The following is a 55,111-nucleotide window of genomic DNA, read 5'->3' on the forward strand; positions in this document are numbered from 1 at the left end:
TGTGCTTCACGCTGGCGCTGCCGCTGGGCGGGCGCTGGCTCTACGGGACCATGGGCGGCACGGGGCCGGCGCTCGAGGCTGCGCTTACTTACTCGCACTGGGTGTTCGCGGGCGCGACGCTGGTGTGGCTCTTCAACTCGCTCTCGGCCATCATCCGCGGCACCGGCAACATGTCGGTGCCGGCCAACGTGACGGTGGCGGGCGTGGTGTTCCTCGTTCCCGCGTCGCCGCTGCTGATCTTCGGCATCGGACCGCTGCCGGGCATGGGCATCGCGGGCGGTGCGATGGCGCTGCTGCTGTACTACCTGCTGGGCTCTATCGCGCTGATCGTCTACCTGCGCTCGCCGCGCAGCCTGCTGCGGCCCACGCTGGCCGCGCTCAAGCTGCGCTGGCCGCTGTTCCGCGACATCCTGCGCATCGGGCTGGTGGGCGCGGTGTCGACGGTGGCGACCAACCTGTCGATCGGCATCGCCACCGCGCTGACAGGTCATTTCGGTTCGGGCGCGCTGGCCGGCTACGGCACGGCCTCGCGGCTCGAATACCTGCTGGTGCCGCTGGTGTTCGGCCTCGGCGCGCCGCTGGTGGCCATGGTCGGCACCTGCATGGGGGCAGGGCAGCGCGAACGCGCGCTGCGCGCCACCTGGACCGGCGCGGCGCTGGCCTTTGCGCTCACGGAAACCATCGGACTCGCGGCCGCGCTGTTCCCGCGCCCGTGGCTGCTGCTGTTCGGCAGCGACCCGGCGATGCTCGAGACCGGCGCGCACTACCTGCGCGTGGTCGGGCCGCAGTATGGCTTCTTCGGCGTCGGGCTGGTGTTGTATTTCGCGTCGCAGGGCGCGGGCCGCCTGCTGTGGCCGGTGCTGGGCAACATCGCGCGCCTGGCGGTGGCGGGCACGGGCGGCTGGCTCGCGCTGCGCTGGGGCGGCGGGCTCACCGGCGTGTTCGCGGCGCAGGGCGTGGCGCTGGCGGTGTACGGCATCGTGATCGCATCGGCCATCGCGGGCGGGGCCTGGTTCGGCCGCGTCGGCTGGCCGCGCACCACTGGTGGGCTGCTGCGGCGCGTGCCGCAGGCCTGATGAAGCTTGCCCCAGGCTTCGCGCTTCATGCGTCCCGGCTCACGCGAACTTCGAACGCAGGCATCCAACGACTTCCACCAACGAAAGGCTCACATGCAAATCAAGGACTCCGTGGTCTTCATCACCGGCGCCAACCGCGGCCTCGGGCTCGCCTTTGCGAAGGCGGCACTGGCGGCGGGCGCGCGCAAGGTCTATGGCGCGGCGCGCGACCCGAAAAGCATCACGCTGCCCGGCGTGACGCCGGTGGCGCTCGACGTGACGCAGCCCGCGCAGGCCGAAGCGGCCGCGCGCGCCTGCGGCGACGTCACGCTGCTGATCAACAACGCAGGCATCTCGCGCGGCTCCAGCTTCCTCGGTTCGCCCGATGCGGTGGCAGCCGCGCGCGCCGAGTTCGAAACCAACTTCTTCGGCCCCTGGGCGCTGGCGCAGGCTTTCGCGCCCGTGCTCGCGGCCAACGGCGGGGGCGGCATGATCAACGTGCTGTCGGCGCTGAGCTGGACCACCTTCCCCAGTGTGGCGACCTACAGCGCGACGAAATCGGCGGCATGGTCGCTGAGCAACGGCCTGCGCAACGAACTGGCCGCACAGGGCACGCAGGTCACGAGCCTGCATGTGGGCTACATGGACACCGACATGGCCGCGCACGCCGAAGGCGACAAGGCCTCGCCGGATGACGTGGCGCGCCAGGCGCTGGCGGGCGTGGAGGCGGGGCAGCCCGAGGTTCTGGCCGACGAGGTCTCGCGGCAGCTCAAGCAGGGCCTGTCGAGTCCGACGCCGCCCTATGCCGGCTCGCCACAGGCAGCCTGAACCGATGCCTGAACGGAGCACCCGGGCGCGCGGCCCGGGCCTCCGTCAATAGCGGTAGGGGTTGTTGGGCCGACGGTCGTAGCGGTTGGGTACGCCGTCGCCGTCGTTGTCCCTGCGGCCATAGCGCGGGCGGTCGTCCCAGCGGCGGCCGTAGTGGCGATCCGGACCGCGGTAGTAGCCGGGGCCGTAGTAGTGGCGCGGCGGGGGCGGCGGGGCGTAATAGTGGCGGGGCGGTGGTGGCGGTGCGGGCACGACATACACCTGCGCCTGGATGAAGCGCCCGCCCGTCTGGGCCTGCGCCGGAATGCTGAGCGTGGCCAGCGACAACAAGGCCGCGGCGCCGATTGCGAAACTAAGCTTTTTCACGTGATCCCCCGGTTGTGGTTGGAAGCCTCATCCTCGCGCCTGCGTGTGAAGTTGTTGTAAGGCTGAAGCGAAATCGGATGAAGAGCTGTAAGCCCGTGCGCGCGCCGGACGCGGCATGGCCAAGACACAATTGTGAATGGCTTTGCACCGCGGAACACGCTCCGCGGACAGGCCATTGGCCGTATCGGCCGGATGCTCAGCCGCGCGGGGCGGGCAGCCTGCGCCGCAGGGCCTCGAAGAACAGGTCCGACTGCTCGCGCTCGCCCTGGATCTGCGCCGCCACGTGCGCGGCCAGCTTCGCGTCGACCGGCACCAGCGGCCGGCCGGTCGATTGCGCGATCACCTGGTGCAGGCAGGCGCGCTCCAGGTAGTAGAGGTCGTCGTAGGCATGGGCGATGGTGCCGCCTGCGACGATCACGCCGTGGTTCGCGAGAAAGGCCACGTCCTTGCCGGCCATCGCGCGGGCGATGCGCTCGCCCTCGGCGTCGTCGAGCGCGAGGCCGTTGTATTCGGCGTCGATGGCGATGCGGTTCATGTAGCGCATCGCGTTCTGGCTCGCGGTCGGATCGAGGGCGCGGTCGACCGTGATCGTGAGTGCGGTGGCGTACGGCATGTGGCAGTGCATCACGACCGCATGGCCCGTGAGCCGGTGCACCGCGCCATGGATGAAGAGGGCGGTGGGCTCCACGCGATGGCGGCCCGCGAGCACCTCGCCGTGCACGTCGATCAGCACGATGTCGTCGGGACCGATCTCGCTCCAGTGCAGCCCGCGCGGATTGATGAGGTAGCGGTCCTGCGCGCCCGGCAGCATCACGCTGAAGTGGTTGCAGACGCCTTCGGACAACCCGTGGTGGGCGGCGGCGCGCAAGGCCAGGGCGAGGTCTTCGCGCAGCTTGCTGACGGCGGGGCTGGCGTAGGCGGCATCGGCGGACATCGAGGGGGCTCCTTGTTCTTGGGTTGCGTCCTGGATCAGGCCTGGATCAATCCCGCCCAGGCCGCGATGAATTTCTTTGCATCGTCGCACACCGCCGCGGCCTGCTTGCCGGGCTTGTAGAGCGCGGAGCCGATGCCGAACCCGGCCGCCCCCCCCGCACGCCATTCGGCCATGTTCGCGGGCGTGATGCCGCCCACGGGCATCACGGGCGTGCCGGCCGGCAGCACGGCGAGCAGCGCCTTCACCACGGCCGGCGAGGCCAGTTCGGCCGGGAACAGCTTGAGCCCGGTGGCGCCGGCCGCGAGCGCGCCGAAGGCCTCGGTTGGCGTCATGACGCCCGGCAGGCACACCAGGCCGAGCCGTGCGGCCTCGGCGATGACCTCGGCGTTGCAGTTGGGCGAGACGATCAGCTCGCCGCCGGCCGCGTGCACCTCGCGCACCTGCTGTGCGCCGAGCACCGTGCCGGCGCCGACCAGCGCCTGCGGAAAGCGCTTGCGCATCAGCGCAATGCTCTCCAGCGGCTGCGGCGAATTGAGCGGCACCTCGAGCAGCCGGAAGCCGGGCTCGACGATGGCGTCGCCGATGTCGGCGGCCTCGGCGGGCGTGAGGCCGCGCAGGATCGCCACCAGTGGCAGCTCTCGCATCGCGGCATGGAATTTTTCGAGGGGCGTGGTCATGTGGAGGTTCTGTCGGTGTCGAGAAAGCCGGACAGCGCATGCAGTCCGGCCCAGGTGGCTTCGGCGCCCAGCGTGCGCGTGGCGACGCCGGTGGCGCGCAGGGCCAGTGCATAACGCTGGGTGAGGGCGGACGAGCCGATGAGGATCACCTCGCCGGCCGCCTGCAGCGACTGCGTGCGCAGTTCCTCGCCGATCAGCAGGCCCGAGAGGTAGCTCGACAGTTCCTGCTTCGGCATGCGCTCGAACAGTGCCAGCGTGCGCGTGCCGAAGGCGTTGTGCAGCAGGCCGTGGCCGTTTTCCGAGCAGGTCACGCCTTCGAGGAAAGAGGCCTCGTCGAGCGGCGCCGACGCGTCGAGCGTGCGCGCCAGGATCGAACGTTGGCTCAGCAGCGCGTAGAACTCGCCCGTCATGTAGGTGCGGAAGCCCGCGACGCGGCCCTTCTTGACCGTGACCCATTTGTTGTGCGTGCCGGGCAGCACGAAGACGCCGTCGTCCAGGCCGGTGATCGACATCGCGCCGAAGATCTGCACCTCTTCGCCGCGCATCACGTCGGGCACGCCGTCGTGCTCGTCGTTCAGGCCCGGCACGATGGCGATGCTGGCACCGGGGATGGCGTCGATGTCGATGATCCTGCGGCCCACCTCGACACGGCCGGCGGGGCAGGCGCAGTAGGGCGCTTCCACCCAGCCCTGCTTGCTGCCGGCCATGCCGGAGATCAGGCAGCGCGTGCCTTCCAGGCGCATCCAGTCGCCGAACAGCGACTCGAAGACGGCGGGAAAGCCGTCCTCGGGCACCGTGAGGATGCCGCGCGCATCGCTGCGCTCTTCCAGTACCTTGCCGTGGGCGTCCAGCAAGGCACCGCGCAGCGAGCTTGTGCCCCAGTCGATGGCTATCAGTCTTGTCATGTCTGTCGCCTGCGTTTTGAGGGGTTGTTTCGGGGCGCGTGCACAGGGCACCGGGTACTCCCCTCCGCGAATGTCCCTCGTCGGCGTGATCGCGCCCCGAACCGTCAGCCCTCGATCCTAGTGATTGTCGCGCGGCACAAAAGCCCCACGGCGACCACGCAGAAAGCCCAGGTCTGCCCCCTGGTCAGCCTGCAGCACCGTGTCGACGTAGAGCTTCCAGTACCCCGAGTCGAGCGGCGCCTTGGGTGCGACCCATTTCTCGCGGCGCTTCGCCAGCTCTTCGTCGCTCACATGCAGATGCAACTTGCGGTTCGGCACGTCGAGTTCGACGATGTCGCCGTCCTGCACCAGCGCCAGAGGACCGCCCGCGGCCGCTTCGGGCGCGGTATGCAGCACCACGGTGCCGTAGGCCGTGCCGCTCATGCGCGCATCGCTGATGCGGACCATGTCGGTGATGCCCTTGCGCAGCACCTTCGGCGGCAGCGGCATGTTGCCGGCCTCGGCCATACCGGGGTAGCCCTTGGGGCCGCAGTTCTTGAGCACCATGATGCAGTGCTCGTCGATGTCGAGGTTCTCGTCGTCGATGCGCTTGTGCAGGTCTTCGGCGCTTTCGAACACCACCGCGCGGCCCTTGTGTACCAGCAGCTCGGGCGTGGCCGCGCTGGGCTTGATGATGGCGCCGTTGGGCGCGAGGTTGCCGCGCAGCACGCAGATGCCGGCCTTCTCCTTGAAGGGCTCGGCCAGCGTGCGAATGACCTGCGGGCCGTAGTTCTCGGCGTCCTTCACGTTCTCCCACACGCTCTGGCCGGTGACGGTGAGGATGTCCTTGTGCAGGTGATCGGCGATCTCCTTGATGACCACCGGCAGGCCGCCCGCGTAGCAGAAGTCTTCCATCAGGAACTGGCCCGAGGGCTGCAGGTTCACGAGGCAGGGCAGCTCGGAGGCGAGGCGGTCGAAGTCGTCGAGCGTGAGGTCCACGCCGATGCGCCCCGCGATGGCCAGCAGGTGGATCACGAGGTTGGTCGATCCGCCGATGGCCGCGTTCACCTTGATGGCGTTCTCGATGGCCTGGCGCGTGAGGATCTTCGACATGTTCATGTCTTCATGCACCATGTCGACGATGCGCCGGCCCGCCTGGCGCGCGAGCACGTTGCGGCGGCCGTCCACGGCGGGATAGGCCGCGTTGCCCGGCAGGCCGATGCCCAGCGACTCGACCATGCTCGCCATGGTGCTGGCGGTGCCCATCGTCATGCAGTGGCCGTGGCTGCGGTGCATGCAGCTCTCGGCCTCGAAGAATTCCTGCAGCTTGAGCGTGCCGGCGCGCACCTGCTCGCTCATCTGCCATACGCCGGTGCCCGAGCCCAGCTCCTGTCCGCGCCACTTGCCGGAGAGCATCGGGCCGCCCGACACGCCGATGGTCGGCAGGTCGACGCTGGCCGCGCCCATCATCAGTGCGGGCGTGGTCTTGTCGCAGCCCATGAGCAGCACCACGCCGTCGAGCGGATTGCCGCGGATGCTTTCCTCCACGTCCATGCTCGCGAGGTTGCGGTACAGCATGGCGGTGGGCCGCAGCAGCGTTTCGCCGAGCGACATCACGGGGAACTCGAGCGGGAAGCCGCCCGCTTCGTACACACCGATCTTCACTTGCTCAGCCAGCGTGCGGAAGTGCGAGTTGCAGGGCGTGAGTTCGCTGAAGGTGTTGCAGATGCCGATGACGGGGCGGCCGTCGAACTGGTCGTGCGGCAGGCCCTTGCCTTTCATCCAGCTGCGGTAGATGAAGCCGTCGCGGTCGTTGCGGCCGAACCATTGCTGGCTGCGAAGTTCACCGGGTTTTTTCTTGGGAGCGGTGCTCATGAGTGTCTCTCTTTGTTGTCGAAATAAGAGGCAGAACTCTCAGGGTTTGTCCTGCCGATCCGGGCTTTCAATCATCATATGATAAGCGCGACTAGCACGCCGGACCCTTGGTGTTTTCGAGCGTCGAGATACCGAATTTCGCATCACACATGATCAAGAACATCCACGGTCGCACGCTCGAACTGCTCGGTGAAGCCGTGGTGTCGGGACGCTATGCGATCGGTGCGTCGATCCCCTCCGAGCCCGTGCTCGGCGAGGAGCTCGGCGTGAGCCGGACCGTGGTGCGCGAGGCCATCAAGTCGCTGGCGGCGAAGGGCCTGATCGTCACGGGGCCGAAGGTCGGCACGCGCGTGCTGCCCAAGGACAAATGGAACTGGTTCGACCCCGACGTCATCACCTGGCAGGCGCGCGCGGGGCTCACGCCCGAGTTCCTGCGCGACCTGCAGGACCTGCGCCGCGTCGTGGAGCCGGCGGCCGTCAGGCTCGCGGCCGAGCGGGCCACGGCCAAGGACATCGAGGAAATAGAAACCGCCTTCGCCGGCATGAAGGAAGCCGTGGAGAACGGCGGCGACTACGTCACCTTCGACCTGCGTTTCCACAACGGCCTGCTGAGTGCCGCAGGCAACCGCATGCTGGCGCAGATGAGCAAGGTGCTCAACGCGCTGCTGCGCACCAGCTTCGAGATATCGACCGCCAAGCCCGACGGGCCCGCGCTTTCGCTGCCGCTGCACCGCGCGGTGATCGACGCGGTGATCGCGCACGACCCGTCCGGGGCCGAGCGCGCGATCATCCGCCTCATCGACGGCGCGCGCCAGGACATCGAGGACGTGCTGGGCTCGCGCCGGCGATTGCCGCGCCTGAGCAGGCCGCCGCCCAGGCTCAAGGCCAGTTAGCCGCCCTGCGCGCCGTCTACGCGTTTGTCCGCAGTTCGCATCCGGTTCTTTCACCCTACGCTCGCGCCCCGAGCAAATTCCACCGAAGAAGAGAAGGAGACATCAACCATGAAACTCGTCAAGTCGCTGATCGCGCCGACGCTGGTCGCGTTGGGCCTGCTGTCGGCAGGCCACGTTGCCGCGCAGGAAAAACTCACCGTATGGTGGGTCAAGGGCTTCTACAAGGCGGAGGACGACGCGCTGTTCGCCGCCATCAAGAAGTTCGAGGAGAAGAACAAGAACGTCAAGATCGAACTGTCGCAGTACCCGATCCAGGACATGATCCCCAAGACCGTGTCCGCGCTCGACTCGGGCAGCCCGCCCGACGTGGCGTACGCCGACGTGTACGACTTCCAGGTCACCGGCAAGTGGGCCTTCGACGGCAAGCTCGAAGACATCAGCAGCGTGCTCACGCCCATGAAGGACCGCTTCGCGCCCAACACGATCGAGACCACCTACCTCTACAACGACCAGACCAAGAGCAAGGCTTACTACGCCTTCCCGATCAAGCAGCAGACGATGCACATCGAGTACTGGCGTGACATGCTGGCGGAGGCGGGCCTCAAGGAGTCGGACATCCCGACCACCTGGAAGGAGTACTGGACGTTCTGGTGCGAGAAGGCGCAGACCGCCAGCCGCCAGAAGAGCGGCAAGCGCACTTTCGGCATCGGCATGCCGATGGGCGTGGATTCGAGCGACTCGTTCTATTCGTTCCTGACCTTCATGGACGCCTACAACGTCAAGCTGGTGGACGACAACGGCAAGCTGCTGGTCGACGACCCGAAGGTGCGCACCGGCCTGATCGGCGCGCTGACCGACTACACCACGCCCTACACCAAGGGCTGCACGCCGCCGTCGTCGACGAGCTGGAAGGACCCGGACAACAACGTCGCGTTCCACAACAAGACGACGCTGATGACGCACAACGCGACCATCTCCATCGCCGCCAAGTGGCTCGACGATTCGGACAACGCCTCGCTCACGCCCGAGCAGCGCGAGGAAGCGCGCAAGAACTACACCGAGCGCATCCGCACGGCGGGTTTCCCGAGCAAGCCTGACGGCAGCAAGATGGTCTACCGCACCGCCGTGAAGACCGGCGTGGTGTTCAAGGACGCGAAAAACAAGGCGCGCGCCAAGGAGTTCGTCTCCTTCCTGATGCAGGAAGAAAACCTGACGCCGTACGTCGAAGGCTCGCTGGGCCGCTGGTTCCCGGTGACCAAGGCCGCGCAGCAGCGCGATTTCTGGAAGGCCGATCCGCATCGCCTGTCGGTCTACAACCAGTACGCCGCCGGCACCGTGACCTTCGAGTTCACCAAGAACTACAAGTTCACCGTGCTGAACAACGAGAACGTCTGGGCCAAGGCCATGAGCCGCGTCGTCACCGACAAGGTGCCGGTGGACAAGGCCGTGGACGAGATGATCGCGCGCATCAAGACGGTGGCGGCGCAGTAAGCGGCGCACACGCGACACCCGCAATCACCAGCAGCTGCATGCCATGAGCGCCACTGCCACCGCCGCCGCGTCGACCCCGACGCCTGTCGTCAATCCCGGAGCGCGGCATGCGCGCTGGCAGTTCTGGGGCGCGGTCATGGTCGTGCCCTACCTGCTGGTGTTCGTGGTGTTCGTGCTGTACCCGGTGGGCTATGGCCTCTGGCTCGCCCGCCATCCGCAAAGCTACGTGAAGCTGGTCGAAGACCCGATCTTCTTCCGCTCGGTGATCAACACGGCCATCTTCCTGATCGTGGCGATCAACCTCAAGATGCTCGTGGCACTGGTGCTCTCGGGCTTCTTCGTGACTTCGCGCTGGTGGATCAAGATCGTCTCGGCGATCTTCATCCTGCCCTGGGCGATGCCCTCGATTCCAACGATCCTGTCGATCCGCTTCATGCTGAACCCGGAGTGGGGCGTGATCAACAGCACCATCTTCCGCCTGACCGGCGCCGACGGGCCCAACTGGCTCAACGACCCCGCGCTGGCATTGGCCTTCGCGATGGTTGTGCATGTGTGGAAGTCGCTGCCGTTCTGGACGCTGATCCTGGTGGCGGGGCGGCTGGCCATTCCATCCGAACAATACGAAGCGGCCTCTGTCGACGGCGCCTCGTCGTGGCAGAAGTTCCGCTTCGTGAGCTGGCCGGCACTGAAGACGCTCTACATCACCTCGACCATCCTCTCGATGATCTGGACGCTGGGCGACTTCAACAGCGTCTACCTGCTGACCGGTGGCGGCCCCGCCGACCTGACGCACGTGCTCGCCACGCTGGGCATCCGCTACCTGCGCCTCGACCAGGTCGACCTGTCGATGGCTTCCATCGTGGTGGCCTTGCCGCTCGTGCTGCCCCTCGTGTACTTCATGATGAAGAGGCTTTCGAAATGAAGCGCTGGACTCCGAAAGCCGTGCTCACCGAAGCCCGGCTCCTGCTCATCGGCATACCTGTGCTGCTGTGGACGCTGATCCCGGTCTACCACATGGTGCTGTTCGCGATCTCGTCGAAGGACTCCGCGACCTCGGGCCACCTGTGGCCCAAGAACCCGACGCTGGACAACTTCCGCATCGTGTTCCAGCAGAAGCATTTCTACCTCGACCACTTCTGGCTGCAGCTGTGGAACTCGCTGCTGATCGCACTGTCGGTGGGCGTGCTCACGTTGTTCGTGGCGACCACGGCCGCATTCGCCATCAGCCGGCTGCGTGTGCGTGGCGGGCGCACGGTGATGAACCTGGCGCTGTTCACGTACTTCATCCCGGCGGCATTCCTCGCGGTGCCCATGTACAAGACCATGGGCAACTACGGGCTGCTCAACAGCCAGTGGGCGCTGATTCTTGCGATGGTGACCATCGCCTCGCCGTACTGCATCTGGGTGCTGAAGCAGGCGTCGGACAAGCTGCCCTACGAGCTCGACGAAGCCGCACGCATGGACGGCGCCTCGCCGCTGCAGCTGTTCCGCCTGGTGTACCTGCCGCTGATGGTGCCGTCGCTGGTGGCGGTGGGCACCTATTCGCTGCTGCTCGCGTGGAACGAATACCTCTACGCCTTCCTGCTGCTGTCGAACGACAGGAGCGTGACGCTTGCCGTCGCGCTCGGCAACTTCCTCTCGGCGGACGATTCGCCATGGGAGTTGCTCATGGCCACCGGCCTCATCTATGCGTTGCCGCCTGCGGCCATTTACTACGCATTCAAACGCTACATGGTCGGTGGTCTTACTGCCGGCGCCGTCAAGAGCTGAGCGCTTCCAGGAATCACAAATGGCATCCGTAACCTTTCGCAATATCCAGAAATCCTTCGGCAAGGTCCAGATCATCAAGGGCCTGGGCTTCGACATCACCGACGGCGAATTCGTCGTGCTGGTCGGCCCCTCGGGCTGCGGCAAGTCGACGCTGCTGCGCATGCTCGCGGGTCTGGAAGACATCAGCGGCGGCGAGATCGTCATCGACGGCCGCGTGGTCAACGACCTCGAGTCGAAGGACCGCGACATCGCCATGGTGTTCCAGAGCTATGCGCTCTATCCGCACATGACCGTGGGCGAGAACATGGGCTTCAGCCTGCGGCTGCGCAACGCCGAGAAATCGGTGACCGACGAGCGCGTGGCGCGGGCCGCGAAGATCCTCAACCTCGACGCATTGCTGGGCCGCTATCCGCGCGAGCTCTCGGGCGGCCAGCGCCAGCGCGTGGCCATGGGCCGTGCCATCGTGCGCGACCCGAAGGTGTTCTTGTTCGACGAGCCGCTGTCCAACCTCGACGCCAAGCTGCGCGTGGCGATGCGCGCCGAAATCAAGGCGCTGCACCAGCGCCTGAAGACCACCACCGTCTACGTGACGCACGACCAGATCGAAGCCATGACCATGGCCGACCGCATCGTGGTGATGCACGACGGCATCATCGAACAGATCGGCACGCCGCTGGAGCTGTACGACCGCCCCGACAACCTGTTCGTCGCGCAGTTCATCGGCTCGCCGTCGATGAACGTCATCGAAGGCACGGTGCGGCGCGCCGGCGGCGACTGCTGGGTCGAATCGCAAGGCGCGCGCTGGCCGGTGCCGGCCGGCACCTCGGCCCCTGACGGCCAGCCGGTGCACTACGGCATCCGGCCCGGCGACATGACGCTCGGCGGCGGCCCGCGCAGCGTCGAAGCGAAGGTGATCGTGGTCGAGCCCACCGGCGCGGAGACCGAACTGCTGGTGCAGGTCGGCGAGGAAAAGCTGGTGCTGGCGGTGCATGGCCGCGTCGATGCCGGACCCGACGAAATGGTGCGGCTGGCCATCGAGGCCGAGAACGTGCACCTGTTCGACCGGCAGACCGGTCGGCGCATGGGCTGATCCTCAGGCCGTGCGCAGCCGCAGGAGGGCGCGCACGAAGCCGTGGTCGGAGCGCGAGCGGTCGCGCCCTTCGTGCAGGTGGTCGTTGAAATAGTCGACCCGCCGCACGTCGCCCAGGCTGTGGTGGCTGGTGGCGACGAATTCCTCGCTCACGAATATCTGGTCGAGCACATCCGGAAAGCCCTGGTGGATGTGCGAGTACGCCACGTCCTTCTTGAGTGCTGATTCACCCTGCATCTCGTAGGCGTTGAACAGGGCCACGTCGCGCGCGGCCTTGTCGTAGGCGACCTCGGAAGTGGCGGCCACGAGCTGCGTCGTCACGCTGTGCGGGTTGTCGTTGAAGTCGCCCATCACCACGAGCGGCACGTTCGTGTCCTGCAGCAGGTCGATGACGATGCAGCGCAGGGCCGCGGCTTCCGCGCCGCGCATCAGCAGCGAGCGCAGCGACGCCATCACGCCCACCTTGCGGTCGTCCCGGTCTTCGAGCGGGTTGCCTTGGGCGTCCTGCAGGAACTTCGGCCGCTTGGACTTCAGGTGCACCGCGAGCACATGCACCTGCTGGCCGTGTTTCATGCGCACCGTGGCGAGCAGGGGAGGCCGCTCGAAGCGCGTGTGAGGGCCCAGGCCCGGCACCTCGACGCCGAAGCCCGGAGGGAAGTCGACGAAGGAGCGAAGCTCGTCCACCTTCAGCCGCGTCGCGATGCCCACGCGCGGCGTGCCTTGCGCGCCGGTGTGCGGTGGCGTGTTCTCGGCGCCCGGCACCGAGACGAAGTCGTAGCGCAGGCCGCTGCGCGCGATGCAGGCCTTGAGCGCCGACTCGTCCCACACTTCCTGCACCGCCAGCACGTCGGCATTGAGCGCATGGAAGCGCTCGCCGGTCCAGTCGATCTTTCGCTCGTACTCTCGCTCGGTGTAGGCGTCCTGGTTCTCGTAGTACACGCGGTTCGGTACCGCGAGATTGAGGAGGTTGCAGGTGGCTACGAAGAGGGTGGCGTAGTTGGGTGGGATGTATTGCATGGCGGCGACGATTGTGGCCCGGGTCACCGTTGCCTATCGAAACCTTGCCTGCCACACGCGCTGACGACCTCAAAAGAAAAAGGGCACCGAGTGCCCTTTCTTCATCTTCCGGGTAGGTGTTCTACCCGCGGCGAGTCTCAGCGACCGAACGAACGGCCACCACCGCCGCCGCCCGAGCGGCCACCGCCACCATAGCCGCCGCCACCCGAACGGCCACCGCCGCCCGAACGGTTGCCGCCGTAGCTGCCACCACCACCGCCGCCACCCGGGCGACCGCGACCACGTCCGCCACCCATGTGGTCGACGCTCGTGCGCAACGGATCCGGCTGGCCGGCGCCGCCTGCGACCGCTTCGGCGCGCAGGTGCGCGACCTGGTTGGCCTGGGTCGGGCTGTGGCTGTTGCCGTGATGGCGCGGCTGGCGCTCGTCATGCGGCTGATGGGCCTGTTGCTGATGCGGTGCATGGTGCGGCGCACGTGCCGGACCTTGCGGGCCACGGCCCTGCGGTGCGCGAGCACCCTGGCCGCGCGGACCTTGACCCTGGCCTTGGCCGCCGCCGTTGCGGCCTTGACCGCCACCCTGGCCGCCACCACCGCGGCGTTGACCGCCACCGTTTCCGCCGCCACCACCGCCAGCGCGCTCGCCGCCACCCTGGCCGGCCTTGTTCTCGCGGATGCGCTGCAGCATCTCGGTGCGGGCAGCCTTGGCGGCCGCCTGCATCACGTCGCGGCTCGGCGGACGGCCGGCGCCGCCCCAGATCGTCTGGCGGCCCATGGCGATCGGCTCGGCGCGTTCACCTTCTTCGGGGCCGAAGCCCTCGACGATCTGCACGGGAATCGTCTGCTTCGTGAAGCGTTCGATTTCCTGCATGAAGCCTTCTTCGTCCAGGCACACGAAGCTCACGGCCTCGCCGCTCGAACCGGCACGGCCGGTGCGGCCGATGCGGTGCACGTAGTCTTCGCTGACGTTCGGAATCTCGTAGTTCACGACGTGCGGCAGTTCGTCGATGTCGATGCCGCGCGCCGCGATGTCGGTGGCCACCAGCGCACGGATGTCGCCGGTCTTGAAGCCGGCCAGCGCCTGCGTGCGGGCGCTCTGGCTCTTGTTGCCGTGCAGCGCCATCGCCTCGATGCCGTTCTTGGTGAGGAATTCGGCCACGCTGTTGGCGCCGAACTTGGTGCGCGTGAACACGAGCACCTGGCTCCACTTGTTCTCGTTGATGATGTGCGCGAGCAGCGCCTTCTTCTTGCCGCGGCCCACGGGGTGGATCACCTGGGTGATGCGCTGCACGGTGGTGTTGCGCGGCGTGACCTGGATGCTTTGCGGGTTCTTCAGCAGCGTGGCCGCGAGGTCGCGGATCTCGTCGCTGAAGGTGGCCGAGAACAGCAGGCTCTGCTTTTCCTTGGGCACCAGGGCCAGGATCTTCTTCACGTCGTGGATGAAGCCCATGTCGAGCATGCGGTCGGCTTCGTCGAGGATGAGCATCTGGACCTGGGCCAGGTCGAGCATGCCCTGCTGCTGCAGGTCGAGCAGGCGGCCGGGGGTGGCCACGAGGATGTCGACGCCCTTCTTGAGCTTGCTGATCTGCGGGTTCATGCCGACGCCACCGAAGATCACGGTCGAGTCGAGCTGCAGGTACTTGCCGTAGGTGCGGACCGACTCTTCGACCTGGGCCGCGAGTTCGCGCGTGGGGGTCAGCACGAGGGCACGGATGCCGGTGCCGCCGAACTTGTTGGTGGCGCTGCGGCTCATGGTGAGCTTGTGCAGCATGGGCAGCGTGAAGGCGGCGGTCTTGCCGGTGCCGGTCTGGGCGCCGCCGAGCAGGTCGTGGCCTTCGAGGACGGCGGGGATGGCTTGCGCCTGGATGGGGGTGGGGGTGTCGTAACCGTGCTCGTGCACAGCCTTCAAGATGGCGGGAGCCAGCTTCAGTTCATCAAAATTCATTGGAAACAATAAGCGCCATACACGGCGCAGTGGCATCGGCCCGCTTGGCGTCTTGTTGACGCCGAGCCAGTCAAGGCAGATGAAGGTCAGGGGTGGGAGCCGGAAAGTCCGCCCTCGCAAAAGGGTTGAAATGGACCTTTCTTCGTCCCCGGCAGAGAGCCGGTGTTGCGGGCAACTGGACCCGGCAACGGTGGCTATTGTCGCATGAGTCGATAATCGGTGGTTTGCCGCGCCTGAATGCTTCCCAAGGGCTTCTTTCTGGCGACCGCGCTTTCCCCCGAATCTTTGTACCCAAGGTAACTATTCCCAGATGGCTCAATACGTCTATTCGATGAACCGCGTCAGCAAGACGGTGCCGCCCAAGCGGCAGCTCTTGAAAGACATTTCGCTCTCTTTCTTCCCCGGCGCCAAGATCGGCGTGCTCGGCCTGAACGGCTCGGGCAAGTCCACGCTGCTCAAGATCATGGCGGGTGTGGACAAGGAGTTCGAGGGCGAGGCGCTGCCCATGCCGGGGATGACGATCGGCTATCTGGAGCAGGAACCCAAGCTCAACACCGAGCACACGGTGCGCGAATCGGTCGAAGAGTCCATGGGCGCGGTGTTTGCGGCCAAAGCGCGCCTCGAAGAGGTGTACATCGCCTACGGTGCCGAAGACGCCGACTTCGACGCGCTGGCCGCCGAGCAGGCCCAGCTCGAAGCCATCATCGCGACTGCCGGCACCGATTCCGAGCATCAGCTGGAAATCGCCGCCGACGCGCTGCGCCTGCCGCCGTGGGACGCGAAGATCGGCCTGCTGTCAGGCGGCGAAAAACGCCGCGTGGCGCTGTGCCGCCTGCTGCTGTCCAAGCCCGACATGCTGCTGCTCGACGAACCGACCAACCACCTGGACGCCGAATCGGTGGAGTGGCTCGAAGTGTTCCTGCAGCGCTTCACGGGCACCGTGGTGGCCATCACCCACGATCGCTACTTCCTGGACAACGCGGCCGAGTGGATCCTGGAAATGGACCGCGGTCGCGGCATTCCCTGGAAGGGCAACTACAGCACCTGGCTCGAGCAGAAGGGCGAACGCCTGGCGCAGGAGCAAAAGAGCGAAGAAGCCCACGCCAAGGCCCTGAAGAAGGAACTCGAGTGGTCGCGCCAGAACCCGAAGGCACGCCAGGCCAAGAGCAAGTCGCGCCTGGCCCGCTTCGAAGAGCTGAGCGACATGGAATACCAGAAGCGCAACGAGACGCAGGAAATCTTCATTCCTGTGGCCGAGCGGCTGGGTCAGCAGGTGTTCGAGTTCCACGGCGTCAGCAAGTCCTTCGGCGACCGCATGCTGATCGACAACCTGAGCTTCACCGTGCCGCCGGGCGCCATCGTCGGCATCATCGGCCCGAACGGCGCAGGCAAGTCGACGCTCTTCAAGCTGCTAGCGGGCAAGGAAAAGCCCGATTCGGGCGAGGTCGTCATCGGCCAGACCGTGAAGATGGCCTTCGTCGACCAGCACCGCGACGAGCTGGCCAACCAGAAGACCGTGTGGGAAGACATCTCGAACGGCCTGGACATCATCAACGTCGGCAAGTTCCAGATGGCCAGCCGCGCATATGCGGGCCGCTTCAACTTCAACGGGGCCGACCAGCAGAAGAAGGTCGGTACGCTGTCGGGTGGTGAACGCGGCCGCCTGCACCTTGCCAAGACGCTGATCGCGGGCGGCAACGTGCTGCTGCTTGACGAACCGTCGAACGACCTCGACGTGGAAACGCTGCGCGCGCTCGAAGACGCGCTGCTCGAGTTCGCCGGCACGGTCATGGTGATCAGCCATGACCGCTGGTTCCTCGACCGCATCGCCACCCACATCCTGGCCGCCGAAGGCGACAGCCAGTGGACCTTCTTCGACGGCAACTACCAGGAGTACGAAGCCGACAAGAAGAAGCGCCTCGGCGAAGAAGGCGCAAAGCCCAAGCGCATGCGCTACAAGGCCTTGAAGTAGGGCTCGCCCCCAGGCTGCGCGCACTTCGTGTCGCGCGCGCCTACCCCCTGCCGGGGGCAACACCTGAGGCCCGGCAGAGCCGGTTCCTCGGTGTTCCTGGATTTGCTCCCTCCCCCGCTGGGGGAGGGTTGGGGTGGGGGCACGACGGCCTGCGAATAACCCCTCAGTTCGTTTCGGCAAGAGCGCGCGGTTCCGCAAAGGACTGCGCGCTTTTTTCATCGTCGGCCGCGAACACCTCGCGTGCCGCAAACAGGCCGTTGAGCGCCGCCGGAAAGCCCGCATACACCGCCATCTGCATGATGACCTCGACAACCTCGGTGCGCGTTGCGCCGACGTTCAGCGCACCCTGGATGTGCACCTTCAGCTGCGGCGCCGCATTGCCCATGGCTGTGAGCGCAGCCACCGTCGCGATCTCGCGGGAGCGCAGGTCGAGGCCGGGGCGCGAGTAGATGTCGCCGAACGGAAACTCGATCACCAGGCGGCCAAAGTCTGGCGCGATGTCGGCCAGGCTCTCGACCACCTTGACGCCGCCTTCACCGTCGATCTCGTGAAGCTTGGCCAGGCCACGCGTGTAGCGCAGATTGTCGTTGTGGCCCTGGTTCGGTGTGTTCGTCATTGCTCGTCTTTCCTTCTGGGGCAGTGCCCGATGAAGGAGGACGCTTCTTCGTCTTCTCGACCGCGCGGTAGTGGTCGATCTTGAGCGACAGCGCCTGCATCGATTGCTGCAGCGCCGCCACCCGGGCCTGAACTTCCGCGAGGTGCTGTTCGAGCATCTCGCGCCGTTCGCCGACGCTGGCGTCCCCCCGGTTTCGAAGCCTGACGAAGGCCTGCATGCCCTGGATGGACATGCCGGTCTCGCGCAGGCGCAACAGGAAATCCAGCAAGTCCATGTCGGCGCTCGCATAGCGCCGCTGACCGCCCGGTGCACGCGCCACCGCGGCAATCAGCCCGATGCGTTCGTAGTAGCGCAGCGTGTAGGCCGTGAGGCCGGTTCGCTGCGCGACTTCCGCGATGGTCAGACTGGTTTCCATGGCGTTGATTCTCGAAGTTAGAGCGCGCTCCAAGTCAAGCGCTTTGACGAACTATTTTTGCGAAGAGTGCAGGTCGGCATCGAGCCAGCCGCGCAGGCTGTTCACGAAGGCAATGGCCTGCACGCGTGGCAGATCGTTCACCCGCACGACGGCTTCGGCAAGCTGGCCGCTGCGCAGCCGGTTGGCGCGGCCGACGCCGTTCAGCAGGCCGCAGTGCAAGGGCGGTGTGACCCAGCGGCCGTCGAGCAGCAGGGCGATGTTGCCGCGCGTGCATTCGGTGATCTCGCCATCGCGGTTCCACAGGAGCGTGTCGAACACGCCCGCGGCGGTGGGCGCAAAGGCCTCGTAGTGGGCGCGGCGGGTGGTCTTGAAGCGGGTGAAGTCGCTGTCGGCCTCGTCGAACGCGCGCGTGGCCAGTTGCAGTTGCACACGCGCGGGTGGCGCCTCCATCGCAAAGGCTTCGGCGCGCGGCGCGCCTTGCGCATCGAGCAGCAGGCGCACGCGCCATGTGCCGGTGGCGTGCTGTGCCTTGAGTCGATCGAGGCATACGGTGACGAGTGCTTCGCTCCACGCGCGGCCGAAATGCGCTGCCGCGGCCGCCATGCGCGCAAGGTGTGCGGGCGCATCGCGCAGCTCGCCTCCAACCAGCGCAAGGGTTTCGAGCAGCTCGAACGGCGGGTTCGCCGTCTGGCCCAGGAAGGCCCGCTTGTGGCGCCATTCCTCCCACTCGGCGTCCGCCCGCGCATCGGCCGTGATGCCGCTGCCGATGCCGCAGCGCGCCTCGGTGCCGCGCAGCGTCACGGTGCGGATCGGCACATTGAAGGTCGCATGGCCGCCGGGCCGCACCACGCCGACCGCGCCGCAGTACACGCCGCGCGCCTCGGGCTCCAGCTCGCGGATCAGCCGCATCGCGCTGACCTTGGGCGCGCCGGTGATCGAGCCACACGGGAACAGCGCCCCGAACACGTCGGCCAGCGTGATGCCCTCGCGCACGAGCGCTTCGACATCCGACGTCATCTGCCACACCGTCGGCAGCGCCTCGGTATGGAAGAGCCGCGGCACGCGCACCGAGAAGGGCTGTGCCACGCGCGACAGGTCGTTGCGGATCAGGTCCACGATCATCACGTTCTCGGCCCGCTCCTTCGGCACGGTGCGCAGCCGCTGTGCCAGCGCTGCGTCTTCGGCCGGTGTCGCGCCGCGCGGGGCCGTGCCCTTCATGGGGCGCGCCAGGATGCGGTCGCCGTGCCAGTCGAAGAAGAGTTCGGGTGACACCGAAAGCACCTGTTCTTCGCCGATGTCGATGAAGGCGCTGTAGCCACCGGGCTGCGCCTGCCGCAGCGCGAGGAACCAGTCGCGCGCGTCGCCGTGGAATTCAGCATGCAATGCGGCGGTGTAGTTGAGCTGATAGAGCTCGCCGTCCGCAATTGCGCGGTGGATGGCCTGCATGCGCCGGTCGAAGGACTCGCGCGAGAGGCTGCCTTGCCATTCGACCGGCGGCATCGCGGGCGAATCTTCCGGCCAGGGCAGCACTTCGTCATGCACGCCGAACCATGCCAGCGGGCCGTCGGCTTCGTGCACGGCCAACGCAGGATCGAACGCCATCGCGGCCTCGTAGCGTAGGTACCCCACGCACCAGCGCCCCTCGCGCGCCAGCGCCTCGACAGCCTCCAGCACCGGCCGCACCTCGCCGGCAGTCCGCGCCACCAGCACGCGCGACGGCGCGCCGAAAGCCAGGCGCAGCCGGCTCGCGCCGTCGCTGCGCGGCTGCGCAAAATCGATCAGCGTGCGCAAGGCCGGAAGCAGGGCCCCATCAGCCGGCATCGTTCGCCGCGGCCGTCGGTGCGGCAGCGCCTTGCGACGTCCTGGCCAGCACCCGCTTGCGCACCGCATAGATGTTGTTGCGTAGCGCGTAGAGCTCGTCGGCATACGACAGCGGCACGGCCACCTTGTTGACCGTGCGGTCGAGCTGGTCGAGGTCGTCCAGCAGCGCCTTCTGCTCGCCTTGCTTCGCATCGACCTTGGCCTCGATGTCGCGCAGCCGCGCGTACCAGCGGAACACGCGCCGTCGCACGCGGAACTGGTACAGCGGCGGCACCACGCGGCTCAGCGGCAGCATCAGCACCAGCAGGCCGCCCAGCACCAGCCACATGCGCTCGACCAGGTTGCTGGCCCAGAACGGCAGGTAGCGCTGCCAGACCGGCGGCGTGCCGTTGATGGCGCGGTCGCCCTCGGGGCTCACCGGCAGTTCGCTGGTGCGGGTGTTGGGAAAGTCGCGCGCCCGGTTGAACCAGCCGGCGCCGCCGTGGATCGACTGCGCCGCCTGCGCGAACAGCTGGCGCAGAGCGGGGTGCGTTTCCTCGCGCGACAGCAGAGAGGTGGTGGCCGCGAGCAGCGACACGTCGTGCGGCGGCAGGTCTTTCGACAGGTCGACCACGCCGCGCGGCAGCGTCACTGCCGAGAGGAACGGAAAGCGCCGCGAGTAGGCATCGGCCTGGCCGAAGTCCAGGAGCTTGATGTCGTCCGAGCGCAGCAGCCGCTGCACTTGCGGCGACTGCGGCGCCGAAGACAGCACGATGGCATCGAGCAGCCCGGCCTGCAGCGCTTCGGCCGCCGCCGCCTGCTCGAGGTTCGACAGCAGCAGGTCGTCGGGGCCCAGATGGTTGGCCTTGAGCATCCGCTCCATGATGTCGGGCAGGCCGCTGCCCGGCAGGTCGACGTTCACGCGCAGGCCGCGCAGCTGCGTGAGCGATGTCAGCGTGCCGGTCTTGCGGTCGATCTTCTGCGCCGAGTCGGCGCGGTAGAACAGCCAGATCGGCTCGTAGAACAGGCTGCCGAGCGAGGTCAGGCCGGCTTCTTCGTCGGCCACCGGGTCGGCGCTGCCGCCGCGCACGAAGCCTACGTCGGCGCCGCCGGTGCGCAGCAGTTGCAGGTTCTCGGTGGAGCCCGACGTGGGCTTGAGCTCCACCTCGATGCCGGCGCGCTTGAGCGCTTCCGCGTAGTGCTTGCCGAACTGTGCATAGGCGCTGCCCGTGGGGCCGGTGGCGAGCGTGACGTGCTTGGGCGGCTGTGGCTGCAGCCACCAGTAGGCGGCGATCAGCAGGCCGATCACGATGAACACGATTGGCCCGGCCGAGGCGATCAGGTCGCGGGTCGACAGCAGGATCAGTTTCAAGGTTCTGGGAAACGCCATGGTGTCTCTTCCGTGTTCAGCTGCGCGGCGTGGCGAGATCGGCCGCGCAGGGAATGTGCAGCTCGCCTACCGTCACGGACCGCGCTGCGTGCACCGCGCGCAGCGTGGCGATCGCGACGGCCTCGGCCGCCATGGTGCTGAGCACCGTCATGCCCGGCGCACTGCCTTTGAGCGGCACGCGGCCGGTGGCCAGCGCGAACAGCGTGTCGCCGTCGCTCATGGTGTGCACCGGGTTGATGGCGCGCGCCAGCCCGTCGTGCGCGACCATGGCGAGCCGATTGGCCTGCACCTTGGTCAGCACCGCGTCGGTGGCGATCACGCCGATGGTGGTGTTGGTGCCTGCCAGCAGCGGCTTGGGGCTGTCGCCACGCAGCAGCGCGCGGCGCGTGTCGAGCAGCGCCTTGCCGTCTTCGGTGCGTGCGCCGGCCACGGGCTGGCCGGTGTTGTGGTCGATCACGTCGCCCAGCGAGTTGACCGCGATCAGCGCGCCGACCGTGACGCCGCCGACCGTGACTGACGCGGTGCCGACGCCACCCTTCATCGCACGGTTCACGCCGAAGAGCTTGCCCACCAGTGCGCCGGTGCCCGCGCCCACGTTGCCTTCGGCGGGCGCCGCGGTGCTCGCGGCTTCGCAGGCCGCGTAGCCGGCGGCGGCATCGGGGCGGATGCGCGCGTCGCCCATGGGCAGGTCGAACAGCACGGCGGCCGGCACGATGGGCAGGGTGCCGAAGCGCACGTCCATGCCGATGTTGCGTTCCTCCATCCATCGCATGGCGCCGTCGGCGGCCGCGAGGCCCCAGGCGCTGCCGCCCGCGAGCATCACCGCGTGCACCTGCTGCACGAGGTTGCCGGGCGAAAGCAGGTCGGTCTCGCGCGTGCCGGGAGCAGCGCCGCGCACGTCCACGCCGGCCACCGCGCCGTCGCGCGCCATGACCACGGTGCAGCCGGTGGGGCGGCGGGTGTCGGAGAAATGGCCGACTTCGATGCCGGCGACGTCGGTGATGGAACCGGCGGATTGGGAGGGAGCGGAAACTGAGGCTGGCATGGCGGCCGATTATGGGACCGCACCCTCTACGATCCTTGCCATGACGGTTGCAAGAAGTTTCTCTCCCGGCGTCGGACGCCGCCATGTGGTGGTGATCGGCGCGGGCGCGGTGGGCAGCGCCACCGCCATCGAGGCGCTGTGCGCGGGCCTGCGCGTGACGGTGCTGGAGCCCGGCGAACCGGGCGGCCCGCAGGCCACGAGCTACGGCAATGCCGGCTGGCTGTCATCGCACTCCGTGGTGCCGCCCGCGTTGCCGGGCGCCTGGCGCAAGGTGCCGGGCTGGCTGGCCGACCCGCTGGGTCCGCTCGCCTTGCGCTGGCGCTACCTGCCGTGCGCCTTGCCGTGGTTGCTGCGCTACCTGGCTTCGGGCTGGACCGAGGCGCGCGTGCAGCGCACGGCCGACGCGCTGCGCACGCTGCTGGTCGATGCGCCCGCGCTGCACGCGCAACTCGCGGCCGAGGCCGGCGTGCCGCAGCTCATCGAGCGGCGCGGGCTGCTGCATGCCTATCGCTCGCGCGCGGAGTTCGATGGCGACGCGCTGGGCTGGCGCGTGCGCCGGCGTGCGGGCATCCAGTGGAACGAGTGGAGCGAAGACGAACTGCGCCGCCGCGAGCCCGATCTGGACGCGCGCTACACGCTCGGTATCTTCGTGCCCGAAGCCGGCCATTGCCGCAATCCGGGCGCCTACGTGGCTGCATTGGCGCGGCATGCGCTCGATGCGGGCGCCGAACGCATCACCGCCCGCGCGACGGGCTTTCTCATCGAGGGCGGGCGGCTGCGCGCAGTGCGCACCGAGGCCGGCGACATCGCCTGCGACGGCGCCGCCATCTGCGCCGGTGCGCGCTCGGGCCCGCTCGCGGCAGCGGCCGGCTCCGCGGTGCCGCTGGAGTCCGAGCGCGGCTACCACGTAGTCGTCGAAGACGCCGCGGCCGGCCCGCGCACGCCGACGATGGTGGCCGACGGCAAGCTCATCGCCCACTGGATGGACGGCGGCCTGCGCGCGGCGGGGCAGGTCGAGATTGCCGGCCTCGAAGCGGCGCCCGACTGGCGCCGCGCCGAGATCCTGCACCGGCATCTGCAATCGATGTTTCCCGCGCTCGCAGCGGGTGCATCGCCGACGAAGCACTGGCTCGGCCATCGCCCGAGCCTGCCCGACGGACTGCCCTGCATCGGCCCGGCCGCGGCCAGCGCCGACATCGTCCTGGCCTTCGGGCATGGCCATGTGGGCCTGTGCGGCTCGGCGCGCACGGGGCGTCTGGCGGCTCAACTGCTCGCGGGCGTTGCGGCGGAGATACCGCTTGGCCCGTTCGATCCGGGCCGCTTCAAGCCATAGGGCCGGCCGACATGCCGAGCGTCAGTTCGCCGGTGCGATCGACAGCACCGTGAGCGCGCCATCGACCTTGTCGGCCGTGAACTTCACCTTGTCGCCCGGCTTCACCTTGGTGAGCAACGCAGGGTCGCTCACGCGAAAGACCATCGTCATGCCGGTCATTTCGAGGTTGGGAATGTCGCCGTGCTTCAGCGTGATCTTCTTTGCGTCGGTGTCGATCTTGCGGACCTCGCCTTCAACGGATGGCAAGGCGGTCTGCGCGAAGGCAGCTGCGGCGAGCAGGGCGGCGGAGAGTGCGGTGAACAGTTTCTTCATGATGATCTGCTTTCGTTGGTTGCTGGTCGATTCAGCGACGGCCCTGCACGCGGATGCGGCCGGCCATGCCGAGTTCGTAGTGGTCCTTCACGAGGCAGGCAAAGTCGAAGTCGCCCGCGCGGTTGAAGGTCCAGACCATGTCGCCGGTCTTGCCGGCGGGCACGTGCACCATCCATGGATCGTCGTGCTCCATGTCCGGGAATTTCTTCATCATGGCCGCGTGCGCCTCGATCTCGGCGATGGTGCCGAGCACGAGTTCGTGCAGTTCCTTGCCGCGGTTCTTCAGGCGCAGTCGGATGGTGTCGCCTTCGCGCACTTCGATGACCGAGGGCGTGAAGGTCATGTCGTCGGCCATTGCGATGTCGATGGTGCGCTTCACGGCGCTAGCTTTGCCCGCGATGCCCCAGGCCTTCTGCTCGGGGGCGAGCGCGGCGGCGCTTTTCGGGTGGGCGCTGTGGCCTTCGTGAGCCAGCGAGGCTGTGGCGACTGCTGCGAGCGCGAGGCCTGCGGCGATGGACTTGAATGTCTTGTTCATGGTGCGAGCTCCAGAAAAAATGAAAGGGATCAGTGGTTGTGCGCGCCGTGCCCGGAAGGCTTGCGCACGGTTGCATCGGGGCTGCCGTCCTTCGGGGGCGCGGGCGACTTGCGCATGGCCGGCGGCAGGTTCGCGTCCGGCACTTCGCGCGCGACCGTGCCGGGCGGGTGCCTGAACCACCCCGGGTCGCGGTAGTCGCCGGGCTTCTGGTCGCGCCGCACCTTCAGCAGCGTGAACATGCCGCCCATCTCGGCCGAGCCGAAGGGGCCGGTGCCGGTCATCATCGGCACCGTGTTGTCGGGAATGGGCATTTCCATCTCGCCCATGTCGGCCATGCCCTTGTCGCCCATCACCATGTAGTCGGGCACGAGCTTGCGGATCTTCTCGGCCACGCCCTTGTGGTCCACGCCGATCATGGTCGGCACGTCGTGCCCCATCGGTCCCATGGTGTGGTGCGCCTTGTGGCAGTGCAGCGACCAGTCGCCTTCCTCGTCGGCGATGAATTCCATCTGCCGCATCTGGCCCACCGCCACGTCCACCGACACCTCGGGCCAGCGCGCGGTGCGCGGCACGGGGCCGCCGTCGGTGCCGGTCACCTCGAACTCGTGGCCGTGAATGTGGATCGGGTGATTGGTCATCGTGAGGTTGCCCACGCGGATGCGCACGCGGTCGCCCTTTCGCACGTTGAGCGTGTCGATGGCGGGGAACACGCGGCTGTTGAAGCTCCAGATGTTGAAGTCGGTCATGGTGTTGACCTTGGGCGTGGCGCTGCCGGGCTCCACGTCGAAGCTGCCGAGCAGGAAGCAGAAGTCGCGGTCGACCTTCTCGATCAGCGGATGCTCGGCCTTCGGGTGCGTGACCCAGAAGCCCATCATCCCCATCGCCATCTGCACCATCTCGTCGGCATGCGGGTGGTACATGAAGGTGCCGGGGCGGCGTGCGGTGAACTCGTAGACGAAGGTCTTGCCCGGCGGAATGTGCGGCTGCGTGATGCCGCCCACGCCGTCCATGCCGTTGGGCAGGCGCTGGCCGTGCCAGTGCACCGTGGTGTGCTCGGGCAGCCGGTTGGTCACGAAGATGCGCACGCGGTCGCCTTCGACCACCTCGATGGTCGGGCCGGGCGACTGGCCGTTGTAGCCCCACATGTTGACCTTGAAGCCGGGCGCCATCTCGCGCACGACGGGTTCGGCGACGAGGTGGAATTCCTTGACACCGGCGTTCATGCGCCAGGGCAGCGTCCAGCCGTTGAGCGTGACGACGGGGTTGTAGGAGCGGCCGTTCGGCGGCACGAGCGGCGGCGCGGTGGCGGTGGAGCCCTGCGACACCGGTTCGGGCAGCGCGGCCATGGCCACACGGCTTACGGTGGTTGCGGCGACGGCGGTGGCCGCGCCTGCGAAGAAGTTGCGGCGGTTCATGTCAGTGGCCTCCCGTGGCGGGGGCGTCACCGGCCGCAGCGGTCTGCAGCGCCGTCATGCCACCGGGCGAACTCCCCGTGAGTACCAGCTGCAGATCGGTGTCCGCCAGCCAAAAATCGCGCTGCGCCTCGATGCCCGCGTTCACCGCGAGCATGCTGGCGCGCGTCTCGCCGAGCAGCTCCCACACGCTCGCGAGCATGCCGTTGTAGCGCAGCACCATCTCCTCGTTGACCTTCTTGCGCAGCGGCAGCACCTCGTCGCGGTAGCGGCGGGCGAGGGCGTAGGCGGTGTTCCAGCCCTGCCATGCCTCGCGCGCCTCGCTCGCGGCCAGCACGCCCACGTTGCGCACGCGGGCGGCCGATTGCATGTACAGCGCCTCGGCGCGTCCGCTGCGTGCCTGGCCCCAGTCGAAGATCGGAATCGGCAGCTCCAGCTCGAAGCCGCGCTGCGTTCTGTGCGAGCGGTCGGCGCCGTTGTCGAACTTGCTGTTGTGCGCAACGCCGAGCTCCATCGCGTTGATCACGCTCGTGGCGCGCGTGAGACCGAGCGAGCCGGCCATGGCCGTGTTCTGCGCCTGGGCCGAGCGCACGTCGAGCCGGTCGCGCAACGCGAGCGCCTGCACGTCGCCGAGTTCGGGCGCTGCCTTGGGCAGCGGCGGGAGGCGGTCGGGCAGGGTGTACCTGGCGGCGCGGTCGCCGCTCAGTCCGAGCAGCCGGGTGAGCTGTTCGCGCGAGGCGACGGCCGCCTGTTCGGCACGGGCGAGCTGCGCGGATGCATCGGCCAGCAGCAGTTGCTCGCGCGTGCGCTGCAGCGCGCTCCAGTTGCCGACCTGGGCCATGCGGTGCGCGAGTTCGGCACCGGCTTCGGTGGCCTCCCTCGCGTCGCGCAGGTAGACCACGCTCTGCTGCGCGGCCACCGCGCGCACCCAGGCGCGGCGCGTGTCGGCGGCCAGCACCAGCACGCTCTGCGCGGCCTGCAGCTTGGCCGACTCGTGCCGCTGGCCGGCCCAGCGCGCCTGCCATGGCAGAGTGAGCAGGCCCACCACGTTGAAGCTCAGCAGCCGGTCGATCTCGCGCTCGCTGCCCTCGGTCAGGCGGCCGAAGGCGAACACCGGGTTCGGCAGGCTCTGCGCCTGCACGCGGTCGGCATCGCTGAGCTGCAGGGTGGCGAAGGCGTCCTGCACGCGCGGGCTGCTGGCCAGCGCGATGCGCACGGCGGCCTCGGCGTCGAGCGGCCCGGCGAGCAGCTCGCCGATGCGCTTGCGCGAGGCCTCATCCGGTGCGCGCTGGGCCGTGGCGCCTGCCATCAGCGGGTTGCCGTCGACCAGCGCCTGCACGTCGGCGCTGCCGCCGTCAGGCGCGAGGCTGGCGCAGCCGGCCAATGCCAGCGCTGCGGCCAGCACGGCGCCGGTCCTGAGGAATGAAAGCCGGGGCCTGCGGGCGCCGGGCGGACGCAGGCCGCTGCGCTTGCGATAGCGATGGATGCCGGCAGGCTGCCGGCCAACAAAGGGGTTCACGCTCGATCTCCATGAGCAATACGACGGACGCCGCGAGCCGGAACGGGCTCACCGCGGACGGACTACGGGCAGGGAGATCAGGAAATGGGCGGCTTCAGGCCCGCAACGGGCTCTGCACTGGCGAAGCGGGCCGCGTGTGCCGCTGGCGGCGCCTGGGGCGCGCTATGCACGATGTCCACGAGGGGCATGCCGCCGAGCGCCACGGTGTGGCAGACCTGGCAGGCGGTGCAGGTGCCACAGCCCCCGTGGTCGGCGCCGCTGTCGTCGTGGCTGTCATGGCCGGACATGTCCATGCCGTTGCCGGCCTCCATCGCCTCATGGCAATGGGCCTCGGTGGCCGTGCTGGCCATCGAGACGGCTGCTGTCGCAGCCGTCAGCGAATGCCGCACCATCTCGACCGCCATCGCGTCGCCCAGCCAGCCGCGGATGGGCAGCAGGACGATCATGAGGGCGAGCAGCAGGGTGCGCATGGGGCGGGATGATAAACCCGTGCCCTAAGACACCAGCTGGCCGCGGGCCTTGTCCAGCCACACCTGCAGGTTGTCGAGCAGGTCCTTCTGGCTGAAGGAGCAGCTTTCCTCGCTGAAGAGCGCGCTCGACTCCAGCCGGTCGAGCAGGCTCAGCAGCACCTCGCCATAGCGCGGGGGCAGGGCGCCGAGCAATTCGGTGCTGTTGCGTGCTTCGTTCGACAGCGTGGTGACGGAGCCGCCGGAGTCGGTGCGCAGCGCCGCGATGCGCGCGGCGATGGCGTCGAGCTGCGATGCGGCGCTCATGGCGTGGTCTTCCCGGGCGGCGGCAGCGACAGCCCGCGCTCTCGCATCAGGTCGCGCAGGATGTCCGGGTAGTCGGTGATGATCCCGTCCGCGCCCCAGTCCATCAGCCGCTGCATGTCGGCGCGCTGGTTCACCGTCCAGGGCAGCACCTTCAAGCCGAGCTTCTGCGCTTCCTTGATGACGGTGGGCGTGAGGTCGGCGAAGGCCGGCGACCAGATCACCGGCCCGGGTGCATTGGCCGAAGCGGCCCTGACCATCTGCGGCACCGACGCGAAACCCGCCGCGTCGTGGCCGGCCGTCCAGCGGCTGTCCTTCAGCGTGCGGGCCGTCGTGAGGTAGGCGCGCGGCAACTGCGGCGCGAGCCGGCCGACCAGCGCCAGCGTGCGCCAGTCGAAGCTCTGGATCGTCACGCGGTCGGTCATCTTCGCCTTGTCGATCTCGGCGAGCAGCGCACGCACCATCGGCTCGGGCGCGGCGGTTTCCTCCGGCTTGGTCGGGTCGATCTTGGTCTCGATGTTGAAGCGCACCGTCGCCGCGTCGGCGCCGCGCGCCTGCACCTGCGCGAACAGCGCGGCCAGCGTCGGGATGCGCTCGCCGTCGCGCGGCTGCTGCAGCGCGAACTGCTTGCCGTAGTTGCTCGCCGGATTGAGGCGGCCCACGTCGTAGGTCTGCAGCTGCGCCAGCGTGAGCGAGCGGATCGACGCGCCGCTGTTCGGTGGCAGCCAGGCGCCGCTGGCGTCGCGCGTGTGGTCGGGGTTGAGCGAGGTGTCGTGCGAGATCACGACCACGCCATCGACCGTGAGCCCGATGTCGAGTTCGAGCGTGGTCACGCCCAGGTCGATGGCGTTGGAGAACGCGGCCAGCGTGTTCTCGGGTGCCAGCCCGCGTCCGCCGCGGTGGGCTTCGAGGTCGAAGTGCTGCTTGGCCGTGGGTGCGATGGCGGCGCAGCCGGCGACGAGCAGGGCGGAGGCGAGGAGGGCGTATTTCATTTGAGCTGCACTTTGATGCCGTCGTCTTGCACAGTGATGTCGCCGATCTCGTAGGTCTTGCGCCCGACCGTCAGTTCGTTGGCCGTGAAGCTGCGCAGCACCTGGCCCTGCAGAAGCTCTTGTGCGACCAGCGCGCCGATCTTTTGCAGCCGCTCGGCATCGCGGCCTTCGATACCCTGCAGTTCGATGCGCTCGGCCTTGGGCTGGTCGAGCCGCAGCGCGCGCGCGGCTGCGTCGTACTTCAGTGCGCTGCTGACCGACACCACGCCCTGCACCGGCGACGCCGCCAGCAGCGGGCTCGCGATGGTCAGCGTGGCCGTGATGGCTGCGCGATTGTTGCGTTCGTCCAAACCCAGCTGCGGATCGCGCAGCCCGACCATGAAGATCTCGGCATAGCGCTCAGCCACCGGAAAACGCTTGGCGATCTGCACCTGCAGCTCGTCGCGGGTGGCGGTGTATTCGCTCGTGAAGAAATTGAAGCCGGCCAGCGCCGCGAAGGGCGCCTGCAGGGCTGCGGCGCCCAGCAACGCGCGCAGCACCCGGCGGCGGGAGGTGGGGGGCAGGTTGCGGTGGTTCATACGGTTCCGAGCTTGCCACAGGGCTGAAGTTTCCCGGCGTCCGGCGGGACGCCGGCGGCTCCCGGCTGCATCTCGTAACGCGCGAAGGAGCGCTCGCCTCTTTCGCCCTTGCGGATCACGCTGTGCAGCGAAAACCCGAAGCGCTCGTACAGCGAGCGCAGCGGCGCGCGGTCGGCCACGCAGTCCAGCCGCAGGTGCGGGCGGCCGAGCTGCACGGCGCGTTCGCGTGCGAACTCCAGCAGCCGCACGGAAACGCCGCGTCCCGCCCAGGCTCGGCTCACGGCGAGCTTGTGCACGTAGAGCGAGGTGCCGGCTTCCATCTCGGGCCAGAAACCGGGGTCTTCCAGGTCGAGCCGCATCACGCCGGCCGCACCGCCGCCATCGCGTGCGATGAAGTAGCTGCCGGCATCGGTGTCGCGCTGGATGCGCTCGAAGGCGACGTCGGCGGCCGACCACAGCGGACGGCCTTCGGCGGCGATCCACCGGGCGGCTTCGTTCAGTACGGCCGCTACGGTGGCGGCCTCGGAGGGCTTGGCTTGTTCGATCTGCATCGGGGCCAGAGCATAGCGGCGCCGGCCTCAGGCATGCCTGAGGACGTCGAAGCCTTCCTGCGGCGAAGGCGCGGCGAAGTGGCTGCTGATCTGGTCGAACTGCGCGTCCGTCGTCTCGAAGGGATGCGTGCCACTCGCGTTGCGCGCGCGCAGGCGCTCCTTGCAGACTGCGTCGGGCACGTCGAGAAAGTGCAGCCTGTGCGCCGCGCCGGCCGCCTCGAAGATGCCGCGCATCCACTGGCGGCTGGCCACCGTGTTGGCGGGAAAGTCGAGCACGACCGACATGCCGGCTGAGAGCAGGTCGGCCACGTGGCCCGCCATGGCCTGCTTCAGTCGGCCGGCGCAACGCACGTAGTCGGGCAGCTCGCGGATCTCGTCGGGGTACAGAGCAGCGAGCCACGCGTCTTCGCTGATCAGCACCGTGCCCGGCGCGGCGGCGAGCTGCCGCGTGAGCGTGGACTTGCCGGCGCCGATCTTGCCGCAGACCATGTGCAGCCCGGGGCGGGGGAGTGGTGTCATTTCGATCTCCTGAAGGGTGGAAGAAAAATGCCCCAGGAAACGAAAAACCCGCCTCGTGGGGCGGGTTGCATGGCGAGTACCTGATGTGTCGTTCAAAGTGCCGCGCGCTAACCCACCGTCTTCCGGATGGGTCGAATAATGGACGCGGTACGCAGGCAGGCCATGGGCGAAGGATAGCAGCCGCCCACGGCCGCGGCTCAATCGTGCAGCGACGACAGGAACTGCTTCAGCTCCGCCGTCTGCGGATTGCCGAACAGCTCCGCCGGCGGCCCCATCTCGTGCACGCGGCCCTGGTGCATGAAGATCACGCGGTCGCTGACCTTGCGCGCGAAGCTCATTTCGTGCGTCACCATCAGCAGCGTCATGCCCTCGTCGGCCAGCGATTCCACCACGCGCAGCACCTCGCCCACCAGTTCGGGGTCGAGCGCCGAGGTGATCTCGTCGCACAGCAACACGGCCGGTTCCATTGCCAGTGCGCGCGCGATGGCCACGCGCTGCTGCTGGCCGCCCGAAAGCTGGTCGGGCATGGCGTCGAACTTCTCGGCCAGCCCCACGCGGTCGAGCAGCTTGCGCGCCTGCGAGGCCGCCTCCATGCCGCCGCGCTTCTTCACCAGCGTGGGCGCGAGCATCACGTTCTTGCCGACCGTGAGGTGCGGAAACAGGTTGAAGCTCTGGAAGATCATGCCCACGCGCTGGCGCAGTTCGCGCATGGCCATGGTGCTTTCGTGCAGCAGCGGCTTGCCGTCGACGGTGAGCGAACCTTCCTGGAACACCTCGAGCCCGTTGATGCAGCGCAGCAGCGTGCTCTTGCCCGAGCCGCTCTTGCCGATGATGGCGATCACCTCGCCGCGCTTCACGTCGAGGTCGATGCCCTTCAGCACTTCGTTGGTGCCGTAGGACTTGCGCAGCGCGGTGATGCGAACGATGGGGGCGCCCACCGAGGTGGCGGGTTGCTGTTGTTGCGGTTCAAGCACGGCGGCCATGGGTCTTCCTCTCGAGGTTCTTGGCGTACAGGCTCACGGGGAAGCACAGCACGAAATAAAGCAGGGCCACGCAGCTGAACACCACGAAGGGCTTGAAGGTGGCGTTCGAAATCATGCTGCCGGCCTTGGTGAGCTCGACGAAGCCGATCACCGAGGCGAGCGCCGTGCCCTTGATCACCTGCACCAGGAAGCCCACCGTCGGCGCGACCGCGATCTTCACGGCCTGCGGCAGGATCACATGGCGCATCTGCTCGGCGAAGCTCAGGGCCAGGCTGCCCGAGGCCTCCCACTGGCCCTTGGGGATCGAGGCCACGCAGCCGCGCCAGATCTCGGTGAGAAAGGCGCTGGTGTAGAGCGTGAGCGCCACGCTGGCCGCGGTCCACGCCGACACGTCGACGCCGAACAGCGCGATGCCGAAGTAGGCGAGGAACAGCTGCATCAGCAGCGGCGTGCCCTGGAACAGCTGCACATAGAGGCCGACGGCGCGGTTCATGGCGCTGCCGCCACGCAGGCGCAGGAACAGCAGCAAGGCGCCGACCAGCCCGCCGCCGATGAAGGCGATGAGCGACAGCACGACAGTCCAGCGCAGCGCCATCAGCAGGTTGCGCAGGATGTCCCAGAGGGAAAAATCGACCATGGTGTTTGTGGCTTTCCCGCGTTCAGCGGCCGAAGAAGAATTTCGGCCCAGCCCAGTTGAGCAGCCGCCGCAGCGCGACCGCCAGGGTCAGGTAGATCAGCGTGGCGACGATGAAGGCCTCGAAGGCGCGGAAGTTGCGGCTCTGGATGAGGTTGGCCGCATAGCTCAGCTCCTCGGTGGAGATCTGCCCGCACACGGCCGAGCCCAGCATCACGATGATGATCTGGCTCACCATGGCGGGCCACACCTTCTTGAGTGCCGGCGGCAGCACCACCCGAAGGAACACCTGCGCCTTGCTGAGTGCCAGGCTCACGGCCGCTTCGATCTGCCCCTTGGGCGTGGCCTCGATGCCGGCGCGGATGATCTCGGTGGAGTAGGCCCCGAGGTTCATCACCATCGCGATGATCGACGCCGTCTCCGGCGTGAGCTTGACGCCCGCCGCAGGCAGCCCGAAGAAGATGAAGAACAGCTGCACGATGAAGGGCGTGTTGCGGATCAGCTCCACGTAGGTGCCCACGATGGCGCGCAGCCATGCGGGGCCGTTGGCACGCGCCCACGCGCAGAAGGTGCCCACGATCATGCCCAGCACGGTGCCGATGGCGGTGAGGCCGATGGTCCACGCCACGCCGCGAAGCAGCAGCGGCCACTCGGAGAGCACCGCGCCGAAATCAAACTCGATGTTCATAAGTCAGTCTGTTCGTGAAACGCCGCGGAACCGGCTTTGCCGGGCCGCAGGCGTTGCCCCGGCGAGGGGGTGTGCGCAGCGACACGAGGTGCGCGAAGCATGGGGGAGAGCCAATTACACCGGCAGGTCGCCGGCGGCCTTGCCGAGCCACTTCTTCGACATGGCGTCCAGCGTGCCGTCCTTCTTGGCGGCGGCAATGATCTCGTTGACCTTGGCCTTCAATGCGGTTTCGCCCTTGGCGACGCCGACGAAGCAGGGGCTGTCTTTCAGCAGCAGCTTGAACTCGGCGCTCACCTTCGGATTCTTGGCGAGCATGTCGCCGGCGACCGCCGCGCTGGTCGCGATGGTTTGCGTCTGGCCGGCCACGAAGGCCGCGATCGTCGCGTTGTTGTCCTCGAAGCGGCGGTAGTCGACGTTCGGCGGCGCTACCTTGTTCAGTTCCTGGTCTTCCATCGCGCCGCGCGTCACGGCGACGGTCTTGCCGGCCATGTCGGCGAAGCTCGTGAGCTTCATGCTCTTGGCCGCATACACGGCCTGGAAGAAGGGCGCGTAGGCCGAGGTGAAGTCGATCACCTTCTCGCGCTCGGCGTTCTTGCCGAGCGTGGAGATCACGAGGTCGGCCTTGCGGGTCTGCAGGTACGGAATGCGGTTGGCGCTGGTCACGGGCACCAGCTCGACCTTCACGCCCAGCTTGGCGGCGATCAGCTCGGCCATCTCGATGTCCAGGCCCTGGGGCTTCATGTTCCTGTCGACCGAGCCGTAGGGCGGGTAGTCGGTCGGCACGGCGATCTTGATGGTCTTGGCCTTGAGCACGTTGTCGAGTGCGTTCTGGGCCTGGGCGGCGCCCGTGACGGCCATCATGGCGAGCGAAGCCAGTGCGAGCGCGAAGCGGCGTTTGGACGGAGAAGAGAAGGTCATAGCAAGGCTCCTAGGTAAGTCGAAGAATCGGAAGCAGGGGATGCGGTCGCCTTGCGGCGCTTGCCCTTGGGCGCTGCTGCGGCAGCGGTGTTCGTGTTCTGCAGCGGCGCCAGCGCATCGCGCAGCTGCGCGAGCGGATCGGCGGGCGCCTGCACGCGCAGCGCCGACTGCACCGTGCCGATGTGCGCGGCCATCAGCGCCTCGGCGGCGGCGGGGTCGCCGCGCTCCAGCGCCGCGACGATCTGCACGTGGTCTTCGCACGACTGCACCGCGTCGTGCGTGGACTGGTAGAGCATGGCGATCAGCGTGGTGCGCGCGGTGTAGTCGCGCAGCGTGTCGGCCAGCAGCGTGTTGCCCAGGCATTCGGCCAGGCACACATGGAAGTCGCCCAGCAGAAAGCTGCGGTTGCCGACGTCGCTCTCTTTCAGTGCGGCTTTTTCACGCTGAAGGTGCGCTTTCAGCTCGCGCAGTGCGGTCTTGTCGATCTTGCCGGCGCTGCCCGCGCTGCGGATCAGCCCCAGTTCGATGACGCGCCGGGCCTCGAAGGCCTCGCGCGCCTCGTCCTGCGAGGGCTCGATGACGAACCAGCCGCGCCGTGCGCTCACCGTGACGATGCCGCGCGCCGCCAGCCGCGTGAGCGCCTCTCGCACGATGGTGCGGCTGCAGTCGAACAGCATCGCAAGCTGCTGCTCGCCCAGGCGCGAACCCGGCGCGAGCTTCTGCGCCATCACCGCTTCGATGATGCGTGCACTGATTTGGGATGCGGAGGTGGCCATGACCTGCATACCAGCAGCTTCTGTGCCAACTGGTATGCAAGATATGTGCACCGAAATGGGACATGGCCCCACCCTGGGGCCTTGGGCGGGGGCGTTGCTCAGTGCCTGGTGCGGCCCAGTGCGCTGGCCGGGAGTGCCACAAGCATGAGCAATGCCGACAGCACCAGCGCCCCGCTCAGCACATACAGGCTGGCGGTGAACCCGCCCGTCAGCGTCTTGAGCGCGCCGACCATCATCGGCGCCACCAGCCCCGCGCTGCCGCCGATGGTGCTGATGAGCGCGATGCCCGCGGCCGCGGCGCTCTTCGACATGAAATTGCCGGGCACCGACCAGAGCACGGTGAACGCGGCGGAAATGCCCATGGCCGCCAGTGCCAGGCACAGCACGGCGGCAAAGGCGTTGTGCATGAACAGCGTGGTCAGCGCCAGCCCGGCCGCGCCCACCACCGCGCTCAGCGCGAAATGCCAGCGGCGCTCCTTGCGCCGGTCTGAATGCCGCCCGACGACGATGTTGGCCGCGATGCCTGCCACCGCCGGAATGACCGAATAGAAGCCGATCTGCAGCACGCTGAGCCCCATCGACTTCAGGATCGTGGGCTGCCAGAACGACAGCGCATAGATGCCGAGGATGATCAGGAACGACATGAAGCCGATCAGCCACACGCGGGCGTCGCGCATCGCCGCGCCGAAGGTGTGGCGCCCGGTGGCGCCATGGGCGGCCTGGTCTTCGGCCAGCAGGCGCGCCACGCGCTGCTTCTGCGCCGGCGACAGCCAGGCCGCCTGCGACGGGCTGTTCGACAACCAGCGGAAAGCCGCCACGCCGAGCAGCACGCTCGGAATTCCTTCGAGCAGGAACAGCCACTGCCAGCCGCGCAGCGATAGCACTCCGTCGAGATACGTCATCGTGAGCCCGGCAATAGGCCCCGCCACGATGGGCGCAGCGCCGAAGGCCATGAAGAACAGCGCGGTGGCCTGCGCGCGGCGGTGCGAGGGGAACCACAGCGTCAGGTAGAACAGCACCCCCGGCGCGAAGCCGGCCTCGAACACGCCGATGAAAAAGCGCAGCACATAGAACTGCGTGGGCGTGGTCGCGAACATCATCGCCGCCGACGCCAGCCCCCACAGGCCCATGATGCGCAACAGCGTCGCGCGCACGCCGATCTTCGCGAGCATCAGGTTGCTCGGAATCTCGAACACTGCATAGCCGATGAAGAAGATGCCCGCGCCCAGGCCGAACACCGCGTCGCCGAAGCCGAGCTGGTCCTTCATCTGCAGCTGCGCGTAGCCCACGTTGGTGCGGTCGAGGTAGTTCAGCACGTAGCAGGCGCACAGCAGCGGCATCAGGCGCCAGGTGATCCTGCGGAAGAGCGCGGCGTCGTCGTGTGCGGCGGCATCTGCTGCCGGGGTGCGCGCATCCGCTGCGTCGAGGGTGGCGGTGTTCATCGTGTGTCTCCTTCTGTTGTTCCTGCCCGAGATGCTTCAGGCGACCGTGGGCGTGCCGAAGCTCGTCTCGCCCCACAGGTGGCTGGCCGGCGCACCCGGGAACAGCCAGTGCGGCGAGCATTCGGCCGACGGCACCACGTTGCTGAACCCGTGCGAGGACGAGGTGCCGGCGAGGGTCTTCTCCAGCACCATCGAGAGGTACTGGTCGTTGCTGCCCTCCTGCGTGTTGCCGTTGAGGATCACCTCCGCGCCCGTGGCCTGCGCATAGCGGCGGATGCCGTTGTGCCGCGACTGCAAAGGCGCCCAGCTGTCGGCCGCCACGCCGTTCTCGCTGCTCACGCGCAGGCCGTCGCCGGTGCGGTAGACCAGCGAATGGTTGCCCTCGGTGTGGCCCGGCGTGTGCACCAGAGCGAGACCGCGGCCCAGCTGGATGCTGCCGTCGAAGGCGACGATGCGTTCGGCCGGCACGCCGTCGAGGCCGCGCGGGCAGTACCACTCGGCCTGTATCGGCAGCAGGCCCTGCACGTTCGCGAGCTCCTGGCGGTGCACCAGCAGCCTTGCGTTGGGCAGCAGGCCCGGCGTGCCGGCGTTGCCGAGCCAGCGGCGCACGTCCTGCGTGTGCAGGTGGTCGTAGGTGATGTAGTCGACTTGCTCCGGCGCGATGCCGCAGCTCGCCAGCGCCTGCGGCACGGTCTGGTAGACCGGCGCGATGGCCTTGTGCAGGAACTTCGGCGTCTGCTCGCTCAGGCGCTTGAAGTAGGGCGTTTCGTTGCCGGCCTCGAAGTCGGCCGGCGTGAACAGCAGCGTGCGCAGGCGGCCCTCGAAGTCGTCGTACTGGATCAGCACGGTGCGCGCCAGCAGGTGGACCATGTGCGGCTTGAGCAGCTGCTGCGAGTACACGCCGGTAAAGGCGAACCATGCGGGGTAAGGAATGCGCAGCAGGTTGAAGCTACGCGCAAAGCGCACCGGTGGCGCGTCGAGCAGCCGCTCGCACAGGCCTTCGGCCCCATGGCGGATGGCGCGCAGGCGATCCTGTGGCATGGCGGCGTTGCGTGCGCCGTCGAACTCCGTCAGTTGTGCGAAGCCGGTGGGTTCGGGGTCTCGGGTCATGGTCGTCTCCTGGAATGAATGCTTGCTTTTCGATTCGTTGCGTTTGTTGTTCAGGGCGCGATCCCGCCGACGGTGGGTCCCTTTTCGCGAATGTCCCCCGGCCTGCGGCCTCCTCCTTTATTTCGCGAAAAGGGACCCACCATCGACGTGATCGTTCAGAGCACTGGTTGATCAGTCGCGAACCAGCCGCGCGCCTTTGTGCACAGGGCATCGGGTGCTCCCCGCAGCGAAATAAAGGAGGAGGCCGCAGGCCGGGGGACATTCGCGGAGGGGAGTACCCGGTGGCCTGTGCACACGCCCTGAATGCCCCCTTCAATACATAGACCGCCCGCCCGAGATGTCGAACACCGCGCCAGTGCTGAACGAACATTCATCCGATGCAAGCCACGCAGCCATGGCAGCGACTTCATCGACCTCGACAAAGCGCCCCATCGGCACGCGCGACAGCAGCGCAGTCCGCAGCTGTTCGCGGTGCTCCGCAGGCACGGCAGCGAACACCTCGGTGTCGGCCGCAGACGGCGTGATGCAGTTCACCAGCACGCCCGAAGAAGCCAGCTCCTTGCCCAGCGACTTGGTCAGCGCGATGAGCCCCGCCTTCGACGCCGAATATGCGGCGTTGAAGCCATTGCCCTCCTTGCCGGCAACTGATGCGATGTTGACGATGCGCCCGCGCCGCTGCGCGAGCATCACCGGCGCCACCGCCCGGCAGCACAGCCACGCGCCCGTCAGGTTGATGTCGAGCACGTTGCGCCACTGTGCGGGCGTGTGCTCCCAGGCCGGCACGGTCGGGCCGAGCACGCCCGCGTTGTTGACGAGGATGTCGATGCCGCCGAAGCGTTCCTGCGACTGCGAAGCCGCGCGGGCAATCTGCTCCTCGTCGCGCACATCGACGACCGCCGAGACCGCGGTGCTGAGTGGTGCGAGCGTTTGCAGCGCATTTGCCATCACGGACGCATCGAGGTCCCACAGCGCGACGCTGGCGCCGGCCGCGAGGTAGCGACGCGCAATCGCCAGGCCGATGCCGCGCGCGCCGCCCGTCACGACGGCGTGGCGGCCCGCGAGCGCATCGTTGCGCAGCGCAGTCATGCGGCTGCCGCTTCTTGCGGGCGTGCGGCTGCGGGCTGGCCCAGCAGTGCGCCCATCAGCGCGGCCACATGCTCCGCGGGTACGCCGGCCAGCAGTTGCCGCAGCATCGTCAGCGTGTCGAAGTACACCCGCTCGCACACCAGCCGGTCGCCTTCGAAGATGAAGAAGGCATTCATGCGGCAGCGAAAGCTGTTGCCCGTCGGGGGCAGGCCCTTGAGCGGGCCGCGATGCGTGCCCAGCAGCCAGAACTCGACGACCACCGAATCGTCGGCGTGCCGCAGCTGGATGATCTCGTGGCGCTGATCGGGAAAGGCGCGGCGCGTGTCGGTGTAGTACTGGCGCACGTCGGCGATGCCGTCGTGCACCTCGCCGCTTGGGATCAGCTCGTAGTGCGGGTGCGGGAAGGTGCCGAGCACGGCGTCGAAGTCCTGCCGGGTTTCGTCGGCGAAGTGATCGAGCACGAGGCGCTCGCGGCGGGCTTGAAGTTCGGTGCGTTGTGTGTTCATCGGGGTGTGCTCCATGTGACAGGGACGACAGGTGACATCGGGTTGCTGCGAATGCGCCGGCCCGGGCTCGCTGCGTACTATCGGCACGCCCTTGAAACAAGACTGTCCGGTGTTGGCAATCGCCGCTCCGGACAAACCCGCGATGCCACGCACGCCCCCCTCTTCCAGCAGCAAGCCGGATGCGCCGTCGACACCGGCGCACAACGGCGACATGCGACTGGCCGACGACGTGCAGCAGCGGCTGCTCGCGGTGGCGCACCGGCGCACGCTGGCGCGCGGCGAGTCGCTGTTCCACAAGGGTTCGCGGCCCGATGCGCTGTTTGGCGTGGTCAGCGGTTCACTGCGCGTGAGCGTGGTCGCGACGGGCGGGCGCGAGGCGGTGATCGCCATGCTCGAACCCGGGCACTGGTTCGGCGAGGTGTCGCTGCTGGTCGGGCGCGAGCGCGTCTACGACACCTGCGCGGTCGACACGACCGAGATGGCCGTGGTCGCGGCGGCCGACTTCCATCGGCTGGTGGCCGCGCATCCCGACGTGCACATGGCCTTCACCCGGCTGGTGTGCCTGCGACTGCGCCAGGCGCTGGAGTGGATCGACGACGTGATCCTGATGCCGCTGTCGGTGAGGCTCGCGCACCGGCTGCTGACGCTGGACGCGCGCGCATCGAGCCCGGGCGAGGGCGGCGGCACGCTGCTCGGCGTGTCGCAGGAAGACCTGTCGTTCATGCTCGGCGTGTCGCGCCAGAGCGTGAACCGGCAGCTGAAGCTGTGGGAGGAAGATGGCACGCTGCGCGTGCGCTACCGCGGCATCGAGCTGCTCAGCCGCGCGCAGCTGGAGCGGCACGCGGCCACGCCGAGCTGAACGCGATCGGCGGGCTCCGGTTCAATCCATTCGCGCGCCGGAGGCCTTCACCGCCTTCTCCCAGCGCGGCGTCTCGGCGGCCAGGAAGCGCGCGAAGTCCTCGCTGCCCAGGAAGGCCGGGTCGGCGCCCTGGCTCACCATGCGCTCGCGCACCTCGGGGCTGGTCAGCACCTGCCTGAACGCTTCGCCGAGCCTGGCGACCACGTCCTTCGGCGTGTCCTTCGGCGCGAAGAAGCCATAGAAGCCCACCACCTCGAAGCCCTTGAAGCCCGACTCGATCACGGTCGGCACGTCGGGCAGGGCGGGGTTGCGCTCGCGGCTGGTCACGGCCAGCGCGCGCACCTTGCCCTGCTTGTGGTAGTTGGCCGCCTGCGGGATCGACTCGGCCATGAACTGCACCTGCCCGCCCATCAGGTCGGTAAAGGCGGGCGCGCTGCCGCGGTACGGGATGTGCACCATGAAGATGCCCGTCGCGGTCTTGAACATCTCGGGCACGAGGTGGCTGATGCCGCCGTTGCCGGCCGAGCCGTAATTGACCTGGCCGGGCCGCGCCTTGGCGTAGTCGACGAACTGCCTGAGGTTCTGCACCGGCAGCTTCGGCGTGACCAGCAGCGCCAGGGGTTGCATGGCGGTGCGCGCGATGGGAACGAAGTCGCGCTGCGTGTTGTAGGGCAGCTTGCTGTAAAGCGCGCCGTTGATCACGGCCACGCCGGTGTTGGCCAGCATGAGCGTGTAGCCGTCGGCCGGGCTCTTGGCGACCGCGTCGGCGCCCACCGATCCGCCCGCGCCGGGCTTGTAGTCGACGATCAGCGGCTGGCCGAGCACGGCCTGCAGCTTGTCGGTGAGCAGGCGCGCATGCTGGTCGAGCGGGCCGCCGGCCGGGAAGCCGATGACGACCTTGATCGGCTTGTCGGGGTAGGCGGCCATCGCCGTGGTGCCGACGGCAAGGGAAAGGACCGCGAGCGCGGTCCGGGCAGTCTTGTTGTTCATGATCCGTCTCCTTCTTGTGAGGAGACGATGATAGGCAGCGCGCTCAGCCGGCCAGCGTGGCCTTCAGCGTGATCTCGGGCACGCTCGCCAGCGCCTTCGACAGCGGGCAGCCTGCCTTGGCGGCGGCCGCGATCTGCTGGAACTTGGCTTCCTCGAGGTTCGGCACGGCCGCGTCGAGCTCGAGCTGGATGCGGTCGATCTTGAATCCGTCGCCGTCCTTGGCCAGCCGCACGGCGGCCTTGGTGTCGATGCGTGTGGCGGTCAGGCCTTCGCGTTCGAGCGCGAAGGCGAAGGCCATCGTGAGGCAGGCGGCATGCGCCGCACCTACGATCTCCTCGGGGTTGGTGCCGCGCTTGTCGTCCTCGAAGCGGCTCGCGAAGCCGTAGGGGTAGTCTTTCAAGGCGCCGGTCTCGGTGCTGACCTGGCCCTTGCCGGTCTTGCCGGCGCCTTCCCAGTGGACGCTTGCGTGCTTGTCTGCTGGCATGTCGGTTCCTTCGCTTGGGTGGTGTGTGGAGGGAACGGCAGGTTCGCCCAGAAACCGGCGGCTGTCTGTAGTCGTACGGCGCGTGCGGAGGCTCGAAGGGGGAGCGGCGTCAGAAGAATGGGCGTCACCTAGGCGACGCTCCGGGGGGCTTCCCCCATGGGAGCGGCGGCCGTGGCGGCTTAGTCTGGCGAGCTGTCGCTTTTTCCTTTCCCCCGCCTGTACTCACCATGCAACAACGCCCGCATTACAAGTTCTGGCCCAAACGCCTCCCTCACTCGATCACCGTCCCCGCCACCTCGCTCTGGCACAACCTGGCCACCTCGGCCGCACGCTACCCCGACAAGCCCGCGCTCGTGTTCTTCGGCCGCGTGACCACCTACCGCGACTTCGCCGCCCAGGCCGAGCGCCTGGCGGGCGCGCTGCATGCGCTGGGCGTGAAGCGCGGCGACCGCGTGATCCTCGACATGCAGAACTGCCCGCAACTGGTGATCGCGCATTTCGCGATCCTGCGCGCCAATGCCGTCGTGGTGCCGGTCAACCCGATGAACCGGGCCGAGGAGCTCAAGCACTACATCACCGACTCCGACGCCAAGGTGGCCATCATCACCGGCGACCTGGCGGGCGAGCTGGCCAAGGCCAGCAATGCGCTGCCCGTGGAGCAGCGGCTCGACCACATGGTCGTGACCCAGTTCACCGATGCCTTCGACGCCGATGCATCGGGCGACGACGCTCCGGCACCCGCCTGGAAAGACTGGCTCACCACCCGCCACCCGCTGCCCGCGCTGGACGGCGGCAAGACCATTGTGTGGACGGATGCGCTCGAAGCCAACCACCCGCCGCCCGAGCATGTGGTGGGCGCCAACGACATGGCGCTGCTGCCCTACACCAGCGGCACCACCGGCCTGCCCAAGGGCTGCGTGCACCACCATTCGAGCCTGATGCACAACGCGGTGGCCGGGCAGCTGTGGGGCGGGTCGACATCCGAGACGGTGGTGCTGGCCGTGGTGCCCATGTTCCACATCACGGGCGTGGTGAGCATGATGCACACGGCGATCCTGGCGGCGGCCACGCTGATCATCATGCCGCGCTGGGACCGCGACGTGGCCGGCCGGCTCATCTCGCGCTGGAAGGTCACGGCCTGGACCAACATCCCGACCATGGTCATCGACCTCATGGCCAGCCCCAACTTCGCGAGCTACGACCTGTCGAGCATGACCTACATCGGCGGCGGCGGCGCGGCCATGCCGCAGGCCGTGGCGCAGCGCCTGCTCGAGCAGTACGGCCTGAAGTACCAGGAGGGCTACGGCCTCACCGAGACCGCCGCGCCGTCGCACACCAACCCGTCGGACCATCCCAAGCAGCAGTGCCTGGGCATCCCGTTCATGAGCACCGACGCGCGCGTGGTCGACCCCGACACGCTGGCCGAAATGCCCATCGGCGAATCGGGCGAGATCATCATTCACGGCCCCGAGGTGTTCCAGGGCTACTGGAAGCGCCCCGACGCCACGGCCGCCGCCTTCGTCGAGTTCGAGGGCAAGCGCTTCTTCCGCTCGGGCGACATGGGCCGCATGGACGAGGACGGCTACTTCTTCATCACCGACCGCCTGAAACGCATGATCAATGCGAGCGGCTTCAAGGTGTGGCCGGCCGAGGTCGAGCTGCTGATGTTCCGCCACCCGGCGATCCAGGAGGCCTGCGTCATCTCGACCAAGGACGCCTACCGCGGCGAGTCGGTCAAGGCCGTGGTGGTGCTGCGCGCCACGCACAAGGACACCACCGAGCAGGAGATCATCGACTGGTGCCGCGAGAACATGGCGGTCTACAAGATCCCGCGCAAGGTGCAGTTCGTCGATGCGCTGCCCAAGAGCGGCAGCGGCAAGGTGATGTGGCGGCTGCTGCAGGAGGAGGAGGGCGCATAGGCAAACGATCGTCGGCAAGCCGTGAGGAAAGCGGCAGCGCGGACTACATCGGGTTTTATCGATCTCCCCCGCACCCGTTGCGCTGGAGCACGGGCAGCAGCTGCGGCCCCAGCGACTTCAGCAACTGGGTCGGCAGCGCGCTCGTGAACCGATAGCGAGCGGCATAGGGCTCGTGCACATACGCCATGATGGTGCCGAAGTAGCGGTCGCCGATCATGAACACGAAGGTGGCCGATCGATCGATCTTGCGCTCCGAGATCACCCGTCCGTTCCGGTCGGTCTTCTCGTAGCGATGGTCTCCGGTGCCGGTCTTGCCACCGATCTCGATCGCGCGGCCACGCGTGTCCACGAGCGAGCCCTTCAGGCGCCGTGCCGTGCCGTCGTTCACCACCTCGACCAGCGCGCGCCGTACCGTCGCGACCACCTCCGTCGGCAGCAGCCGTTCTGCGCTCGCGTTGCGCGGTTCCAGCCGTGTCTCGTAGGGCGTGTCGCGCCCGAAGTGCAGTGCGTCGATTCGTTGCGTCGGCAGCCGTACGCCGTCGTTGATGAGGATGCCCATCAGTTCCGCCAGGGCGGCCGGCCGGTCGCCTGACGCGCCGATCGCGCTCGCGTAGGACGGCGTCAGCGATGCGAAGGGGTAGCCCAGGCGCTGCCACGAGCGATGAACCTGCGCGAAGGCGTCGAGCTCGATCAGCTCGCGCAGGCGCTTGTCCTGCGCGCTCTTGTGGCGCGTCTTGAAGAGCCAGGCGTAGGTTTCCTGGCGTTCGCTCGCGCTCGCCTCCAGCACCTGGGTCAGCGAGGCGCCGGGGTGGTGCTGCAGGAAACCGACAAGCCAGAGCTCCAGCGGATGCACGCGCGCGACGTAGCCGCGATCGGCGAGCGACAAGCCGGCGTAGGTGCTGCGCAGCGCCCGCAGTGCGCGCGGCGAGCCGGCGCCACGGCCCAGCCGCTGCACGAGAAGCTCGTCGAGCCGCGCGTCGCTGGCCTCGGGCTCGATCGTGAACAGCACGCTCGCCAGGCGCGGCGCCGATGGCCTCAGGCCCTGCAGCAGCAGGGCTTCGGCCTCCGGGGCGGATAGGCGCTGGTACTTGCGATAGAAGCGGATGAGGAAGGCCGAGCCTTCGCGATCGGCAAAGCGCGCGAGCAGCTCGCGCCGGCGCGGGTCGGCGGGGTCCTTCAGCAGGCGCTCGGCATCCGACGCGCTGCCGAACATGTGGTGTCGTACCAGGTCGCGCATCAGGCGGATGAACACCAGGTTGACCGAATGCTTGAAGCCCTCGCGCACCGTCATCGTTTCGCTGTCGCTCGAGCGCTCGAAGTTCGCGAACTGGTGCAGGCCGCCGCCAGTGAAGAAGGCCTCGCCAGGGTTGGCCGAGTACTTCCGCTCCATGGCAGCCTCGAGCATCGGCGCGAGGCGGCGATCCTTGGCGCGCAGGAGGTACTGCTGCGCCCACGCGCCCAGCGGGTCGCGCGGGTTGTTCTCCAGCGCCGAGAGCTGGGCGGGGGATAGGTCGGCCCAGCGAGCGTGCAGCGCGGCCACGAGCTCCAGGTAGCTCACCAGGGTGCGCAGCTTGGCGGTCGAGCCGAGGTCCAGCCGCGCGCCCTGGTTCACGTCGAAGGGCTGGTCGATGTTGTCGGCCTGAACGCGCAGCAGGTTCTCCTGCGCGCCGCGCTCGAACAGCGTGAAGCTGTAGACCAGCGGGCCCGGGTCCGCACCCGGGTCGAGCAGGTGGAAGCCGAACAGTCCAGCGGCCTTGGCCGCGGCGGGCGTCCGCAGGCCGGCCAGCACCCGCGCCACCATCGCCTGCGCTTCGCCGTCCAGGCTGGTCTCGGCCTCGAGGTCCAGCCGCTCCAGGTCGTAGGCGCGCGGTACGCCGAGCAGCGTGGAGATGTGGGTGCGCAGTGCAGTCGCGGCCTTGCGCTGCACGAAGTCCGGCCGGGGCGTTGGCGGCAGTTCGGGCCGCAGCCGCAGGGGCAGTGGCAGGGCCGCATCGCGCAGTTCGGGCGAAATCAAGCCTGCCTCGGCCATCAGCCGCAGGTAGCTGTCGGTCAGCCGGGCCAGGCCTGTGCCGTCGCCGAGCAGGTGCTGCGACGGCCGGCGCTGCGCGATCATCAGCGACAGTGCCTGCTTGAAGGCCTCGGCCTGCTGCCGCAGCGCTTCGTCGGTGGGCACCGTCCCCTCGGCGTTGTCGGCGAGCAGGCGGTTCACTTCGCCGAAGTCACGTCCGTACCAGGCCCACAGGCCGTCGCCCAGGCCATGCACCTCGCCCATGCCCGGGCGTGCGGCCAGCGGCACCGTGTCGAGGTAGTCGACGACGATCTGGCGGCGCCGCGCCTGCGTGTCTTCACCGTCCTGGTAGGCACGCAGCGAGGCCGATGCCATCTGGCGCAGCTTGTCGCGGACCGACCCGGTGCGGCCCTGCGGCGAGTGGCGGTACTTCTCGATCTGGGTCGCCAGCGTGCTGCCGCCCGTCGCCGTCTGGCCCAGGCTGACCGCCCGCAGCGCCTGCTCGAGCGCGGCCTTCGCGAAGCGTTCCGGATCGATCGCAGGGTTGCGCTGCGCCGGCTCCGCGTCCAGCAGGTGGCGGTCTTCGACGAACAGCAGGGCGCTCACCAGCAGCGGCGGCACGTCCTCGAAGCGCTCGTATGCGCGCTGGGGCACGCGCGTGTGCAGCAGCGCCGCATTGCGGCAGTCGCGCACGGCCAGGCCGGCCTGGTTCTTCTCGCGGTACGGCATGAAGAGCCCGCGCTCTTGCAGTTCGATCAGTCGGGGCGACAGGCGGGCCTGGCGGGTGATGGCGTAGCCCTGGGAGTCCAGGCGCTGGATGAAGTCGGGAAGATCGTGATAGCCCAGCCGCTCGTCGTAAGGCCCGGTGTGGGGAAAGCGGATGGCATCGCTGGCACCGGCGTCGACGCTGAAGCTGGCACCGTTGCCGAGGTCGCGCCACAGGGCCGATTGCAGCCGCGAAGTCTTCAATTCGTCTATCGCGAAAAAGGCAAGCGCACCTCCCGCGGCGAGCCCCGCGCCGACCCAGAAAAGCTTCCTGAACCATTTCATGCTCTGCCTCGCGAACAGTCTGCACCGTGGGTTCGTCAGTGACGATGATGCTCTTTTTCGCGGCGATTTGGCATGGGAAGATCGCGCCGGCCAGCTGGCCCGGGCGTCCTTGCCTTTCCTACTTCCGGCCCAGCGATTTCAACAGTCTGCCGGCTTCCTTCTTCCCGTCCGCGCTGACATACGAGGAGGCCATCGCCTTCGTCAGGTAGTCGACCACCTTGCGGTGGTTCTGGTTCGGGCCTTCCCAGAGAAAGAGCCGGCCCAGTTCGAGCGCCGCGTCGCCGTCGCCATGCGCATAGGCGCGCTCGAACCAGAAGCGGGCCCAGCGGAAGTTGCCTTCGTCGCGATAGCAGATGGCGAGGTTGGCGCAGCCCGCGACGTCGCCGGCCCTGGCGGCCTTGCGGTACCAGTCGCGCGCGGCGGTGCTGTCCTGCTTCACGCCGATGCCGTGGTCGAGGAAGTAGCCGACGCTGTTGAGCGCGTGGGTCTCGCCCGCGGCCGCCGCCTTGAGGAACAGCGACAGCGCCTTCTTGAGCGCGCCGGCATCCCACGCGTCGTTCGCCGCGAAAAACCAGTCGTCCCGGGTGGGTTCCTGCATGTGAGGGGTCTCCTTCGAAGCGCGGTTCAGAAGAAAGAAAGAAAAAATCTGTGTCCCGATCCCTCCCGGCGCGCGGATCACTTAGCCTCGATCGGTCCGGCCATTCTGCCTATCTCCGGCTCCTTCATGCACTTTCGCGCGCTGCCCATCGTTCTTCTTCTTGCCTTTCCTCTTTTCACCCACGCCGCACCGCGCACCTGCCTCGTCGTCGGCATCAGCGACGGCGACACGCTCACCGCCCGCTGCGGCCGCATCGGCGCCTACGAGCGCGTGAAGGTGCGCATCGCCGCCATCGACGCGCCCGAGAAAGCCCAGCCCTACGGCCAGCGCAGCAGGCAGGCACTGAGCAACATCTGCTTTCGCGAGCAGGCGCTCATCACCGAGATCGACACCGACCGCTACGGCCGCACCGTGGCCGACGTGAGCTGCAACGGCGAGGACGCCGGCAGCCGCATGGTGGCCGACGGCTGGGCCTGGGTGTACGACTACAACCATCTCGCCACCAAGCGCGGCGGCGGGCTGTTCAGGCTGCAGGACAGCGCGCGCGCCCGGCGACTGGGCCTGTGGACCGACTCGAAGCCCACTCCGCCCTGGGAATGGCGCAGGCAGCAGCGCGACGAGCAGCCGCACTGGGGCGGCTTCTTCTGAACCTTCGAGTCCGCCAGCCCCGGCTCGCGGCGCGATGTCACAGCGGATTCACGGGGCGGCGACACCATGGCCGATTCCCGCAAACCCACCTGACGACAACATGCCCAAAGACTTCGCCCGGATGGAGGACTCCAACCCATCCGGCAATCCCACGATCCACGACGTTTCCGACCCCAAGCGCCGCATGCTCGTGCAAGGCGGCCTCGCTGCAGCGGTGGCCGGGTTGTTCGGCCCGCTGGCCGGGTGTGCGGCGACAGGCGCCGCGGTAGGGTCGCCGGGCCGCTCGATCGGCTTCAAGAGCGTGCCCATGGCGGCCGTCGACACGGTGGTCGTGCCCGAGGGCTACAGCACGCAGGTGCTCTACCGCTGGGGCGACGCCACCGGTATCGCCGGCGCCATGCCCGCCTTCCGGCCCGATGGCTCCAACACCGCCGAGGAGCAGGCGCTGCAGGCCGGCATGCACCACGACGGCATGGCTTTCTTTCCGCTCGAGGGATCGAATCGGGGCCTGCTGGTGCTGAACCACGAATACGTCGACGACGGCCTGCTGCACCCCGACGGCATGAAGACCTGGACGCCCGCGAAGGTGCGCAAGTCGATGAACGCGCACGGCGTGTCCGTCATCGAGCTGCAGCGCGACGGCGCCGGCCGGTGGACGCAGCTCGCGCCCTCGCGCTTCGCGCGCCGCATCACCGCGCTGACGCCGATGGTGCTGACCGGCCCCGCCGCCGGCCACGCCATGCTGCGCACCGCCGCAGATCCGTCGGGCACGCAGGTGCTGGGCACCTTCAACAATTGCTCGAACGGCCACACGCCGTGGGGTACCTATCTCACCTGCGAGGAGAATTTCGCCGACTACTTCGAGGGCACGGACCAGCCCGACGCGCACCACAAGCGCTGGGGCATCAAGAAGGGCAACGGCGCGAAGTACCGCTGGCACGAGCATGAGGAGCGCTTCGACGCCGCAAAGCACCCGAACGAATCGAACCGCTACGGCTGGGTGGTCGAGATCGATCCGCAAGACCCGGCTTCGACGCCGCGCAAGCGCACCGCGCTGGGCCGCGCCGCGCACGAAGGCGCCGCTACCGCGCTCACCAGCGACGGCCGCGCCGTCATCTACATGGGCGAGGATTCGCGCTTCGAATACATCTACAAGTTCGTGAGCCGCGACAAGGTCAAGCCCGGCGGCGCCGCGGCCAACCGCGAGCTGCTCGACCACGGCACGCTGTACGTGGGGCGCTTCGACGTGGACGGCACGGGCGAATGGCTGCCGCTGGTGCAGGGCAAGGGCGGCCTCGTGGCCGACAAGGGCTTCCCGACCCAGGGCGACGTGCTCATCAAGGCGCGCCAGGCCAGCGACCTGCTGGGCGCCACGAAGATGGACCGCCCCGAGTGGACGACGGTGGACCCGCTCACCAAGGAGGTCTACTGCACGCTCACCAACAACAGCAACCGGGGCGCCCCGGGCCAGCCCTTCATGGACGCGGCCAACCCGCGTTCCAACAACACGATGGGCCAGATCATCCGCTGGAAGGAAAGCGGCGACCTCGACGCGACGAAGTTCGCGTGGAACCACCTCGTGCTCGCGGGCGACCCGAAGCAGGCGCGCTACGAGGCGCAGGGCAACATCAAGGGTGACACCTTCGGCAGCCCCGACGGCCTGATGGTCGATGCGCGCGGCGTGCTGTGGATCGAGACCGACGTGTCGACCTCCACGCTGGGCAAGGGCGAGTACGCCAACATGACCAACAACCAGATGCTGGCCTGCGACCCGACCAAGGGCGAGATCCGCCGCTTCCTGCTCGGCCCGGCCGGCTGCGAGATCACCGGCCTCACGGCCACGCCCGACCTGCGCACGCTGTTCATCAACATCCAGCACCCGGGCGAGCCGGCCAACGAGCGCAGCGACCCCGACCGCCCGCTCGCCGTGTCGAAGTGGCCCGACGGCGCGGGCCGGCCGCGCTCGGCGACCGTGGCAATCACGAAGAACGACGGCGGCGTGATCGGAACCTGAGCCGGAGGGCGAGGGGGCGAGGGGGAGGCGCCGCCTCAGGCCTCAGGACTCGCTCTTGCCCTGCACGTCCGCCACCACCCGCGCGTTGCGCTGGAAACTCCAGTAGGCGCCGGCCCAATCCATCATCACGACGATGCGATTGCGAAAGCCGATCAGGAAGTACGCGTGCGCGAACAGCCAGAACAGCCACGCGAGCCGGCCGCTGAAGCGCAGCGGGCCGAAGGGCGTGCCCAGGTCGACCACGGCCGAGTTGCGGCCGATGGTGGCGAGGTTGCCGTAATCGGCATAGCGGAACGGCACCGTCGGCTGTCCCGCGATGCGGCGCAGGATGTTGGCGGCGGCTGCACGGCCCATCTGCTTGGCGCCGGGCGACACCCCGGGCACCGGCTTGGGCGGCTTGCCGGGCGCGTGGCTCATGGCGGCCGCGAGGTCGCCGACCACGCTGATCTCGGGATGGCCCGCCAGGCTCAGGTCGGGCTCGACCTTGATGCGGCCCGCGCGGTCGCATTCGACGCCGGTGGCCGTGCCCAGCATGCGGCCCAGCGGCGATGCCGCCACGCCGGCCGCCCACACCACGCAGCTGCTATCGATTCGGTAGCTCTCGACGGGTGCACCGTCTGCGCCGCCGCCGGTCTGCACTTCGAGCCCGGTGGCGTCGATGGAGGTCACGCGCGCATTGAGCCGCACTTCGACACCCAGCTTCTCCAGCTGTTCGAGCGCCTTCCGGCTCAGCGATTCGGGCATGGCCTGCAGCACGCGCGGGCCGCCTTCGACCAGCAGCACCTGCGCACTGCTGGGGTCGATGTGGCGGAACTCGCCCGACAGCGTGTGCTTGGCGATCTCGGCCAGCGTGCCGGCCATCTCGACGCCCGTGGGGCCGGCGCCGATCACCACGAAGGTGAGCAGGGCGCGGCGGTGCTCGAGGTCGGCCGTGATTTCGGCGCTTTCGAACGACAGCAGCACGCGGCGGCGGATCTCGAAGGCATCGGCCAGCGTCTTCAGCCCCGGCGCCACGGGCGCCCATTCGTCGTGCCCGAAATAGCTGTGCGTGGCGCCCGCCGCTACGATCAGGTGGTCGTATGGCACGCGGTCGCCGTTGGCCAGGTGCACGGACCGCGTCGCCGGGTCGATGCCGGCCACTTCGCCGAGCAGCGTCGTGATGTTCGGCTGCTTGCGGAACAGCGCGCGCACCGGCGCCGCGATCGACGGCGCCGCCAGCCCCGCGGTCGCCACCTGGTACAGCAGCGGCTGGAACAGGTGGTGGTTGGTCTTGTCGATCACCGTCACGTCCACGTCGGCGTTCTGCAGCTTGCGCGCGGCTTCGAGCCCGCCGAATCCGCAGCCGACGATGACGACTTGGGGCCTGCTCGAGGGGTTGGTCGTTTGCATGCGGCGAATGATACGCAGCCGCCCTGCACGTGCTTCCATCTTGTGCCACAGTGGCTGCCCTTTTTGCCGATGTGCCCGCGGCGGGCCGGCGGCGTTTTGTCCTACGCGCCGCCGCGGCCCGGATGGGCTACAACTTGCGGCTGACCCGACTGGAGATTCCATGACGCTTTCCCGGCCGATCACACAGGCGGCGAGCGCACTGCGCGACAGGTTTCGCGAGGTGCGTGCAGCGAGCCTGGCACTTGCCGCCCCGCTTTCCGCCGAAGACCAGTGCATCCAGTCCATGCCCGACGCGAGCCCGACCAAGTGGCACCTCGCGCATACCACGTGGTTCTTCGAGACCGTGCTGCTGCAGCCGCATGCGGCGGGCTACCAGCCTTTCGATGTGCGCTTTCACTATCTCTTCAACTCGTACTACGAGGCGCTGGGACCGCGCCACCCGCGCCCGCAGCGGGGCCTGCTGACGCGGCCGTCGGTGGAGGAGGTGCATGCCTATCGCCGGCATGTGGACGAGGCGGTGGTCGCGCTGCTGGAAGAGGACGGGCTCGACTGGGCCACCGTCGAGCCCATCGTCACGCTCGGGCTGAACCACGAGCAGCAGCACCAGGAACTGCTGCTCACCGACATCCTGCACGCGCTGTCATGCAATCCGCTGCTGCCGGCCTACAAGCCCGCCGGCGGGCCTGCGCTGCGGCTGGCCGCGGTGCCGCCGGCGATGCGCTGGCTCGCGCAACCCGGCGGCGTGGCCGAGGTGGGGCACGCGGGGCAGGGCTTTTCGTTCGACAACGAGACGCCGCGCCACAAGGCCCTGCTGCAGCCCTATGCGATTGCCGACCGGCTGGTGAACTGCGGCGACTACGCGCAGTTCATCGCGGATGGCGGCTACCAGCGGCCCGAGCTCTGGTTGTCCGACGGCTGGGCCGCCGTGCAGGCGAACGGGTGGCGGCATCCGGCGTACTGGCTCGCGTCCGACGATCCGAGGCTGGGCTTCGGTTCGCAGCCGCAGGGCGCTGCGGGCTGGCATGTGTTCGGCCTGCATGGTGTGCGGCCGATGGAGGCCGATGCACCCGTCTCGCAGCTCAGTTTCTATGAAGCCGCCGCGTATGCCGAGTGGGCCGGCGCGCGGCTGCCGACCGAATTCGAATGGGAGGCCGCGTTCGACGCACCCGGCATCGCGCAGATGGCCGGCCATGTCTGGCAGTGGACGCGCTCCTCGTACGACCCGTACCCCCGCTTCCGGCCGATGCCCGGCATCGCTGCCGAATACAACGGCAAGTTCATGGTGGGGCAACTGGTGTTGCGCGGTGGCAGCGTGGCCACGCCGGCGGGGCACACGCGGCCCAGCTACCGCAACTTCTTTCCGCCGGCGGCGCGCTGGCAGTTCTCGGGGCTGCGGCTCGCGAAAGACCTTTGATCATGCGCAATCCAACTTCCTCTTCCTCGTCGCTGTCGTTCGTGCCTGCCGTGAAGCCGCGCGCTTCGTCTGCGCCTGCAGCCGCGGCGCCGTTGTCCGAGTTCGGACGCGAGATGCAGGCCGGACTCGCGCGGTCGCCACGCCGCATTTCGCCGAAGTTTTTCTACGACGCGGCGGGCTCGCAGCTGTTCGACCGCATCTGCGAACTGCCGGAGTACTACCCGACGCGCACCGAGCTGCGCATTCTTGGCGAGTGCGCGGGGGAGATCGCCGGGCAGATCGGGCCGAATGCGGAGATCGTGGAGTTCGGTGCGGGGTCGTTGACGAAGGTGCGGTTGCTGCTCGATGCGCTCGACTCGCCCAGGCGCTATCTGCCCATCGATATTTCCGGCGAGTATCTGGAGGCTGCTGCGCAGCGGCTGAAGGCCGACTATCCGGAGCTGGTGGTGCAGCCCATTGCCGCTGACTACACGATGCCCTTGGTGCTGCCCGCGCCCGTGGTGGGCGCCGGGCGGCGCGTCGGTTTTTTTCCGGGGTCGACGATCGGGAATTTCGAGCCTGAAGAGGCACTGGCCTTCCTGCAACTGGCTGCCCGGATGTTGCGTGGCGGAGGGCTCTTGATTGGCGTGGACCTGGTGAAGGATCCGGAGCGGCTGCATGCGGCTTACAACGATGCGCAAGGGGTGACTGCGGACTTCAATCTGAATCTCCTGCGGCGCGCCAATGCCGAGCTCGATGCGAACTTCGATCTTGACGGGTTTGCGCATGCGGCGTTTTACAACGCGCCTCGGCAGAGGATCGAGATGCATCTTGTGAGCCGGATGGCTCAGAGCGTTTCGCTGAATGGGGAGACGTTCGAGTTCGAGGAGGGCGAGACCATTCATACGGAGTACTCGCACAAGTTCACTGTTGAAGGGCTTCGTGCCTTGGCTGTTCGGGCTGGGTTTCGGCCTGGGGCTGTCTGGACGGATCCGGAGAAGCTTTTTAGCGTTCACTGGCTGGTTGCCTAGGGTTGGGTTCCGGGGCCGGGTCTCGCCCCGGCGGGCGACTCACTTTCTTTTGCTTCGCCAAAAGAAAGTAAGCAAAGAAAAGGCGACCCCACTGTCTGCGACCCTTCGCTTCGCTACGGGCAACCTGCGGTGCTCGCGTTTCGCGGGGTCTCGCCCAAACTCGCTTCGCTCAGACAAGGGCGAGCCCTGATCCGCGAAACACTCCGCTCCTCGGCGCAGCCAGAGGGGAGGGGAGCCCTCCCGGGCCTTTGCTTCGCTCGGCCACCAAGCCACCGCAGGCGCAAAGCGCCTGCGGTGGTTGGTACTGGTTTTGGGTATTGGCTGTTCTGGGGTCGAGCGCAGGCGATGGCGCGTCTGGTTTTCAAGCCCTTCTGGCTGCGCCGAGGAGCGCAGACGTAGGCGGGATCAGGGCCGCAGCTGTTTGAGCGAAGCGAGTTCTGCGGACCCCCGCCTACGTCGAGCACGAAGCGGAGGGACGCAGACAGTAGGGTCGCCTTTCTTTTGCCTACGTTTCTTTGGCGAAGCAAAGAAAAGTAGGTCGGCCGCCGGGCCGAGACCCGGCCCCGAAAAACAAACACCCCAACAGGGCACATACAGCAACGAAGAAAGCGACGGTGCCAAGCAAACGGCACAATACCCCGGCCCCGTGCGGCAGCGCAACGGCCAGCGCCCCGCAACCCTCCCCCTGGAGCCAAGGACCATGAAAGCAACCTGGAACGGCGTCACCATCGCCGAAAGCGACGACACCGTGATCGTCGAAGGCAATCACTACTTCCCGATGAGCGCACTCAACCGCGACTACGTCACCTTCAGCAACCACAAGACCACCTGCCCCTGGAAGGGCTCGGCCAGCTACTACTCGCTGCTGGTCAACGGCGAGCTCCACACCGACGCCGCCTGGTACTACGCCGACCCCAAGCCCGAAGCCGAAGAGATCCGCGACCGCGTCGCGTTCTGGAAGGACGTGAAGGTCAGCGCGCAGTGACCACGGCCGCCTTCACTCCGCCGTTCATCGCCCCGGCCGAGCTGCCCGCCGCACTGCGCGAGCAAGGCTACGCGGTACTCAGTCCGCAGGGTGTGGCCGAATGGCTTGGCGCACCGATCGCGCAGCTCGATGCACTGCACGCCGACTGGAACGGCCTCCCGCCCGACGACTACCTGAAGGACGGTGGCCGCTACCGCACTCGGCGCCACGCCTGCTTCACCATCGAAGCCGACGACCACGCCACGCTCACGCAAGTGCCGCACCGCGCGCACTGGCAGCCGGTCGAATACAACGCGCTGCACGGCGGCATGCAGCGCTGGTTTGCGCCGATGCTCGATGCCACCGTGGCGCAGCCCGTGTGGCAGCGGCTGCTGCGGCAGCTCGGCACGGCCTGCAGCGACATGCGTGGCACGACACAGCAGCGCTGGTATGTGGAAGCGCACCAGTTCCGCATCGACACCGCCGGCGGCATCGGCCGGCCGACGCCCGAAGGTGCGCACCGCGATGGCGTCGATCTCGTGGCCGTGGCACTCGTCGGCAGGCACGGCATCAAGGGCGGCGAGACGCGCGTGTTCGAGGCCAATGGCCGCCGCGGCGAGCGCTTCACCATGACCGAGCCGTGGACCCTGCTGCTGCTCGACGACGCGCGTGTGATCCATGAATCGACGCCGATCCAGCCGCTCGAGGAGGGCGGCGAAGGCTGGCGCGACACGCTCGTGATCACTTGCCGGGCCAAGGGTTTCCAGGGGGATTGACGCCCCGTTTCCCGTCGCTGCCTTGAGTCCTACAGGTTCCCTCCGGCATCGGGGTTAAATTCGGGGCCCGGCTCGACGGTGAGTCGTGTCTGTCTGCGACGAAAGCGAGGTCCCGCCATGTTCAATCACATCCTGGTTCCGATCGACGGCTCCGAAACTTCCATGCTCGCCGTCAGCAAGGCCAGCGGCCTCGCGCTGGCTTTCGGTAGCCGCATCACGTTGATTCACGTGATCGACAACTATCCCTTCATCGGTGTGGGCGC

The 55,111-nt window shown here is 68.0% G+C and carries 54 protein-coding genes (2 of these 54 only partly in view); 18 read left to right on the forward strand and 36 right to left on the reverse strand.

Annotation, left to right across the window (positions count from 1 at the left end; all coding sequences use genetic code 11):
- Both ASD05_RS03165 and ASD05_RS03170 read left to right on the forward strand, forming a co-directional pair.
- Positions 1-1,076, forward strand: the 3' portion of a protein-coding gene (locus ASD05_RS03165) for an MATE family efflux transporter (protein WP_056587466.1). It extends 340 nt beyond the left edge of the window; 1,076 of the gene's 1,416 nt are visible here — the last part of the coding sequence; its start codon lies beyond the left edge, outside the window; it ends in the stop codon at positions 1,074-1,076.
- 93 nt (positions 1,077-1,169) lie between these two features.
- Positions 1,170-1,883 (forward strand): SDR family oxidoreductase, encoded by a 714-nt coding sequence (locus ASD05_RS03170; RefSeq protein WP_056587470.1) that lies wholly within the window; start codon positions 1,170-1,172, stop codon positions 1,881-1,883.
- 45 nt (positions 1,884-1,928) lie between these two features.
- Here the strand turns inward: ASD05_RS03170 and ASD05_RS03175 are convergent, their stop codons facing one another.
- From ASD05_RS03175 to ASD05_RS03195, 5 genes are all read right to left on the reverse strand, one after another.
- Positions 1,929-2,249 (reverse strand): hypothetical protein, encoded by a 321-nt coding sequence (locus ASD05_RS03175; protein WP_007829519.1) that lies wholly within the window; start codon positions 2,247-2,249, stop codon positions 1,929-1,931.
- Between the two features lie 196 nt (positions 2,250-2,445).
- A complete protein-coding gene (locus tag ASD05_RS03180) occupies positions 2,446-3,219 on the reverse strand; it encodes an aldolase (protein ID WP_268810515.1) in 774 nt (257 codons plus the stop codon).
- The gene (locus tag ASD05_RS03185; RefSeq protein ID WP_056587478.1) at positions 3,219-3,860 is read right to left on the reverse strand and encodes a 2-dehydro-3-deoxy-6-phosphogalactonate aldolase; all 642 of its coding nucleotides are present in this window, start codon (positions 3,858-3,860) and stop codon (positions 3,219-3,221) included. The genes ASD05_RS03180 and ASD05_RS03185 overlap by 1 nt, the downstream gene beginning before the upstream one ends.
- Positions 3,857-4,765 carry a 2-dehydro-3-deoxygalactonokinase gene (locus tag ASD05_RS03190; protein WP_056587481.1) on the reverse strand — a complete coding sequence of 303 codons (909 nt, stop codon included), beginning with the start codon at positions 4,763-4,765 and terminating at the stop codon, positions 3,857-3,859. The genes ASD05_RS03185 and ASD05_RS03190 overlap by 4 nt, the downstream gene beginning before the upstream one ends.
- A gap of 117 nt (positions 4,766-4,882) precedes the next feature.
- Complete coding sequence (locus ASD05_RS03195; protein ID WP_007829523.1) at positions 4,883-6,619, reverse strand: IlvD/Edd family dehydratase; 1,737 nt, start codon at positions 6,617-6,619, stop codon at positions 4,883-4,885.
- Positions 6,620-6,768: 149 nt separating this feature from the next.
- On the opposite strand from ASD05_RS03195, the gene ASD05_RS03200 reads away from it, so the two are divergent.
- From ASD05_RS03200 to ASD05_RS03220, 5 genes are all read left to right on the forward strand, one after another.
- Positions 6,769-7,512, forward strand: coding sequence for a FadR/GntR family transcriptional regulator (locus tag ASD05_RS03200; protein WP_056587484.1), 744 nt, complete (start codon positions 6,769-6,771; stop codon positions 7,510-7,512).
- Between the two features lie 108 nt (positions 7,513-7,620).
- Positions 7,621-9,003, forward strand: coding sequence for an ABC transporter substrate-binding protein (locus tag ASD05_RS03205; protein ID WP_056587487.1), 1,383 nt, complete (start codon positions 7,621-7,623; stop codon positions 9,001-9,003).
- A gap of 43 nt (positions 9,004-9,046) precedes the next feature.
- A complete protein-coding gene (locus tag ASD05_RS03210) occupies positions 9,047-9,925 on the forward strand; it encodes a carbohydrate ABC transporter permease (protein ID WP_007829526.1) in 879 nt (292 codons plus the stop codon).
- The gene (locus tag ASD05_RS03215) at positions 9,922-10,773 is read left to right on the forward strand and encodes a carbohydrate ABC transporter permease (protein ID WP_007829528.1); all 852 of its coding nucleotides are present in this window, start codon (positions 9,922-9,924) and stop codon (positions 10,771-10,773) included. The genes ASD05_RS03210 and ASD05_RS03215 overlap by 4 nt, the downstream gene beginning before the upstream one ends.
- 19 nt (positions 10,774-10,792) lie before the next feature.
- A complete protein-coding gene (locus ASD05_RS03220) occupies positions 10,793-11,863 on the forward strand; it encodes an ABC transporter ATP-binding protein (RefSeq protein WP_056587490.1) in 1,071 nt (356 codons plus the stop codon).
- A 3-nt stretch (positions 11,864-11,866) separates the two neighbouring features.
- Here ASD05_RS03220 and ASD05_RS03225 read toward each other — a convergent pair whose 3' ends face one another.
- Positions 11,867-12,880, reverse strand: coding sequence for an endonuclease/exonuclease/phosphatase family protein (locus ASD05_RS03225; RefSeq protein ID WP_056587493.1), 1,014 nt, complete (start codon positions 12,878-12,880; stop codon positions 11,867-11,869).
- Between the two features lie 137 nt (positions 12,881-13,017).
- Complete coding sequence (locus tag ASD05_RS03230) at positions 13,018-14,823, reverse strand: DEAD/DEAH box helicase (RefSeq protein WP_056587496.1); 1,806 nt, start codon at positions 14,821-14,823, stop codon at positions 13,018-13,020.
- Between the two features lie 310 nt (positions 14,824-15,133).
- Here ASD05_RS03230 and ettA point away from each other — a divergent pair, with 310 nt between their 5' ends.
- Entirely contained in the window at positions 15,134-16,795 is a 1,662-nt protein-coding gene (ettA, locus tag ASD05_RS03235) for an energy-dependent translational throttle protein EttA (protein WP_056587499.1), read from the forward strand.
- Positions 16,796-16,958: 163 nt separating this feature from the next.
- Here the strand turns inward: ettA and ASD05_RS03240 are convergent, their stop codons facing one another.
- Genes ASD05_RS03240 through ASD05_RS03260 form a run of 5 tightly spaced genes read right to left on the reverse strand, consistent with a single transcriptional unit; the run spans position 16,959 to position 22,061 of the window.
- On the reverse strand, positions 16,959-17,411 hold the full coding sequence (locus ASD05_RS03240; protein WP_056587503.1) for a carboxymuconolactone decarboxylase family protein: 453 nt from the start codon (positions 17,409-17,411) through the stop codon (positions 16,959-16,961).
- Entirely contained in the window at positions 17,329-17,826 is a 498-nt protein-coding gene (locus ASD05_RS03245; protein WP_056587506.1) for a MerR family transcriptional regulator, read from the reverse strand. The genes ASD05_RS03240 and ASD05_RS03245 overlap by 83 nt, the downstream gene beginning before the upstream one ends.
- A 51-nt stretch (positions 17,827-17,877) precedes the next feature.
- Positions 17,878-19,647: an aminodeoxychorismate synthase component I gene (gene pabB, locus ASD05_RS03250; RefSeq protein ID WP_056587509.1), complete on the reverse strand. Its 1,770-nt coding sequence runs from the start codon at positions 19,645-19,647 to the stop codon at positions 17,878-17,880.
- Positions 19,637-21,016 carry a TAXI family TRAP transporter solute-binding subunit gene (locus ASD05_RS03255; RefSeq protein WP_056587514.1) on the reverse strand — a complete coding sequence of 460 codons (1,380 nt, stop codon included), beginning with the start codon at positions 21,014-21,016 and terminating at the stop codon, positions 19,637-19,639. The genes pabB and ASD05_RS03255 overlap by 11 nt, the downstream gene beginning before the upstream one ends.
- Positions 21,017-21,032: 16 nt before the next feature.
- Positions 21,033-22,061 (reverse strand): P1 family peptidase, encoded by a 1,029-nt coding sequence (locus ASD05_RS03260; RefSeq protein ID WP_056587516.1) that lies wholly within the window; start codon positions 22,059-22,061, stop codon positions 21,033-21,035.
- 40 nt (positions 22,062-22,101) lie between these two features.
- Between ASD05_RS03260 and ASD05_RS03265 the strand changes: the two genes are divergently transcribed.
- Positions 22,102-23,394 carry an NAD(P)/FAD-dependent oxidoreductase gene (locus ASD05_RS03265; protein ID WP_056587519.1) on the forward strand — a complete coding sequence of 431 codons (1,293 nt, stop codon included), beginning with the start codon at positions 22,102-22,104 and terminating at the stop codon, positions 23,392-23,394.
- Positions 23,395-23,415: 21 nt separating this feature from the next.
- Here the strand turns inward: ASD05_RS03265 and ASD05_RS03270 are convergent, their stop codons facing one another.
- The 19 genes from ASD05_RS03270 to ASD05_RS03360 form a co-directional block, all read right to left on the reverse strand.
- Positions 23,416-23,706 carry a copper-binding protein gene (locus ASD05_RS03270; protein WP_056587522.1) on the reverse strand — a complete coding sequence of 97 codons (291 nt, stop codon included), beginning with the start codon at positions 23,704-23,706 and terminating at the stop codon, positions 23,416-23,418.
- Positions 23,707-23,737: 31 nt separating this feature from the next.
- Positions 23,738-24,241 (reverse strand): plastocyanin/azurin family copper-binding protein, encoded by a 504-nt coding sequence (locus tag ASD05_RS03275; protein ID WP_056587525.1) that lies wholly within the window; start codon positions 24,239-24,241, stop codon positions 23,738-23,740.
- Between the two features lie 29 nt (positions 24,242-24,270).
- Positions 24,271-25,656: a multicopper oxidase family protein gene (locus tag ASD05_RS03280; RefSeq protein ID WP_056587531.1), complete on the reverse strand. Its 1,386-nt coding sequence runs from the start codon at positions 25,654-25,656 to the stop codon at positions 24,271-24,273.
- Between the two features lies 1 nt (position 25,657).
- On the reverse strand, positions 25,658-27,172 hold the full coding sequence (locus ASD05_RS03285; RefSeq protein ID WP_056587535.1) for a TolC family protein: 1,515 nt from the start codon (positions 27,170-27,172) through the stop codon (positions 25,658-25,660).
- 77 nt (positions 27,173-27,249) lie between these two features.
- A complete protein-coding gene (locus tag ASD05_RS03290) occupies positions 27,250-27,642 on the reverse strand; it encodes a DUF2946 family protein (protein ID WP_056587536.1) in 393 nt (130 codons plus the stop codon).
- A 24-nt stretch (positions 27,643-27,666) separates the two neighbouring features.
- Entirely contained in the window at positions 27,667-27,945 is a 279-nt protein-coding gene (locus ASD05_RS03295) for a hypothetical protein (protein WP_157609924.1), read from the reverse strand.
- Positions 27,942-28,934: a glycerophosphodiester phosphodiesterase gene (locus tag ASD05_RS03300; RefSeq protein ID WP_056587539.1), complete on the reverse strand. Its 993-nt coding sequence runs from the start codon at positions 28,932-28,934 to the stop codon at positions 27,942-27,944. Before ASD05_RS03300 ends, ASD05_RS03295 begins: the two co-directional genes overlap by 4 nt.
- A complete protein-coding gene (locus ASD05_RS03305) occupies positions 28,931-29,512 on the reverse strand; it encodes a DUF1439 domain-containing protein (protein WP_056587541.1) in 582 nt (193 codons plus the stop codon). The genes ASD05_RS03300 and ASD05_RS03305 overlap by 4 nt, the downstream gene beginning before the upstream one ends.
- On the reverse strand, positions 29,509-30,063 hold the full coding sequence (locus tag ASD05_RS03310; protein ID WP_082571941.1) for a GNAT family N-acetyltransferase: 555 nt from the start codon (positions 30,061-30,063) through the stop codon (positions 29,509-29,511). The genes ASD05_RS03305 and ASD05_RS03310 overlap by 4 nt, the downstream gene beginning before the upstream one ends.
- Before the next feature lie 27 nt (positions 30,064-30,090).
- Positions 30,091-30,582, reverse strand: a complete 492-nt coding sequence (locus ASD05_RS03315) for an AAA family ATPase (RefSeq protein WP_056587543.1) — start codon at positions 30,580-30,582, stop codon at positions 30,091-30,093.
- Positions 30,583-30,779: 197 nt separating this feature from the next.
- On the reverse strand, positions 30,780-31,565 hold the full coding sequence (locus ASD05_RS03320) for an amino acid ABC transporter ATP-binding protein (protein WP_056587546.1): 786 nt from the start codon (positions 31,563-31,565) through the stop codon (positions 30,780-30,782).
- On the reverse strand, positions 31,549-32,202 hold the full coding sequence (locus tag ASD05_RS03325; RefSeq protein WP_007829575.1) for an amino acid ABC transporter permease: 654 nt from the start codon (positions 32,200-32,202) through the stop codon (positions 31,549-31,551). Before ASD05_RS03325 ends, ASD05_RS03320 begins: the two co-directional genes overlap by 17 nt.
- 22 nt (positions 32,203-32,224) lie before the next feature.
- Positions 32,225-32,887 carry an amino acid ABC transporter permease gene (locus tag ASD05_RS03330; RefSeq protein WP_056587550.1) on the reverse strand — a complete coding sequence of 221 codons (663 nt, stop codon included), beginning with the start codon at positions 32,885-32,887 and terminating at the stop codon, positions 32,225-32,227.
- Between the two features lie 114 nt (positions 32,888-33,001).
- Positions 33,002-33,805 carry a transporter substrate-binding domain-containing protein gene (locus ASD05_RS03335; RefSeq protein WP_056587553.1) on the reverse strand — a complete coding sequence of 268 codons (804 nt, stop codon included), beginning with the start codon at positions 33,803-33,805 and terminating at the stop codon, positions 33,002-33,004.
- On the reverse strand, positions 33,802-34,581 hold the full coding sequence (locus ASD05_RS03340) for a GntR family transcriptional regulator (protein ID WP_056587826.1): 780 nt from the start codon (positions 34,579-34,581) through the stop codon (positions 33,802-33,804). Before ASD05_RS03340 ends, ASD05_RS03335 begins: the two co-directional genes overlap by 4 nt.
- A gap of 98 nt (positions 34,582-34,679) precedes the next feature.
- Positions 34,680-36,023 (reverse strand): MFS transporter, encoded by a 1,344-nt coding sequence (locus ASD05_RS03345; RefSeq protein WP_056587555.1) that lies wholly within the window; start codon positions 36,021-36,023, stop codon positions 34,680-34,682.
- Between the two features lie 36 nt (positions 36,024-36,059).
- Positions 36,060-37,133 carry a hypothetical protein gene (locus tag ASD05_RS03350; RefSeq protein ID WP_056587560.1) on the reverse strand — a complete coding sequence of 358 codons (1,074 nt, stop codon included), beginning with the start codon at positions 37,131-37,133 and terminating at the stop codon, positions 36,060-36,062.
- A 312-nt stretch (positions 37,134-37,445) separates the two neighbouring features.
- Complete coding sequence (locus tag ASD05_RS03355) at positions 37,446-38,219, reverse strand: SDR family NAD(P)-dependent oxidoreductase (RefSeq protein WP_056587563.1); 774 nt, start codon at positions 38,217-38,219, stop codon at positions 37,446-37,448.
- A complete protein-coding gene (locus ASD05_RS03360) occupies positions 38,216-38,725 on the reverse strand; it encodes an ester cyclase (protein WP_007833966.1) in 510 nt (169 codons plus the stop codon). Before ASD05_RS03360 ends, ASD05_RS03355 begins: the two co-directional genes overlap by 4 nt.
- Before the next feature lie 142 nt (positions 38,726-38,867).
- Between ASD05_RS03360 and ASD05_RS03365 the strand changes: the two genes are divergently transcribed.
- Complete coding sequence (locus ASD05_RS03365; protein ID WP_056587566.1) at positions 38,868-39,584, forward strand: Crp/Fnr family transcriptional regulator; 717 nt, start codon at positions 38,868-38,870, stop codon at positions 39,582-39,584.
- Positions 39,585-39,605: 21 nt separating this feature from the next.
- Here ASD05_RS03365 and ASD05_RS03370 read toward each other — a convergent pair whose 3' ends face one another.
- Both ASD05_RS03370 and ASD05_RS03375 read right to left on the reverse strand, forming a co-directional pair.
- Complete coding sequence (locus tag ASD05_RS03370; RefSeq protein WP_056587571.1) at positions 39,606-40,574, reverse strand: Bug family tripartite tricarboxylate transporter substrate binding protein; 969 nt, start codon at positions 40,572-40,574, stop codon at positions 39,606-39,608.
- Positions 40,575-40,617: 43 nt separating this feature from the next.
- Positions 40,618-41,058 (reverse strand): OsmC family protein, encoded by a 441-nt coding sequence (locus ASD05_RS03375; RefSeq protein WP_056587572.1) that lies wholly within the window; start codon positions 41,056-41,058, stop codon positions 40,618-40,620.
- Between the two features lie 227 nt (positions 41,059-41,285).
- Here ASD05_RS03375 and ASD05_RS03380 point away from each other — a divergent pair, with 227 nt between their 5' ends.
- Positions 41,286-42,977, forward strand: coding sequence for a long-chain fatty acid--CoA ligase (locus ASD05_RS03380; protein WP_056587575.1), 1,692 nt, complete (start codon positions 41,286-41,288; stop codon positions 42,975-42,977).
- A gap of 55 nt (positions 42,978-43,032) precedes the next feature.
- Here ASD05_RS03380 and ASD05_RS03385 read toward each other — a convergent pair whose 3' ends face one another.
- Both ASD05_RS03385 and ASD05_RS03390 read right to left on the reverse strand, forming a co-directional pair.
- The gene (locus ASD05_RS03385) at positions 43,033-46,035 is read right to left on the reverse strand and encodes a transglycosylase domain-containing protein (RefSeq protein WP_056587578.1); all 3,003 of its coding nucleotides are present in this window, start codon (positions 46,033-46,035) and stop codon (positions 43,033-43,035) included.
- Between the two features lie 118 nt (positions 46,036-46,153).
- A complete protein-coding gene (locus ASD05_RS03390) occupies positions 46,154-46,633 on the reverse strand; it encodes a tetratricopeptide repeat protein (RefSeq protein ID WP_056587580.1) in 480 nt (159 codons plus the stop codon).
- A 126-nt stretch (positions 46,634-46,759) separates the two neighbouring features.
- On the opposite strand from ASD05_RS03390, the gene ASD05_RS03395 reads away from it, so the two are divergent.
- Positions 46,760-47,281, forward strand: a complete 522-nt coding sequence (locus ASD05_RS03395) for a thermonuclease family protein (RefSeq protein WP_056587582.1) — start codon at positions 46,760-46,762, stop codon at positions 47,279-47,281.
- Positions 47,282-47,381: 100 nt separating this feature from the next.
- On the forward strand, positions 47,382-49,295 hold the full coding sequence (locus ASD05_RS03400; protein WP_056587583.1) for a PhoX family protein: 1,914 nt from the start codon (positions 47,382-47,384) through the stop codon (positions 49,293-49,295).
- Between the two features lie 42 nt (positions 49,296-49,337).
- Here the strand turns inward: ASD05_RS03400 and ASD05_RS03405 are convergent, their stop codons facing one another.
- Positions 49,338-50,684, reverse strand: a complete 1,347-nt coding sequence (locus ASD05_RS03405) for an NAD(P)/FAD-dependent oxidoreductase (protein WP_056587587.1) — start codon at positions 50,682-50,684, stop codon at positions 49,338-49,340.
- A 160-nt stretch (positions 50,685-50,844) separates the two neighbouring features.
- On the opposite strand from ASD05_RS03405, the gene egtB reads away from it, so the two are divergent.
- The 5 genes from egtB to ASD05_RS03430 form a co-directional block, all read left to right on the forward strand.
- Entirely contained in the window at positions 50,845-52,098 is a 1,254-nt protein-coding gene (gene egtB / locus ASD05_RS03410) for an ergothioneine biosynthesis protein EgtB (protein WP_056587589.1), read from the forward strand.
- A 113-nt stretch (positions 52,099-52,211) separates the two neighbouring features.
- Positions 52,212-53,108, forward strand: a complete 897-nt coding sequence (gene egtD / locus ASD05_RS03415) for an L-histidine N(alpha)-methyltransferase (protein ID WP_235507841.1) — start codon at positions 52,212-52,214, stop codon at positions 53,106-53,108.
- Between the two features lie 700 nt (positions 53,109-53,808).
- A complete protein-coding gene (locus ASD05_RS03420; RefSeq protein WP_056587596.1) occupies positions 53,809-54,093 on the forward strand; it encodes a DUF427 domain-containing protein in 285 nt (94 codons plus the stop codon).
- Positions 54,090-54,848, forward strand: a complete 759-nt coding sequence (locus ASD05_RS03425; protein WP_056587599.1) for a 2OG-Fe dioxygenase family protein — start codon at positions 54,090-54,092, stop codon at positions 54,846-54,848. Before ASD05_RS03420 ends, ASD05_RS03425 begins: the two co-directional genes overlap by 4 nt.
- Positions 54,849-54,965: 117 nt before the next feature.
- On the forward strand, positions 54,966-55,111 hold the start of the coding sequence (locus ASD05_RS03430) for a universal stress protein (RefSeq protein ID WP_007833935.1). The gene runs 295 nt beyond the window's last position; 146 of the gene's 441 nt are visible here — the first part of the coding sequence; it begins with the start codon at positions 54,966-54,968; the stop codon falls past the right edge of the window.

Origin of the sequence: Variovorax sp. Root434, assembly GCF_001426595.1 — a bacterium.
Taxonomy (GTDB): Bacteria; Pseudomonadota; Gammaproteobacteria; order Burkholderiales; family Burkholderiaceae_C; genus Variovorax.

What these genes read in the sequence shown, in the direction of transcription:
- ASD05_RS03390 (WP_056587580.1), bottom strand. Translation starts at nt 46,633, where the DNA reads ATGCAGGAACCCACCCGGGACGACTGGTTTTTCGCGGCGAACGACGCG.
- ASD05_RS03375 (WP_056587572.1), bottom strand. Translation starts at nt 41,058, where the DNA reads ATGCCAGCAGACAAGCACGCAAGCGTCCACTGGGAAGGCGCCGGCAAG.
- ASD05_RS03215 (WP_007829528.1), top strand. Translation starts at nt 9,922, where the DNA reads ATGAAGCGCTGGACTCCGAAAGCCGTGCTCACCGAAGCCCGGCTCCTG.
- ASD05_RS03355 (WP_056587563.1), bottom strand. Translation starts at nt 38,219, where the DNA reads ATGACTGCGCTGCGCAACGATGCGCTCGCGGGCCGCCACGCCGTCGTG.
- ASD05_RS03315 (WP_056587543.1), bottom strand. Translation starts at nt 30,582, where the DNA reads ATGACACCACTCCCCCGCCCCGGGCTGCACATGGTCTGCGGCAAGATC.
- ASD05_RS03195 (WP_007829523.1), bottom strand. Translation starts at nt 6,619, where the DNA reads ATGAGCACCGCTCCCAAGAAAAAACCCGGTGAACTTCGCAGCCAGCAA.
- ASD05_RS03190 (WP_056587481.1), bottom strand. Translation starts at nt 4,765, where the DNA reads ATGACAAGACTGATAGCCATCGACTGGGGCACAAGCTCGCTGCGCGGT.
- ASD05_RS03405 (WP_056587587.1), bottom strand. Translation starts at nt 50,684, where the DNA reads ATGCAAACGACCAACCCCTCGAGCAGGCCCCAAGTCGTCATCGTCGGC.
- pabB (WP_056587509.1), bottom strand. Translation starts at nt 19,647, where the DNA reads ATGCCGGCTGATGGGGCCCTGCTTCCGGCCTTGCGCACGCTGATCGAT.
- ASD05_RS03220 (WP_056587490.1), top strand. Translation starts at nt 10,793, where the DNA reads ATGGCATCCGTAACCTTTCGCAATATCCAGAAATCCTTCGGCAAGGTC.
- ASD05_RS03290 (WP_056587536.1), bottom strand. Translation starts at nt 27,642, where the DNA reads ATGCGCACCCTGCTGCTCGCCCTCATGATCGTCCTGCTGCCCATCCGC.
- ASD05_RS03380 (WP_056587575.1), top strand. Translation starts at nt 41,286, where the DNA reads ATGCAACAACGCCCGCATTACAAGTTCTGGCCCAAACGCCTCCCTCAC.
- ASD05_RS03365 (WP_056587566.1), top strand. Translation starts at nt 38,868, where the DNA reads ATGCCACGCACGCCCCCCTCTTCCAGCAGCAAGCCGGATGCGCCGTCG.
- egtB (WP_056587589.1), top strand. Translation starts at nt 50,845, where the DNA reads ATGACGCTTTCCCGGCCGATCACACAGGCGGCGAGCGCACTGCGCGAC.
- ASD05_RS03210 (WP_007829526.1), top strand. Translation starts at nt 9,047, where the DNA reads ATGAGCGCCACTGCCACCGCCGCCGCGTCGACCCCGACGCCTGTCGTC.
- ASD05_RS03205 (WP_056587487.1), top strand. Translation starts at nt 7,621, where the DNA reads ATGAAACTCGTCAAGTCGCTGATCGCGCCGACGCTGGTCGCGTTGGGC.
- ASD05_RS03395 (WP_056587582.1), top strand. Translation starts at nt 46,760, where the DNA reads ATGCACTTTCGCGCGCTGCCCATCGTTCTTCTTCTTGCCTTTCCTCTT.
- ASD05_RS03330 (WP_056587550.1), bottom strand. Translation starts at nt 32,887, where the DNA reads ATGAACATCGAGTTTGATTTCGGCGCGGTGCTCTCCGAGTGGCCGCTG.
- ASD05_RS03170 (WP_056587470.1), top strand. Translation starts at nt 1,170, where the DNA reads ATGCAAATCAAGGACTCCGTGGTCTTCATCACCGGCGCCAACCGCGGC.
- ASD05_RS03325 (WP_007829575.1), bottom strand. Translation starts at nt 32,202, where the DNA reads ATGGTCGATTTTTCCCTCTGGGACATCCTGCGCAACCTGCTGATGGCG.
- ASD05_RS03260 (WP_056587516.1), bottom strand. Translation starts at nt 22,061, where the DNA reads ATGCCAGCCTCAGTTTCCGCTCCCTCCCAATCCGCCGGTTCCATCACC.
- ASD05_RS03335 (WP_056587553.1), bottom strand. Translation starts at nt 33,805, where the DNA reads ATGACCTTCTCTTCTCCGTCCAAACGCCGCTTCGCGCTCGCACTGGCT.
- ASD05_RS03360 (WP_007833966.1), bottom strand. Translation starts at nt 38,725, where the DNA reads ATGAACACACAACGCACCGAACTTCAAGCCCGCCGCGAGCGCCTCGTG.
- ASD05_RS03245 (WP_056587506.1), bottom strand. Translation starts at nt 17,826, where the DNA reads ATGGAAACCAGTCTGACCATCGCGGAAGTCGCGCAGCGAACCGGCCTC.
- ASD05_RS03300 (WP_056587539.1), bottom strand. Translation starts at nt 28,934, where the DNA reads ATGAAATACGCCCTCCTCGCCTCCGCCCTGCTCGTCGCCGGCTGCGCC.
- ASD05_RS03185 (WP_056587478.1), bottom strand. Translation starts at nt 3,860, where the DNA reads ATGACCACGCCCCTCGAAAAATTCCATGCCGCGATGCGAGAGCTGCCA.
- ASD05_RS03200 (WP_056587484.1), top strand. Translation starts at nt 6,769, where the DNA reads ATGATCAAGAACATCCACGGTCGCACGCTCGAACTGCTCGGTGAAGCC.
- ASD05_RS03280 (WP_056587531.1), bottom strand. Translation starts at nt 25,656, where the DNA reads ATGAACCGCCGCAACTTCTTCGCAGGCGCGGCCACCGCCGTCGCCGCA.
- egtD (WP_235507841.1), top strand. Translation starts at nt 52,212, where the DNA reads ATGCAGGCCGGACTCGCGCGGTCGCCACGCCGCATTTCGCCGAAGTTT.
- ASD05_RS03345 (WP_056587555.1), bottom strand. Translation starts at nt 36,023, where the DNA reads ATGAACACCGCCACCCTCGACGCAGCGGATGCGCGCACCCCGGCAGCA.
- ASD05_RS03265 (WP_056587519.1), top strand. Translation starts at nt 22,102, where the DNA reads ATGACGGTTGCAAGAAGTTTCTCTCCCGGCGTCGGACGCCGCCATGTG.
- ASD05_RS03295 (WP_157609924.1), bottom strand. Translation starts at nt 27,945, where the DNA reads ATGAGCGCCGCATCGCAGCTCGACGCCATCGCCGCGCGCATCGCGGCG.
- ASD05_RS03310 (WP_082571941.1), bottom strand. Translation starts at nt 30,063, where the DNA reads ATGCAGATCGAACAAGCCAAGCCCTCCGAGGCCGCCACCGTAGCGGCC.
- ASD05_RS03305 (WP_056587541.1), bottom strand. Translation starts at nt 29,512, where the DNA reads ATGAACCACCGCAACCTGCCCCCCACCTCCCGCCGCCGGGTGCTGCGC.
- ASD05_RS03225 (WP_056587493.1), bottom strand. Translation starts at nt 12,880, where the DNA reads ATGCAATACATCCCACCCAACTACGCCACCCTCTTCGTAGCCACCTGC.
- ASD05_RS03350 (WP_056587560.1), bottom strand. Translation starts at nt 37,133, where the DNA reads ATGACCCGAGACCCCGAACCCACCGGCTTCGCACAACTGACGGAGTTC.
- ASD05_RS03240 (WP_056587503.1), bottom strand. Translation starts at nt 17,411, where the DNA reads ATGACGAACACACCGAACCAGGGCCACAACGACAATCTGCGCTACACG.
- ASD05_RS03230 (WP_056587496.1), bottom strand. Translation starts at nt 14,823, where the DNA reads ATGAATTTTGATGAACTGAAGCTGGCTCCCGCCATCTTGAAGGCTGTG.
- ASD05_RS03370 (WP_056587571.1), bottom strand. Translation starts at nt 40,574, where the DNA reads ATGAACAACAAGACTGCCCGGACCGCGCTCGCGGTCCTTTCCCTTGCC.
- ASD05_RS03320 (WP_056587546.1), bottom strand. Translation starts at nt 31,565, where the DNA reads ATGGCCGCCGTGCTTGAACCGCAACAACAGCAACCCGCCACCTCGGTG.
- ASD05_RS03420 (WP_056587596.1), top strand. Translation starts at nt 53,809, where the DNA reads ATGAAAGCAACCTGGAACGGCGTCACCATCGCCGAAAGCGACGACACC.
- ASD05_RS03400 (WP_056587583.1), top strand. Translation starts at nt 47,382, where the DNA reads ATGCCCAAAGACTTCGCCCGGATGGAGGACTCCAACCCATCCGGCAAT.
- ASD05_RS03340 (WP_056587826.1), bottom strand. Translation starts at nt 34,581, where the DNA reads ATGGCCACCTCCGCATCCCAAATCAGTGCACGCATCATCGAAGCGGTG.
- ASD05_RS03255 (WP_056587514.1), bottom strand. Translation starts at nt 21,016, where the DNA reads ATGGCGTTTCCCAGAACCTTGAAACTGATCCTGCTGTCGACCCGCGAC.
- ASD05_RS03270 (WP_056587522.1), bottom strand. Translation starts at nt 23,706, where the DNA reads ATGAAGAAACTGTTCACCGCACTCTCCGCCGCCCTGCTCGCCGCAGCT.
- ASD05_RS03275 (WP_056587525.1), bottom strand. Translation starts at nt 24,241, where the DNA reads ATGAACAAGACATTCAAGTCCATCGCCGCAGGCCTCGCGCTCGCAGCA.
- ASD05_RS03385 (WP_056587578.1), bottom strand. Translation starts at nt 46,035, where the DNA reads ATGAAATGGTTCAGGAAGCTTTTCTGGGTCGGCGCGGGGCTCGCCGCG.
- ettA (WP_056587499.1), top strand. Translation starts at nt 15,134, where the DNA reads ATGGCTCAATACGTCTATTCGATGAACCGCGTCAGCAAGACGGTGCCG.